Origin of the sequence: Microbacterium sp. ZW CA_36 (genome assembly GCF_044987475.1) — a bacterium.
Classification (GTDB): Bacteria; Actinomycetota; Actinomycetes; order Actinomycetales; family Microbacteriaceae; genus Microbacterium.
The window spans coordinates 1-56,805 of record NZ_JBJDRL010000024.1 but is presented as its reverse complement, the minus strand read 5'-3'; the positions used below and the strand labels follow the sequence as shown (position 1 = coordinate 56,805).

Genomic DNA, 56,805 nt, shown 5'->3' with positions numbered 1-56,805 from the left:
GACGGCGTACTTCGTCGCCGGTCCGGGTGCCCCGGCTCCGTCACCCTCGTCTACTCCGACTCCCACGGCGACGACGCCGGAGCCGACCCCCTCGCCGACCGCGACGCCGGAGCCGAGCGCGACGCCGGCGCCGACCCCCTGACATCTCCCCTGTCGAGCCGCAACGGCATCGGAGGCGAGGCCTTCCCCGTACTAGGCTGTGAGCCGTCCTACTCCCTACAGACGGCGCGAGCCGCGATGAGGTGCATCCCGTGACTGCCGCAGCAGACTCCCAGCCCGAGACCGACGCCACCGAGCTCCCCGGAGGCGCCGGCAACGAGAACCCGACCACCGTGGACGACGCCGAGACGGCGGAGAACGCGGATGCCGCAGCCCCCGCCGAGGCGGATGTCGCGGCGGCACCGACAGACGTCGAGGATCCAGCCTCCGCCGGCGAGCCCGCCGCGGCCGAGGAGCCCGCTGACGCGGTGGAACCGGCTGAGGTGGAAGAGCCCGCCGCGGCCGAGGAATCGGCTGACGCGGTGGAACCCACTGAGGTGGCGGAGCCTGCCGCAGCTGAGGAATCGGCCCCGAACGAGATGCCCGCAGCCGGCGACGACGCCGCCGAGGGCGCGCCCGAGGTCGTCGACATCGAGGTCGTCGAGGTGGACGTCGTCGAGGTCGTGGACGAGTCCGGCGTGACCGAGGTCGAGGTCGTCGAGGTCATCGTCGAGACGGTCCCGTCCGTCGCCGCCGCCGCGTCTGCGGGTGAACCGTGGGGCCGTGTCGACGACGACGGCACCGTCTCGGTCCGCGAGGCCGACGGGTGGCGGGTCGTGGGACAGTACCCCGACGGCTCGGCCGAAGAGGCGCTCGCCTACTTCCAGCGCAAGTACAACGACCTGGCGAGCGAGGTGACGCTGCTCGAAGTGCGCCACCGCCGCGGCGGGGCATCCGCCTCCGACCTGCGCTCGACCGCCCGCACCATCAACGGCAAGCTGCAGGATGCCGCGGCCGTCGGGGATCTCGCGAGCCTGGTCGCTCGCGTCGCCGCACTTACGAAGACCCTCGCCGCCGAGTCCGAGACCGAGGCCGTCGCCGCCCGCGAGGCCGTCGACGACGCGGTGAAGGCGCGCACCGAACTCGTCGAGAAGGCCGAGGCCCTGGCCGCCCGCGACCCGCGCACCGTGCAGTGGAAGCAGGCGACCACCGAGCTGAACGCGCTCTTCGACCAGTGGCAGGCGCAGCAGCAGAACGGTCCCCGACTGCCCAAGTCGACCGCCCAGCAGCTGTGGAAGCGATTCCGCGACGCCCGGGCAACGGTGGACAAGCACCGCCGCGCGTTCTACGCCGAGCTGGACGAGGCGCACAAGGGCGTTCGCGACCGCAAGACCCGCCTGGTCGAGAGGGCCGAGGCCCTCGCCCCGAAGGGCGAGGACGGCATCCCCGCCTACCGTGAGCTGCTCGACGAGTGGAAGACGGCCGGTCGTGCCGGCAAGAAGGTGGACGACGCCCTGTGGGCGCGGTTCAAGGCTGCCGGCGATGCGCTGTACGGCGCACGGATCGAGCGGGAGACCGCTGATCTCGAGGCCTCGCGCGAGAAGATCGAGCAGAAGCGGGCGCTTCTCGAGGAGGCGAAGCCCGTCGCCGACGAACGCGACATCGCGAAGGCGCGTGCGACCCTGACGGCCGTGCAGCGGCGCTGGGACGAGGTCGGCCGGATCTTCCCGCGCGACACCGAGCGCTCGCTCGACGACGAGCTGCGTCGCATCGAGAACGCCCTGCGCTCGCGCGAGGAGGCCGACTGGAAGCGCAACGACCCGGAGCAGAAGGCCCGCGCGAACGACATGACCCGCCAGCTGACGGATGCGATCCGCAAGCTGGAGGACGAGCTCGAGGCGGCCAAGAAGTCGGGCGACAAGCGGGCGATCGCGAACGCGTCCGACGCACTGGAGGCGCGGCGTACGTGGCTCAAGGCGCTCGGCGGCTGAGCCGTCGTTCGAGGCGTGACGTCCTCGGCGTCCGGGTTGTCCACAGGCGGCCAGCGGCGGCATCCGTCGTCCTGCGACGGTGCGGCAGACTTCGGACGTGGGATCGCCCTTCCTGTACTTCGCGGATGACCGGCTCTCGAACGCCGAGCTGACCGCCGCCTGTCTCGACGGGCACCTGGTGTCGCTGGGCGACGCCTACATGCCCGCCGATGCGGTCGAGACGCCGGCGCTGCGCGCCGGCTCGCTGGTGCGCACACTCGGTGACACCCTTGCGGCCACGCATCTGACCGCGGCATGGATCCACGGCGGACTGCCCGCGCCGCCTGCGCGTCATACCGTGCAGCGTGCCGTGTCGCGCCGCCTCCACGTCGTGCCCGATCGGCAGCTCGTCTACCGCGACCTCGCCGTCACCGCGGAGGACCTGCACCTGATCGGGGGCGTGCACGTGACCACCCCCGAACGCACGCTCGCGGACCTCGCCCGCGTGGGCGACGCCGAGCACACGCGAGCGGCGCGCCTGCTGGCGGGCTCGGATCCGGATGCCTCGACCCGCGCGATCGCGCGGCTCGAGGAGGGCACGCTCCCCCACAAGCACGCGGCCCTCGCCTGCCTGCGGGAGATGTTGACCGCCGCGCTTCAAGAGGACGTGACGCGGTACACGTCGTAGACGGCGTCGATGCGCCGCACGGCGTTGAGCACCCGGTCGAGGTGGACGATGTCGCCCATCTCGAACACGAAGCGGCTGAGAGCCAGGCGGTCGTTCGACGTCGAGACCGTCGCCGAGAGGATGTTCACGTGGTGCTCGCTGAGCACGCGGGTGACGTCGCTCAACAGGCCCGAGCGGTCGAGCGCCTCGACCTGGATCTGCACGAGGAACACGCTCTTCGTCGTGGGAGCCCACTCGACGTCGATCATGCGCTCCGGGTCGTCCATCAGGGACTTGACGTTGGTGCAGTCCGTCCGGTGCACCGAGACGCCGCTGCCGCGGGTCACGAAGCCGACGACCTCATCGCCCGGCACCGGGGTGCAGCACTTCGCGAGCTTGACCAGGATGTCGGGGGCGCCGCGGACGAGGACTCCCGAGTCGCCGCCGCGCGGTGCGCGGGTCCGTCCGACGACCGGCAGGTCGATCGGACCGGTCGTCGTGTCGTTGGCGGCGACCAGCGCGGTGACCTTCTCGATCACCGACTGGGTCGAGACGTGACCTTCGCCGACGGCGGCGTACAGCGCCGAGACGTCCTCATAGCGCAGCAGGTGGGCGACCTCGGTGAACGAGTCCTGGCTCATGAGCCGCTGCAAGGGGAGGTTCTGCCGGCGCATCGCGCGTGCGATCGACTCCTTGCCCTGCTCGATCGCCTCCTCGCGGCGCTCCTTCGTGAACCAGCCGCGGATCTTGTTGCGCGCGCGGGTGCTCCGGACGAACCCGAGCCAGTCCTGACTCGGTCCGGCATCGGGGTTCTTCGAGGTGAACACCTCGACGACGTCGCCGCTCTTCAGCTCGGATTCCAGCGGCACCAGGCGGCCGTTCACCTTCGCGCCCATCGTGCGGTGACCCACCTCGGTGTGCACCGCGTAGGCGAAGTCCACGGGGGTCGCACCCGCAGGAAGCCCGATCACGCGGCCCTTGGGCGTGAAGACGTAGACCTCCTTGGCGCCGATCTCGAAGCGCAGCGAGTCGAGGAACTCCCCCGGGTCGGCCGTCTCGGCCTGCCAGTCGGAGATGTGGGCGAGCCAGGCCATGTCGGTGTCGAGGGACTTGGAGTCCGGCTTGGCGCCGTTCATCTGCTCTTTGTACTTCCAGTGGGCGGCGACGCCGTACTCCGCCTGCTGGTGCATCTCGTGCGTGCGGATCTGGATCTCGACGGTGCGGCCGCCGGGGCCGATGACCGTGGTGTGCAGCGACTGGTAGAGGTTGAACTTCGGTGTCGCGATGTAGTCCTTGAAGCGCCCTGGAAGCGGCGTCCAGCGTGCGTGGATCGCGCCAAGCACGGCGTAGCAGTCGCGAACGCTGCCGACGAGCACGCGGATGCCGATGAGGTCGTAGATGTCGTCGAACTCGCGGCCGCGCACCACCATCTTCTGATACACGGAGTACAGCTGCTTCGGCCGGCCCATCACTCGACCGCGGATCCGCAGTTCCCGAAGGTCGCTGTCGACGGAGGCGATGACGTTCTGCACGTACTGCTCGCGCTGCGGGGTGCGCTGCTTGACCAGGCTCTCGATCTCGGCGTAGAGCTTCGGGTGCAGCACCGCGAACGAGAGATCCTCGAGCTCGGACTTGATCGCCTGGATGCCGAGCCGGTGCGCGAGGGGCGCGTAGATCTCGAGGGTCTCGGTGGCCTTCTTGCGCGCCTTCTCGGGCGGGACGAATCCCCATGTGCGCGCGTTGTGCAGGCGGTCGGCCAGTTTGATGAGGAGCACGCGGATGTCGCGCGACATCGCGACGATCATCTTGCGGACCGTCTCGGCCTGCGCGCTCTCGCCGTACTTGACCTTGTCGAGCTTGGTCACGCCGTCGACGAGCATGGCGACCTCGTCGCCGAACTCGCTCGTGAGCGTCTCGAGCGAGTAGTCGGTGTCTTCGACGGTGTCGTGGAGGAGCGCGGCGGCGATGGCCCGGGGGCCGAGCCCGAGATCCGCGAGGATCTGCGCCACGGCGAGAGGGTGGGTGATGTACGGCTCGCCGCTCTGGCGAGCCTGCCCGGAGTGCGCCTTCTCGGCGACAGAGTAGGCGCGCTCGACGATCGACAGATCGCCCTTCGGGTGGTGCGTGCGCACCGTTCGCAGGAGCTGCTCGACGTCATCCCGGCGCGCGGAGCGCGAGAAGATCCGCGGCACCAGGCGCCGCAGCGACGAGGACTGGGCGGGGGGAACGGTCTCGGTCATGCGATTCCCTCCCCTCCGCCGGACCTCCCAATCCTACGCCCGAGCGGCGAGGCCTCAGGCCGGGGTGCCCGCCAGCTCGCGCGCCGCCACGACGCGCGTGTCGCGCGTCCTGATCGGCTGCTCGTTCTCGCGCAGCAGCGAGTACAGCGGCGCCGCGACGAAGATCGTCGAGTACGCGGCCACGATCGTTCCCACGAAGATCGAGAGCGACAGGTCGGTGAGCGTCTGCGCGCCGGCCCAGATGAGACCGATGAACAGGATCGCGCCGGTCGGCAGGATCGCGACGATGGTCGTGTTGATCGAGCGCACGAGGGTCTGGTTCACCGCGAGGTTGACGGACTCGCCGAACGTGCGCCCGGAGACCTCGCCGTCTTCGTCGGTGTTCTCCCTGATCTTGTCGAACACGACGGTCGTGTCGTACAGGGCGTACGACAGGATCGTCAGGAAGCCGATGACGGCCGCCGGCGAGATCTCGAAGCCGAACAGGGCGTAGACGCCGATGGTGATGACGAGCACGTCCACCAGGCCGATGATGGCCGAGACCGACATCTTCCAGGTGCGGAAGTACAGCGCCAGGATGATGAACGTCAGGGCGAGGAAGATCGCGAGACCCCAGAGCGACGTTCGCGTCACATCGGCGCCCCAGCTGGGACCGATGAACGCGTAGCTGACTTCGGCCTCGGGCACGTCGTACGCCTCGGCGAGGGCCGTCGAGATCTCGCGGCTCTCGGCATCCGTCACCTGGTCGGTCTGGACGCGCACGGCGTCCTCGCCGATCGTGACGACCTTCGTCGTCGCTTCGGGCACGACCGACAGGACGGCGTCGGTGGCGAGCGACTGATCGACCGGCGATGCCACGCCGCTGACGGTGAACTGGGATCCGCCGGTGAACTCGATCGAGAACTGGATGGGACGGAACAGCGGCACCAGGGCCGAGCCGATCACGAGGATCGCGGCGATGAGGAACCACAGGCGTCGCCGGCCGACGAAGGGGAACGACGTCTTGCCCGTGTAGAGGTCGTTGCCGAGCTGGCTCATGGAGCGCATCAGTCGTCTCCCTCCTTGACGGTCTTGCCGGGTTTCGCGCTGTCGGCGGCGGCCAGTTCCGCCTGCTTCCGCTCGGCGATGGTCTGACGGCGGGCGGCTTCGCCACGGGCCTTGACGTTTCGACGCCCTGCCGCTCCGGTGGCGACCACCGGCTCGCGGAATTGCGCGCGGCCGCGGTAGACCGCGCCCAGAGCCGTCGGATCGAGCCCGGACAGCGGATGCCCCGACCCGAAGAACCGTGTGCGTGCCAGCAGCTGCAGCACCGGGTGGGTGAACAGGATGAAGATGAGGACGTCGATCGCGGTGGTGAGGCCGAGGGTGAAGGCGAAGCCCTTGACCGTCGAATCCGCGAGGATGTACAGCACGACGGCGGCGAGGATGTTGATCGACTTCGAGATGTAGATCGTCCGCTTCGCGCGGCCCCAGCCGTCCTCCACCGCTGCGGTGATGGACTTGCCGTCGCGCAGCTCGTCGCGGATGCGTTCGAAGTACACGATGAACGAGTCCGCCGTGAACCCGATCGTCACGATCAGGCCCGCGACGCCGGCGAGCGACAGGCGGAAGCCCATGCGCCAGGCGAGGATGCACAGCGTGACGTAGGTCAGCACCGCCATCACCGCCAGTGACGCGATGATGATGAAGCCGAGAGCGCGGTACACGATGAGCGAGTAGATCGCGACGAGCACGAGGCCGATCAGACCCGCGATGAGACCGATCTGCAGCTGCTGGGATCCGAGCGTCGCCGAGATCGAGTTCGAGCTCTCGACGGTGAAGCTCAGCGGCAGTGCGCCGTACTTCAGCTGGTCGGCGAGCACCTTCGCCGACTCCTGGGTGAAGCTGCCCGTGATGCTCGGTTTGCCGTCGAGGATCACGCCGTTCATCGACGGCGCCGAGAGGACGTAGCCGTCGAGCACGAACGCGAACTGGTTGAGCGGCGCCTGCGCGCCGTACAGCCGCTGGCTGATCTCGCCGAACGTCGTCGTGCCCTCACCGTCGAACGAGAGGTTGACGGCCCACTGGTTGTTGGTCTGCTGCAGGCCGAACGTCGCATCGTCGATCGACGAGCCGTCGAGCTCGACCGGGCCGAGGATGTACTTCACCGAGCCGTCGGCGTCGCAGGTGATGAGCGGCTCGTCGGCGGGCGCGTTCGCAGGATCGTTGTCCGGGTCCGCGCAGTCGTACGCGAGGAACTCGGCCTGCAGTGCGGGGGTGATCCACGCCGTGTCGCTGCCGTCGGTGGGCGCTGTCGTCGGCGTCGCCTGCAGCGTCGGGTCGGGGGTCGGGTACGGCGTGGCGTTGCCGTCTTCGCCCACGAACTCCGTCGCCGGGTCGCCGGCATACAGCACCGCGCGCAGCTGAAGCTGCGCGGAGGCCTCGATGCGGTTACGGGTCTCCTCATCGGCCTGACCCGGGATCTGCACGACGATCTGGTTTCCGGCCTGGGTGGTCACCTCGGCCTCGCCGACGCCGGACGCGTCGACGCGCTGGCGGATGATCGTGACCGCCTGCTCCATCTGCTCAGCGGAGGGGTCGGCGCCGTCCTCGGTCTGCGCTTCGAGGACGATCTGGGTGCCGCCCTGCAGGTCGAGGGCGAGGGCCGGCGTCCAGGAGCTCTGACCGAACACGTACACGCCGAGCGCGTTGATGCCGAACAGGATCGCGGTGATCGCGAGGAGTCCGGTCAGCGCGCGCCATGCATGCCGGACGGGGGTGGATGTCGCCACGTCTTTGCTTTCTTGAGAGCCCGAACGGGCGAACGGACGTGCTTCAGCCCTGCGGCTTGGTGCCGGGCTCGGCGTCGGGATCGATCTTGTCCTTGCCGCCGGCGGCGCTCTGGTCGTCGCTGATCGAGGTGATGTCGCCGTTCGCGACGCCCTCGGCGTACTCAGCGTGGCTCTCTTCGGCGGCGAGGTACTCGTCCTCGGTCACGACGCCGACCTCGGGGGTCACGACGCGCAGGATGGCCTGGCTGTGGACCTTGATCTGCACGCCGGGCGCGAGCTCGACGATCGCGGGCTGGTCGAGGTTGTCGGCGTCGTACGAGACGATCGTGCCGTAGAGGCCGCCCTGCAGCAGCACCTCGGAGCCGGGCACCGTCTGGCGGGCCTTCTCCTCCTGCTCCGCCTTCTGCTTCTGCATGCGGCGGCGTGAGCTCCAGAACATGAAGACGAGGAGCACGACCAGCAGGATGATGAGGCCGTAATTGCTCAGGAACGTAGCGAAGTCCATGGGAGCTGGAAGCACCTTTCGGATGAGGCAGTCGCCGCGGGCGGCGTTGCCTTGCAGGCGGGGGTGGGCGGAAGCCTCCAGCGATTATAGGTCATCGAGTCCCAGCACCGAGTCGGCCGCCGGCACCCCCATGTGGGCGTAGGCCTCGGGCATGGCGATGCGTCCGCGCGGCGTGCGGCCCATGAAGCCGATGCGCACGAGGTACGGCTCGACGACGGACTCGATCGTGTCTGGTTCCTCCCCCACCGCGACGGACAGCGTGCCGAGACCCACCGGGCCGCCGCGGAAGCGGCGCACGAGAGCGTCGAGCACGGCGCGGTCCAGCCGGTCGAGGCCGATCCTGTCGACGTCGTAGAGGTCGAGTGCGGCGTCGACGGCGGCGATGTCGGCACCGGTCCGGCCGTGGACGACCAGGTAGTCGCGGACACGACGCAGCAGGCGGTTCGCGATGCGGGGCGTGCCGCGCGAGCGTCGTGCGATCTCGGCGCGAGCAGCCGGCGGCAGCGTGACGCCGAGCATCGCCGCCGAGCGCTCGATGACCCGCTCGAGCTCTTCGGGTTCGTAGTACTCGAGATGGGCGGTGAAGCCGAAGCGGTCGCGCAGCGGGTTCGGCAGCAGTCCCGACCTCGTCGTCGCGCCGACGAGGGTGAACGGCGCGAGGTCGAGCGGGATGCTCGTCGCCCCGGCCCCCTTGCCGACCATGATGTCGATGCGGAAGTCCTCCATCGCGAGGTACAGCATCTCCTCGGCCGCGCGCGCCATGCGGTGCACCTCGTCGATGAACAGCACTTCGCCCGGTGTGAGGCTCGACAGCAGCGCCGCGAGGTCGCCCGCGTGCTGGATCGCGGGCCCGCTCGAGAGGCGCAGCGGGCGCCCGCTCTCGTAGGCGACGATCATCGCGAGGGTCGTCTTGCCGAGTCCGGGGGGGCCCGACAGGAGGATGTGGTCGGCTGGCCGCTGCTGGATGCGCGCCGCATCGAGCAGCAGCTGCATCTGGCCGCGGACCTTCTGCTGTCCGACGAACTCTGCGAGCGACGAGGGGCGCAGCGCGCCCTCGATGGCGAGCTCCGTCTCGTCGACCGGCTCGTCGGCTTCGCGCACGTCAACCACTCACGGGCTCCTTCCGCGCAGGCCCGAGCGTCGCGAGGGTCCGCCGCAGCAGGGTGGGAACCGATGACCGATCGGCGTCGGATGCCTCGGCGGCGACCGTGTCGACGGCCTCGATCGCGACACGCTCCGACCAGCCGAGCCCGATCAGCGCCTCCACGACTTGTGACGGGATCGCGGCGGAGGGGGCGGCATCTGTGCCGCCCGGGGCGGCGGGCCGCGTCACGGCGATCTTGCCGGCCAGCTGCACCACGATGAGCTTGGCGGTCTTCGGGCCGATCCCCGAGACGCGGCGGAACGGTGCGTCGTCGTCGGCCGAGACGGCGTCGGCGATCTGCGGCACCGTCAGGGTCGCGAGCACACCGAGCGCGGACTTCGGGCCGACGCCGGTGACGCCCAGGAGCAGACCGAACACGGTCAGCTCTTCGCGAGACTCGAAGCCGAACAGCGACAGGGCGTCCTCGCGGACGATGAGCGAGGTATGGAGGGTGATGTCATCGCCGAGGTGGGTGCCGCGCGCGACCTGCGGCGTCACTGCGACGTGGAGGCCGACTCCCCCGACTTCGACGACGACCGCATCCGCATCGACGTGCACTGCGGTGCCGCGGACTGAGGAGATCATGGATCGAGCCTACGGTGCGGTTCGGACGTTTGTTCGAGCGACACGCAGCCGTCGTTCCCGATCGGCGCTCGAGCCAGGTCAGCGGCGGGCGACGCGTTCCGCGTCGGCCCAGGCGCGCTGCGCCGGCGTCAGGGGTCCGGACGCCGCCGTCGTGCTGGGTGCCCCGCGCCACGCGTGGCAGAGCGCGAGAGCGAGAGCGTCCGCGGCATCGGCGGGCTTGGGAAGCTCGTCCAGCCGCAGCACACGGGCGACCATGGTCTGCACCTGCCGCTTGTCGGCGTTGCCGTAGCCGGTGATGGCGGCCTTCACCTCCGACGGCGTGTGCGTCGCGGCGGCGATGCCGCGCTCCCCCGCGACGAGGAGGGCGATGCCGCTCGCCTGCGCGGTGCCCATCACCGTGGCGCGGTTGTGCTGCGCGAACACGCGCTCCACCGCGACCACGTCGGGCGCGTGCGCGTCGAGCACGGCACGCAGCCCGGCGGCGATCAGCGCCAGACGCTCCTCGATCGGGGCGCCCGGATCGGACCGGACGACCCCTACGTGCACGAGGGTCGCGGAGCGATCGGGTGCGACATCCACGACGCCCACACCGCAGCGCGTCAGGCCCGGGTCGATCCCGAGCACGCGCAGACGACCGCGAGAGGTTCCGGATGCCACTCCCCCACGCTAGGCGAGGATGCCGGATGCCGCGGCCAGGCGCGCCTGGCCGCGACCGGTCCGGGCGCCCTCAGGCTCCGGTCCGGTCGCGGCGGCGGCGCCGGGGCAGGCGTGCGGACCGTCGTGCTCAGTCCTCGTCGTTCTCGAGCTCGGCCTGCACCTCTGCGGTGAGGTCGAAGTTGCTGTAGACGTTCTGCACGTCGTCGCTGTCTTCGAGGGCGTCGATGAGGCGGAAGACCTTGCGCGCGGTGTCGGCGTCGACCTCGACCTTGAGATTCGGGACGAACTCGACGTCCGCCGACTCGTAGTCGATCCCGGCGTCCTGCAGCGCCGAGCGGACGGTCACGAGGTCGGACGCCTCGGTGATGACCTCGTAGCCCTGCGCGTGCGGCTCGACCTCTTCGGCGCCGGCCTCGAGGACGGCCAGCATGACGTCGTCCTCGGTGGTCGTCTCACCGCCGACGACGATGACGCCCTTGCGGGTGAAGTTGTACGCCACGCTGCCGGGATCGGCCAGTGTGCCGCCGTTGCGGGTGAGTGCGGTGCGCACCTCCGCCGCGGCGCGGTTCTTGTTGTCGGTCAGACACTCGATCATCAGGGCGACGCCGTTGGGGCCGTACCCCTCGTACATGATCGACGAGTACTCGACCGACTCGCCGCCGATGCCCGCGCCGCGCTTGATCGCGCGGTCGATGTTGTCCTTCGGGACCGAGGTCTTCTTGGCCTTGAGCACCGCGTCGAACAGTGTCGGATTGCCCTGAAGGTCGGGGCCGCCGAGCTTGGCCGCCACCTCGATGTTCTTGATGAGCTTGGCCCACGACTTCGCACGGCGAGAGTCGATGACCGCCTTCTTGTGCTTGGTCGTTGCCCACTTGGAATGCCCGGACATGGTCCTCCTGAATTCACGCTCGTCGGCGGGTCGCGTCGGCCGGCGCCATCCGGCGCGGCCACCGCCGACGGACAATTCTATTCCCCGCGGCGCAGCGGGTTCGCGATCAATGCTGCGCGGCACCTGCTCGTCGCGGCGTTCGCCTCCCGCCGGCAGCGCTACAGTGCGAACTCGAAGCCGAATCGCGACGAGAGCAGCGCGACGAGGTCGCGCGGCACCTTGGTGAGGTACGCCGGTGCGGGCGCCAGCGTCTCGGCCGAGCCGATGAACGGGAAGTAGACCGGTCCCTCCGTGAGCTGCTCCACCCGATCGCGCACGGCGACGATCTCACCGCCGACGCGTCGGAGGCTCGGGAGGGTGATCGGAGCGGCAAGCCGCAGGGTGTCGCTGATCGGCATCCGCCAATGAGGCAGGTCGTCGCCGCGACGCGCTCGCGTCTCCTCGCCGAGAGGACCGAGCACTCTCCCCCACGCGGCGATCCCGGGCACCGGAAGGGTCCGGTCCCAGACGAACAGCGTGTCGCCCGGCTCGGTGTACCCGACGAGCTCGTGCGACCACTCGAATCGCCGTTCGTCCGCCGCCTTCGGTGCGGACAGCGCATCGCCGACGACGCCGCGCGACGGGGCGATCATCCAGTAGCGCTCCTCGGGATGCTCGCGCCACCAGTCGTTGATCGTCATGAGTCAGAATCTACCCCGACGTGTCGTCCGCACGTCGTCAGCGCTGCCGCTCGCGCACCATGTCGAGGAAGAGCGCGTGGAAGCGGTGCTCGCCCGTCACCTCGGGATGGAAAGCGGTCCCGAGCAGCGAGCCCTGGCGCACCGCGACGACCCGCCCGTCGTCCAGCGCCGCGAGCCGCTCGACGCCGTCGCCGGCTTCCTCGACCAGCGGCGCTCGGATGAACACCGCATGGACCGGTGGCTCGCCGAGGGCCGGCACGTCGAGGTCGACCTCGAACGAGTCGACCTGGCTGCCGAAGGCGTTCCGGCGCACCGTGACGTCGAGCCCGCCGAAGGTCTGCTGGCCAACGATGCCGTCGGTGATCCGGTCGGCGAGCAGGATGAGGCCGGCGCAGGTCCCGTAGACCGGCATGCCGGCCGCGATCGCCGCGCGCACGGGCTCGCGCATGCCGAACGCGCGGGAGAGCTTGTCGATGACGCTCGATTCGCCGCCGGGGAGCACGAGCCCGTCGATGGCGGCGAGCTCCGCCGGGCGGCGCACCGTCGTCACCTCGGCGCCGAGTTCCGTGAGCACGCGCACGTGCTCACGGACATCCCCCTGCAGTGCGAGGACGCCGACCCGCGGAGCCGGCGTCGTCACCAGCCGCGCTCGGCGAGCCGGTGCGGGGCGGGGAGGTCGGAGACGTTGATGCCCACCATCGCCTCGCCGAGGCCGCGCGACACGTCGGCGATGACCTTCGGGTCGTCGTAGAAGGTGGTGGCCTTCACGATGGCGGCCGCGCGCTGGGCGGGGTTGCCCGACTTGAAGATGCCCGAGCCGACGAACACGCCGTCCGCACCCATCTGCATCATCATCGCGGCGTCGGCGGGCGTGGCGACACCGCCGGCGACGAACAGCACGACCGGCAGCTTGCCGGTCTCGGCGATCTCCGCCACCAGGTCGTAGGGCGCCTGCAGCTCCTTGGCGGCGACGTACAGCTCGTCCTTCGACATCGACGTGAGTCGGTTGATCTCGCTGGAGATGGTGCGGATGTGCTTGGTGGCCTCCGACACGTCGCCGGTGCCCGCCTCGCCCTTCGAGCGGATCATCGCGGCGCCCTCGTTGATGCGCCGCAGCGCCTCGCCCAGGTTGGTGGCACCGCACACGAAGGGGACCGTGAAGCTCCACTTGTCGATGTGGTTCACGTAGTCGGCCGGCGAGAGCACCTCGGACTCGTCGATGTAGTCGACGCCGAGCTCCTGCAGCACCTGCGCCTCGACGAAGTGGCCGATGCGCGCCTTCGCCATGACCGGGATCGAGACGGCGTCGATGATGCCGTCGATCATGTCGGGGTCGCTCATGCGCGAGACGCCGCCCTGGGCGCGGATGTCGGCCGGCACGCGCTCGAGCGCCATGACGGCGACGGCACCGGCGTCCTCGGCGATCTTCGCCTGGTCGACGGTGACGACGTCCATGATGACGCCGCCCTTGAGCATCTCGGCGAGGCCGCGCTTGACGCGGTCGGTTCCCGTGTCGGTGGTCACGAGCTTTCCCTTCGAGTGGAGCGCTGGAGCGCAACGAGTGAGGACAATGCGGGTATTGGCCTAGGCCAAAAGATAGCATGAGGATCACCCGCCGATCGGTGGGCTGACGGCGCGACCAGCAGGGGCGGCACATGACCCTCGACATCAGCGGGCGATCCGCCTCGGAGATCGCCGAGAGCGTGCGCGCCCGCATCGAACGGGGCGACGTGCTCCCCGGCGACCCGCTGCCCCCGGTGCGGTCCCTCGCCGACGAGCTGGGCGTGAACCGCAACACCGTGGTGGCCGCGTACCGGCAGCTCACGCAGGCCGGCGTGATCGTCACGCGCGGCCGCAGCGGCACACGCGTCGCCGACCTGTCCCCCGTGGCGCAGGAGGGCTTCGCGGCCGGCAGCGTGCTCCGCGACGTGGGCACGGGCAACCCGGATCCCGAGCTGATCCCCGACCTCTCCCGTGCCCTCGCGGGGATGGTGGGCCGGCCCGTCCTGTACGGCGAACCCGTCATCGACCCCGAACTCGAGGACTGGGCCCAGGAGTGGATGCGCGACGGCCTTCCGCCGGCGGCCGAGCTGCGACTGACCATCACCAGCGGCGCGGCCGATGCGGTCGAGCGGCTGCTGGCCCAGGCGCTCACCCGCGACGACGCGGTCGCCCTCGAGGACCCGTGCTTCCTCACCAGCATCCACACCGTGCGCATCGGAGGCTATCGAGCGGTCCCCGTGCCCGTCGACGACGAAGGAATGACGCCCGACGGGCTGCGCGCGGCGCTCGAACAGGGGGTGCGCGCGGTCGTCCTCACCCCGCGCGCCCAGAACCCCACCGGTGCGAGCCTCTCGGCGCGGCGCGCTGAAGAGCTGCGCGGCGTGCTCGAGGACCACCCCTACGTCCTCGTGATCGAGGACGACCACTTCTCGCTGCTGTCGCAGCAGCAGTTCCACTCCGTCATCGCGCCGGGCCACCGGCGCTGGGCACTCGTGCGATCGGTGTCGAAGTTCCTCGGGCCCGACATGTGCCTGGCGGTGACGGCATCCGATCCCGAGACCGCGGAGCGGCTCGCGATGCGCCTCACCCCCGGCACGACGTGGGTGAGCCATCTGCTGCAGCGCCTCGCTCACGCACTGCTGACGGATGCCGGCACCATGGCCGCGATCGAGCGTGCGGGTGCGCACTACGCGGCGCGCAACGCGGCGTTCGTCGAGCGGCTCACCGCACGGGGCGTGCCCGCGGATGCCGGTGATGGGCTGAACCTCTGGATCCCGCTTCCGGTGCCCGCGCGTGCCGTCGCGGAGCAGCTGATGCGGCGGGGGTGGCTGGCCCGGCCCGGCGACGAGTTCGTCCTCGGCGGAGACGCGCCGTCGCACCGGCTGCGTCTCACGGTGCACGACCTCGACGTCGCCGACGCCGAGCGCCTGGCCGCCGACGTGGCGGCTGCCGTGCGGGCCGCCGGTGGGCGGCTGGTCACACGAGAAGTGGCATGATCGAGCGGTGAAGATCCTCTCGATCCAGTCCGCGGTCGCCTACGGTCACGTGGGCAACTCCGCTGCCGTCTTCCCGCTGCAGCGCATCGGCGTCGAGGTCATGCCGGTGTACACGGTGAACTTCTCGAATCACACCGGCTACGGCGCATGGCGCGGCCCGATGATCAGTCCCGACGATGTGCGCGACGTCGTCCTCGGCATCGAGGAGCGCGGCGTCTTCCCGCAGATCGACGTCGTGCTCTCCGGCTATCAGGGCGGGGAAGGCATCGCCGACGTCATCCTCGACACCGTCGCGCGCGTCCGGGAGGCCAACCCCGCCGCCGTGTACGCGTGCGACCCGGTGATGGGCAACGCGAAGTCGGGGTGCTTCGTCGCCCCGGCGATCCCCGTGCTGCTGCGGGAACGCGTCGTGCCCGCAGCCGACATCATCACGCCGAATCAGTTCGAGCTGGGATTCCTGACCGGAACCGAGCCCGCCGACCTCGAGTCCACTCTGGCGTCGGCCGACCTCGCCCGCGCGATGGGGCCGAGCACCGTCCTCGTCACGAGCGTCGAGCGCCCCGATCGTCCAGAAGGGACGATCGAGATGCTCGCCGTCACCGACGACGGCGCGTGGATCGTGCGGACCCCGCACATCCCGATGAAGGCCAACGGCTCGGGTGACGTCACGGCGGCGCTCTTCACCGCGCACCTGCGTCGCAGCGGCGACGCGGCCGACGCCCTCGCCCGCACGACCTCGAGCGTCTACGACCTCCTCGAGCGCACGCACGCGTCGGGCGAGCGCGAGCTGCAGCTCGTCGAGTCGCAGGAGGCCTACGCCCACCCGCGCCTGCAGTTCGAGGTCACGAAGGTCCGCTGACGAGCAGCGGAGCGGATGCCGCGCCTGCGGCATCCGCTCCTGCGGTCAGCCGTGCCAGGCGTCGGCCACCGCGCGGCGTACGTCGCCGAGAAGCTGCGGCAGCGCCTTCGTCTTGGCGATGATCGGGAAGAAGTTGGCGTCGGCCGCCCATCGCGGCACGATGTGCTGGTGCAGGTGCTCGTCGACGCCGGCGCCGGCGACATGGCCCTGGTTCATGCCGATGTTGAAGCCGTCGCACCGCGAGACCTGACGCAGCACGCGCATCCCCTGCTGGGTGAGCGCGCCGATCTCGGCGACCTCTTCGTCGGTCGCCTGGTCGTACGTCGCGATGTGGCGGTACGGGCACACCAGCAGATGCCCCGAGTTGTACGGGAACAGGTTGAGCAGCGCGTACGCCGTGCGCCCGCGGAAGACGATGAGCCCGTCCTCGTCGGACTTGCGCGGCGCCTCGCAGAACGGGCACTCCTTGCGCAGCACCTCGGGTCCCGCCTGGATGTAGGCCATCCGGTGAGGAGTCCAGAGACGCTGGAACTCGTCCGGCACCCCAGGAAGCGTCGCGGCGTCGACGAGCGCCGCGTCGGCGGCGTCCGTCTGCCGGACGCCTTCCGACCCGGCCTCGTCGCTCACGCGCCCTTCGACAGGCTCAGGAACCGAGACTTCGCGATCGCGACTCCCCGCAAGCGGGTCGTCGCTCACGCGAAGTCCTCCGCGGTGTTCACCAGGGCGTGGGAGTCGATGGCCTCGCGCACGCGACGCACGGCGTCGGCGATCGGGACGCCGTTCTCCTGCGTCCCGTCGCGGAAGCGGAACGACACGGTGCCTGCAGACTGGTCCTGTGCACCGGCGATCAGCTGCAGCGGCACCTTCTGCGTGGTGTGGGTGCGGATCTTCTTCTGCATCCGGTCGTCGCTGTGGTCCAGATCGGCGCGGACCCCCTCGGCCCTGAGCTGGTCGATCACGTCGCCCAGGTAGTCCGCGAAGTCCTCCGCAACCGGGATGCCGACCACCTGCACCGGCGAGAGCCACACCGGGAACGCACCGGCGTAATGCTCGAGCAGGATCGCGAAGAACCGCTCGATCGAGCCGAACAGCGCGCGGTGGATCATGATCGGCCGCTTCTTCTGGCCGTCGCGATCGGTGTACTCGAGCTCGAAGCGCTCGGGCAGGTTGGGGTCCACCTGCACCGTGGAGAGCTGCCACACGCGGCCGATCGCGTCGCGGGTCTTGAGGTCGATCTTCGGACCGTAGAACGCCGCCTCACCCGGCACCTCGGTGAGCTTCAGGCCGCTCGCGACCGCGACGTTGCGCAGCGCGTTGGTCGAGTAGTCCCAGAACTCGTCGGAGCCGATCCACTTCTCCTTCTCGTCGTCGCGCATCGACAGCTCGAGCTCGAAGTCGTCCAGGCCGAAGTCGCGCAGCATCGAGATGACGAACTCCAGGACTTTGGTGGCCTCCTCCTCGAGCTGCTCGGGGGTGACGAACAGGTGGGAGTCGTCCTGTGTGAAGCCGCGGACGCGGGTGAGCCCGTGCAGCGCGCCCGACAGCTCGTTGCGGTAGACGGTGCCGTTCTCCGCGAGTCTCATCGGCAGGTCGCGGTAGCTGCGCGCACGCTCCTTGTAGATGAGGATGTGCATCGGGCAGTTCATCGGCTTCAGGTAGTAGTCCTGGCCGTGCTTGGTGATCTCGCCGTTCTCGTCGCGCTCCTCGTCCATCACGATGGGCGGGAACATGCCCTCCTTGTAGGTGACGAGGTGGTTCGAGGTGAGGAACAGGTCCTCCTTCGAGATGTGCGGCGTGTACACGTAGGTGTAGCCGCCGGCGATGTGGCGACGGCGCGCGTGCTGCTCCATCTCGCCGCGGACGACACCGCCGCGCGGGTGCCAGACGGACAGGCCCGAGCCGATCTCGTCGGGGAACGAGAAGAGGTCGAGGTCCTTGCCGAGCTTGCGGTGGTCGCGCTTGGCGGCCTCCTCCAGACGCGTCTGGTACGCGCGCAGCTCATCCTTCGACGGCCAGGCGGTGCCGTAGATGCGCTGCAGCTGCGGGTTCTTCTCGCTGCCGCGCCAGTACGCACCGGCGATGCGCTGCAGTGCCCAGCCGTTGCCGATCATCCGCGTGTTGGGCAGGTGCGGACCCCGGCAGAGGTCCTTCCACACGGTCTGGCCGTCGCGGTCGACGTTGTCGTAGATGGTCAGCTCGCCGGCGCCGACCTCGACCGAGGCGCCCTCGGTCTTCTCTGCCCCGCCGCCCTTGAGGCCGATGAGCTCGAGCTTGAACGGCTCGTCGACGAGCTCCGCCCGCGCCTCGTCGTCACTGACGACGCGGCGCACGAAGCGCTGGCCCTCGCGGACGATGCGCTGCATCTCCTTGTCGATCGCCTTGAGGTCCTCCGGCGTGAAGGGATGCTCGACGCCGAAGTCGTAATAGAACCCGTCCGTGATCGGCGGACCGATGCCGAGGTTGGCCTGCGGGTTGATGCGCTGCACGGCCTGGGCGAGCACGTGCGCGGTCGAGTGGCGCAGGATGGCGAGACCGTCGGGGTTGTCGATGGTGACCGGCTCGACGGCATCCGTGTCGCTCACCACCGTCGCGAGGTCTTTCAGTTCGCCGTTCACCCGCAATGCGACCACGGAGCGGTCGGGGAACAGGGCGAAGCCGTCGATGGGCAGGGACACAGCGTCAGTCACGGAAACTCTCCTGGGAATGGCTCGGATCAAGGCTACTCAGCTTCAGGCGCACGACACGCCCCGCCCGCTCAGGCGCCGAGCGTTCGCGTGTCGGTCTTGAGTGCCGCGGCAGCGGTCGACCAGACGAGTTCCACCCCTCGAGTGTAACCAGTGCCCGCGCGGGCACGGGTGCCGGCACACAGGGCGCGTGGGCACGTCGCGCCGGATCGTCGGCAGCGTCGCGGCGTAGCCTGAGCGGATGCGCCGACACTCCCTCGACTCCGCGGCGATCGCTTCTGCCGGCTACGACGCCGACACTGCCGTGCTCGAGCTCGAGTTCACCTCGGGCGAGCTCTACCGCTACTTCGCGGTGCCGCCGTCGGTGTATCGCGGACTGCGCGCCGCCGAGAGCGCCGGTCGCTTCTTCCGCGAGAGGATCAGGGAGGTCTATCCGTCCGAGCACGTCCGCTGACGCAGGAGGGAAGCGAAACCCCCGCCGGGGCGGGGGTTTCAGGTGGTGGGCGATACTGGGATCGAACCAGTGACCTCTTCCGTGTCAGGGAAGCGCGCTACCGCTGCGCCAATCGCCCGAGTCGAACTCCGGTCGGGACCGGGAGTGGAGGTGGCGACGGGATTCGAACCCGTGTAAACGGCTTTGCAGGCCGGTGCCTAGCCGCTCGGCCACGCCACCGCGTGTGGTTTGACCCCACGTGCCGTGATCTCTGGAGGAGATCCCTGCACTCGAGCGGATGACGAGACTCGAACTCGCGACCCCAACCTTGGCAAGGTTGTGCGCTACCAACTGCGCTACATCCGCATTTCGCCCCCGGGTTGTTCACCCGGGCACTTGAAAGACTCTAACCGATCCTCGCCCTCCTGCAAAACCGGACGCACCCCGCGCGTGTCATGCAGAACTGGTCCGAGGCATGCTTCGGCATCCGGTAGGATCGGTAGTCGTCCCCCTCGGGGAACGGGCGATTGGCGCAGTTGGTAGCGCGCTTCCTTCACACGGAAGAGGTCATCAGTTCGAGTCTGGTATCGCCCACCGCGAAGCCCCCGCTGAACCCGGGGGCTTCTGTCTTTCCCGCCGGTCCCGACGGCGGCTCCGCGCCCTCAGGCGAGCTCGTCCTCGGGTGAGCGCGAGGGGATGTGCGTCGGCTTGGCCGATCGCACCCGGTCGCCGTCGACGATGCGAGCGCGGGTGCCCGCTGCAGCGGGTTGCGGCAGCTCTTCGTTCCCGTCGAGCGGCTGCGGCACGGGTGCGGTCTGCTCCCGCTGCGGGCTCGGATCGAACGGGGACGGCCGTTGTCTGCGCATTCCCAGACCGTACGCGCCGCACATGTGTGCTCTCTCAGGTGGCCGCGTCGACCCGCCTGACTCCTCAGTCGCCGGAGTCCCATCCGTAGCGGCGGTGGAGTGCGTCGGCGACGCGTCCGAATCGCTCCGGATCGAGAGCGGATGCCTCGCGCCGCATGCCGTCGCGATGCACACTGTAGAGCTGATCGATGTCGACCCAGGACGGGCGGCCCTGCGCGTCCCACTCCCCCGTGCCGATCGCGAGGAAGTCCCGGTCTCCGTCGTGGGCCTTGCTCGTCAGGCGGACGGCGTAGACGCGATCGCCGCTCTGCCGTGCGATGACCAGCACCGGACGATCCTTGCCGCGGCCGTCGTTCTCGGCGTACGGCACCCACGTCCAGACGATCTCGCCCGCATCGGGGTCGCCGTCGTGGTCGGGGGCATACGTGATCCGCAGCGCGTCCGCGCGGGGTGGGGGCATCTCCACGGTCGCGGCGGCGCCGCTGCGGCTCTGGGACGGCGCCCGAGGGGCGGGCGGATGCGTCGGAGCCGCCCCCCTGCGGGGCCGGAGGATGCTGCTCAGGATGCCGAGCAGCCCGTTTCGCTGTGTCACAGTCGTCATCCTAGGAGTGCGAGGCATCCTCCCCCGAGCACGGCGAAGGGGCGCCGCGGTGGGGGGAACCGCGACGCCCCTTCGGGCAGTGCCGTACGTGTCAGGCGCGCGCGCCCTCGAGCACGTAGCCCTCCTCGCCGTGGACGACGGTGTCGATGCCGGCGACCTCGTCCTCGTTCTTGACGCGGAAGCCGATCGTCTTCTCGATCGCGAAGCCGATGACGTAGGCGAGCACGAACGAGTACACGAGCACCGACACGGCGGCGATCGCCTGGACCATCAGCTGCGTGCCGTCGCCGCCGGTGAACAGGCCGGTGCCGGTGGCGAAGAAGCCGAGGTAGAGCGTTCCGATGAGGCCGCCCACGAGGTGGATGCCCACCACGTCGAGCGAGTCGTCGAAGCCCCACTTGAACTTGAGCTCGATCGCGAGGGCGCAGACCGCACCCGCGATGAAGCCGAGGAGGATTGCCCAGCCCGGGGTCAGCGACGCGCAGGCCGGAGTGATCGCGACGAGACCGGCCACGGCGCCCGAGGCGGCACCCACCGAGGTGGGCTTGCCGTCCTTGAACTTCTCGACGATCAGCCAGGCCAGCAGAGCCGCTGCGGGGGCGGCGATCGTGTTGACGAACGCGAGCGCGGCGGTGCCGTCGGCGGCGAGCTCGGAGCCCGCGTTGAAGCCGAACCAGCCGAACCACAGCAGGCCGGCGCCGAGGAGCACGAACGGCGGGTTGTGCGGGACGTGGACGCCCTTCTGGAAGCCGACGCGCTTGCCCAGGACGAGCGCCAGCGCGAGGGCTGCCGCACCCGCGTTGATGTGGACAGCGGTTCCGCCGGCGAAGTCGATCGCACCGACGCCGAACCACTCCTGCATGCCGTACGTGATCCAGCCGCCGTAGGCGAAGCTGCCGTCCTCGGCGAGTCCGAAGTTGAAGACCCAGCTCGCGACAGGGAAGTAGACGATCGTCGCCCAGATCGCGGCGAAGATCATCCACGAGCCGAACTTGGCGCGGTCGGCGATGGCGCCGGAGACGAGCGCGACCGTGAGGATCGCAAAAGTCGCCTGGAACGCCACGAACGCGAGCGGCGGGTAGGCGGCGCCCTCGGGCACCTCGAGCAGGCTGGTGAGCCCGATCGCCGACCAGTCGATCGCCCACGGCGCGACGAGGCCGTCAGCGGAAGGGAACGCGATGGCGTAGCCGTAGACGACCCACAGGACGCCGATGAGGCCGAGTGCGCCGAAGCTGAGCATCATCATGCTGATGACGCTCTTCGCCTTCACGAGACCGCCGTAGAAGAATGCGAGTCCTGGCGTCATCAACAGGACGAGCGCCGCGCATATCAGGATGAATGCGGTGTTGCCTTGATCCATCTCGAAGAGAACCTCTCTGCAGGGACGCAGGTATAGCGTCGGGTCCCCCCAGTGTGACCACGGTCCGTTTCAGCCTCGGACCGACCCGTGTTTCCCCCTCGTTACACGAGGGCGGCGCACGTAAACATCGTGTTTCGGCGGACCGAACGCGGGCCGCGAATCCGACCGGAGTCGGCCGGTCCCGCGAGTGTCGTGTCGCTCAGTCGAGTGTCGATGCGACGAGCCGGGAGATCGCGCGCAGGTACTTCTTGCGGTACCCGCCGGCCAGCATCTCCTCGGGGAAGACGAGGTCGAGCGACGTGCCGGTGGCGCGGATCGGCAGTTGTGCGTCATACACGCGGTCGATGAACGCGACGAACCGAAGAGCGGCGGACTGGTCGGTGAACGGAGCGACGTCGCGCAAGCCCACGAGCGACAGCCCGTCGATGAGCCGGATGTACCGCGACGGGTGCACGCGCGCCAAGTGGGCGACGAGAGCATCGAACGTGTCGTCCGACGCGAGGCCCGCCGCTGCGGCGTTCGCGATGGCCGCCTCGTACTGGGGCGGATCGAGCACGGCGGCGTGGCCGTCGAGCGCGCGGTGGCGGAAGTCGGTGCCGTCGATGCGGATCGTCTGGAAGCTCGCGGACATCGCGTGGATCTCGCGGAGGAAGTCCTGCGCGGCGAAGCGCCCTTCGCCGAGCGCGTTGGGCGGCGTGTTCGATGTCGCCGCAAGTCGTGTGCCCGACCCGACGAGCTCGCCGAGCAGGCGGGTCATGACCATCGTGTCGCCGGGGTCGTCCAGCTCGAACTCGTCGATGCACAGCAGGTCTGCGCCGCGGAACAGCTCGACGGTCTTCTGGTAGCCGAGCGCGCCCACGAGCGCCGTGTACTCGATGAACGAGCCGAAGTACTTCCGGCGTGCGGGCATCGCGTGATAGACGGAGGCGAGCAGGTGCGTCTTGCCGACGCCGAAGCCGCCGTCGAGGTAGACGCCCGGCTTGAGCTCGGGGCGCTTGGCGCGCCGGAAGAGTCCCCCCTTCGCGGGGGCCGACGCACCGGAGAAGGCCTGGAGCAGGTCCTTCGCCTCCTGCTGCGACGGGTAGGCCGGGTCGGCGCGATACGTGTCGAACGTCGCATCGGCGAACTGCGGGGGCGGGACCAGCGCGGCGACCATCTCGGCGCCGGCGAGCTGCGGGGCGCGCTCCACGAGGTGGACGACGCCGGTGCGTGTGGCGGAGACGGTCATGCGGATCCTGTGTCGGAGTCTTACAGAGGGGCTGTGCACGCCGGTCCGGGAATCTATGGTCGGAGGCGACGGTTCAACCCTAACCGTCGCCCGCGTGCGCCCGCCTCGCCTGACGCCGGATGGCGGACGCACGATCGCATCACCCGACTCCAGGAGATCCCATGCCCGTCGAGACCGATACCTCGTCCGAGAAGTTCGCCGCCTACGCCCAGCCGGGGCGCCTCGTCACGGGCGCGTGGCTGCAGACCCACCTGGGTGAGCCGGGCCTGGTCGTCGTGGAGTCCGACGAGGACGTCCTGCTGTACGAGACGGGCCACATCCCCGGCGCGGTCAAGGTCGACTGGCACACCGAGCTCAACGACCCCGTGGTCCGCGACTACGTGGACGGCGAGGGCTTCGCCGCGCTTCTCAGCCGCAAGGGCATCTCGCGCGACGACACCGTCGTGATCTACGGCGACAAGAACAACTGGTGGGCCGCGTACGCGCTGTGGGTGTTCTCCCTGTTCGGGCATGAGGACGTCCGCCTGCTCGACGGCGGGCGCGACAAGTGGATCGCCGAAGGGCGGCCGATCACCACCGCGCCGTCGGAGCCGGCCCCCACCCGCTACCCGGTCGTCGAGCGCGACGACGCGGCCCTGCGCGCCTACAAGGAGGATGTGCTCGCACACCTGGGCAACGGGCCGCTCATCGACGTCCGCTCCCCCGAGGAGTACGACGGCTCCCGCACCACCGCCCCGGCCTACCCCGAGGAGAGCGCACTGCGCGGTGGCCACATCCCGTCGGCGCAGAGCGTTCCGTGGGCACGCGCGGTCGCCGCGGACGGCGGCTTCAAGACGCGCGCCGAGCTCGAGGCGATCTACCGCGACGAAGTCGGCCTCCAAGACGGCGATGCGATCGTCGCGTACTGCCGCATCGGCGAGCGGTCGAGTCACACGTGGTTCGTCCTTCGGCACCTGCTCGGCTTCGACGACGTCCGCAACTACGACGGATCGTGGACCGAGTGGGGCAGCGCGGTGCGCGTGCCGATCGTGACGGGCGCGGAGCCGGGAGCGGCCCCCGCCCGCTGAGCCGCGGCATCCTCCCCCGCCGTCTGCAGCTGGGGCGCCGCCTCGCATCCGCGCAGCTCAGGGGCGCACGGCCCCACCGCATGGGAAGATGGCAGAGATGACCGAAGCCGTCCTGCCCGACCGTCTCGCCGAGATCCGCGACGAGTTCCTGGAGCTGCCCGAACCCGACCGGCTGCAGCTGCTGCTGGAGTACTCGTACGAGCTGCCGGCGGTGCCGGCGCAGTACGAGGATCATCCAGAGCGGTACGAGCGTGTGGTCGAGTGCCAGTCGCCGGTCTTCATCATCGTCGACGTGGATGCCGACGGCGTCGTCGCGATGCACGCCACCGCGCCGCCCGAGGCGCCGACGACCCGCGGCTTCGCGAGCATCCTGGCACAGGGACTCACCGGGCTCACGGCCGCAGAGGTGCTGGCTGTGCCCGGCGACTACCCGCAGACGCTGGGGCTCACCCGCGTCGTGTCGCCCCTGCGCATCTCCGGGATGACGGGCATGCTGCTGCGGGCGCAGCGACAGGTCCGCGCCGCCTCGGCCGCCTGAGCTGCCGCGGTCCGCTCAGTCCGCGATGATCCCCTGCGCGGTCAGCCACGTGCCGATGCTGCTGCTCCACCGCTCCTGGTCGTAGTTCCAGAGCTTGGTGTGCCGCGCCACCTCGAAGATCTGCATCTCGACCAGGTCGGGTCGGGCCGCGACGAGAGCGTGCGACGCGTCCGACGGCACGAAGCCGTCGTCGTCGCTGTGCAGGATCAGGATCGGATGCCGCAGCTCGCCTGCCCGGGCGACGACGTCGAGCTGGTCGAGGCGGATCGCCGCACCCGCCCGAGTCAGCGGGGACGCCCACTCGGTCTGCAGAGCCTCCATCGCGAGCCGGCTGACGGCCCCGGGCACGCGCTCCGCGCGCGCCTGGTAGTTCAGCACCGTGCGCCAGTCGACGACCGGCGACTCGAGGATCAGGCCCGCGATCGCGTCGCCGAGCGGGGAGTTGAGCGCGAGCTGCAGTGCGATGGCTCCGCCCATCGACCAGCCCATGACGATGATGCGGCGTGCGCCACGACGGCGGGCGAAGCCGATCGCCGCGTCGACGTCGCGCCATTCGGTCGCACCGAGCGTGTAGGTGCCGTTGCGGCTGCGAGGCGCCTCGCCGTCGTTGCGGTAGGAGACGACGAGAGAGGTGATGCCGAGAGCGTGGAACACCGGCACCGCGCGCAGGCACTCCGCGCGGGTCGTGCCCCGGCCATGCACCTGGATCACCCAGGTGTCGCCGTCCCCCGCGGGGAACAGCCACGCCGGGCACGGCCCCACCGTGGAGCCGATCAGCTCGATGGTGAAGGGCAGCTGCAGCTGCTCGGGACGGTCGTAGTACCACCCGCTGAAAGCAGCTTCGGGCTCGAGACGCGCGTCCGCAGGGATGTGCGTCAGGAGCTTGCGCTTGACGCTCGTGCCATCCTCCGAGAGCACCGAGCCGAGCTTGATGTAGTCGGACGACCCCGTCGTGAACAGGCCGTAGCGTCCCGGCAGCTCGGTGTCGGCCGTCCGAGACAGCGTGATGGTCTGCGCGGCCGTGTCGAGCGCGAGGATGCGCGTGTCGGCCAGCCGCCGTGCAGGGGTCACCACCTTGCGTGCCATCAGCACCGAGCCGGCAGCAAGGGCGCCGAGCGCACCGGCCAGTGCCACGCTCAGCACGGTGAGCGCGGCTTTCACGCCGGCGACGAGGGCAGGAGATGCGGCGCGCACTGCGGCGCGCCTGGAGGCGACCATCGAGGAACGATTCTAGTCTGTCCGCGTGGCTGAGCAGCGTCCCCCCGCGGCATCGAGCGCCTTCGAGCGGGCCGCGCAGGCGGTGCGTGACATCCGTTTCCGCGACGACCTCACGGTGCGGGAGATCGCTGCGCCGCAGGGACTCGCGCCCGACGCGATCGCTATCGCGGGCGACGTGCGCTCCTCACCCGATGACACGGACTCCCCGTACGGCACCGGTCGTCTCGTGCTGCTGCACGATCCCGACGAACCCGCACCCTGGAACGGTCCGTGGCGGATCGTCTGCTTCGCGCAGGCACCTCTGGAGCCCGAGATCGGCATCGATCCGCTCCTCGCCGATGTCGCATGGACCTGGCTCACCGACGCGCTTCAGTCGCGTGGCGCGGGCTTCCACTCGGCATCCGGCACCGCCACCAAGACTCTCTCGAAGGGCTTCGGCGCCCTTGCGGCGGAAGGCGACGGGGCGCAGATCGAATTGCGTGCGTCGTGGTCGCCGGAAGGCGCGATCGCCGCGCACGTGGAAGCATGGGCGGAGTTGGTTTGCATGCTGGCCGGTCTTCCCCCCGGCTCGGAAGGGATCGCGATGCTCGGTTCGCACAGGTCGCCGCGTGGCTGAATACGACGTGATCGACGAGCTCGCGCGCGTCGAGGAGGCGGTGCGGCGTCTCGCCGCAGGCGAAGGGCCGGTCGCCGTCGACGTCGAGCGCGCATCGGGCTTCCGCTACTCGCAGCGGGCGTACCTGGTGCAGGTGTTCCGCCGAGGCGCGGGCGTCTTCCTCTTCGACCCGCCGCCGATCGGCGACTTCCGGGCGCTGCAGGCCGCGATCGGCGACCTGGAATGGGTGCTGCACGCCGCGAGCCAGGACCTGCCGTCGCTGCGCGAGATCGGTCTGGAACCGGCGAGCATCTTCGACACCGAGCTGGCCGCACGCCTGCTCGGCCATGAGCGCGTGGGCCTCGGCGCCGTCGTCGAGGACACGCTCGGCATCTCCCTCGCGAAGGCGCACTCGGCCTCCGACTGGTCGACGCGGCCACTGCCGCAGTCCTGGCTGGAGTACGCGGCATTGGACGTCGAGCACCTCGTCGATGTGCGCGACAAGCTCGCCGACGAGCTCGTGGAGCAGGGCAAGACGGAGTTCGCGGCCGAGGAGTTCCGAGCGGTGCTGGAGCGCGAACCCAAACCTCAGCGCGAAGAGCCCTGGCGCCGGCTGTCGGGCCTTCACACGGTGCGTGGCCGGAAGGCACTGGCGGTGGCACGCGAGCTGTGGATCGCCCGCGAGGAGTACGCACGCGACGAGGACGTCGCCCCAGGACGACTCGTCCCCGACCGGGCCATCGTCGCCGCAGTGATCGCCGATCCCCCATCCAAGAGCGCCCTCGCGGCGCTCAAGGAGTTCACCGGACGGGCGAGTCGCTCCCAGCTCGACCGGTGGTGGGCGGCGATCGAGGCGGGGCGCGCCGTCCCCCAGCTGCCGCTCGAGCGTGCCACCGGCGGAGACACCCTTCCGCCGCCCCGCGCGTGGGTCGACCGGAACCCCGAGGCCGACGCCCGCCTCAAGGCGGCGCGTCCGGTCGTCGAGAAGCGCGCCGAAGAGCTTCACATGCCGACCGAGAACCTGCTGACGCCCGAGCTGCTGCGGCGGGTCGCATGGACTCCCCCGCAGCCGCTGACGGCGGAGACCGTCGGAGACGCGCTCGCTGTGCTGGGTGCGCGTCCCTGGCAGATTGCGCAGACTGCACAGGTGATCGCCGATGCCTTTGTGGATTCCGTGCAAGCCGCGTCGGGGGCGTCGGAACCGGCTTCGTAGGTTTCCGCCACCCGATTCCGGGCGCTCCGTGGGCCCTCCTAGGCTGGCGGCATCCCTATTTTTGGAGGCAGAGTGGCCGAGATTTCGGACGTCTTCTTCGTCGATGGAATGCGCACCCCCTTCGGGCGCGCCGGCGAGAAAGGCATGTACTGGAACACCCGAGCGGACGACCTCGCCGTCAAGGCGACGATCGGACTCATGGAACGCAACCCGGGCGTTCCGAAGGACCGCATCGATGACGTCGCCATCGCCGCGACCTCCCAGACGGGCGACCAGGGACTGACCCTCGGCCGCAGCGTCGCGATCCTCGCCGGGCTCCCGCAGACCGTCCCGGGCTTCGCGATCGACCGCATGTGCGCGGGCGCCATGACGAGCGTCACCACGATGGCCGGCTCCATCGGCGTGGGCATGTACGACGTGGCCCTCGCAGGCGGCGTGGAGCACATGGGCCACCACCCGATCGGCGGCAACGCCGACCCCAACCCGCGGTTCGTCGCGGAGAAGATGGTCGACCCGGGTGCGCTGAACATGGGCGTGACCGCGGAGCGGATCTTCGACCGCTTCCCGCACCTCACCAAGGAGCGCTCCGACCGCTACGGGATGCTGAGCCAGCACAAGGCTCAGGCTGCATACGATGCCGGCAAGTTCCAGCGGGACCTCGTGTCGGTCGCGATCAAGGACGCCGAGGGCTCGTGGGGCCTGGCGACCGAGGACGAGGGCCGCCGCCCGCAGACGACGATGGAGGACCTCGCAGGCCTCAAGACCCCGTTCCGGCCGCACGGCCGTGTGACCGCGGGCACGTCGTCGCCGCTCACCGACGGCGCGACGATGTCGCTCCTCGCCGGTGGCGCCGCGGTCAAGGATCTCGGCCTGCGTCCGAAGATGAGGCTCGTCTCGTTCGCCTTCGCCGGCGTGCAGCCCGAGATCATGGGCATCGGGCCGATCCCCTCGACCGAGAAGGCGCTGAAGAAGGCCGGCCTGAAGATCGACGACATCGGCCTGTTCGAGCTGAACGAGGCGTTCGCGATCCAGGTGATCTCGCTGCTCGACCACTTCGGCATCGCCGACGACGATCCCCGCGTCAACCAGTGGGGCGGCGCGATCGCGCTCGGCCACCCGCTGGCGGCGTCGGGGGTCCGCCTGATGATCCAGCTCGCGGCGCAGTTCGCCGAGCGACCGGACGTGCGCTACGGCCTGACGGCGATGTGCGTCGGTCTCGGCCAGGGCGGCTCGGTCATCTGGGAGAACCCGTTCTACGACGGAAAGAAGCGGAAGTAAGCGCGGCATGACGAACTACGACGACATCGACTTCTCCCCGATCCTGGCCGTCACCGAGGGCGAGGTGATCACGCACTCGCGGGTGCGCGACATCCGTCTCGCCTCCGGCAAGGTCCTGGCGCTCATCACGCTCGACAACGGGCGGGACCACACCCGGCCCAACACGCTGGGCCCCGCCACGATGTTCCAGCTCGGCGAGACGCTCGACGCCCTCAAGGCGCGCGCGTCCGCCGGCGAGATCCAGGCGGTCGGCATCACCGGCAAGCAGTACATCCTCGCCGCCGGGGCCGACCTGTCCGACATCTCGAAGGTGGGCTCGAAGGACGACGCGCGCCTGGTCGCGCAGCTCGGCCACAAGGTGTTCGGCAAGCTGTCCGAGCTGGGCGTCCCGACGTTCGCCTTCGTGAACGGCCTCGCGCTCGGCGGCGGACTCGAGATCGCGCTCAACTCGACGTACCGGACGGTGGATGCCTCTGCCGCCGCGATCGCACTGCCCGAGGTCTTCCTCGGCATCATCCCGGGCTGGGGCGGTGCGTATCTGCTGCCGAACCTCATCGGCATCGAGAACGCTCTCGAGGTCGTGATCTCCAACCCGCTCAAGCAGAACCGGATGCTGAAGCCTCAGCAGGCGTTCGAGTACGGCATCGTCGACGCGATCTTCCCGGCGGCGAACTACCTCGAGGACTCGCTGGCCTGGGCGGACGGTGTGCTGACCGGCAAGACGAAGGTGGAGCGCAAGAACGAGCCGGGCAAGATCGAGCGCCTGACCAAGTGGCCGATCGCCGTCAAGATGGCCCGGGGCATGCTCGAGTCGAAGATCGGCACGGTGCCGCTCTCGCCGTACGCGGCGCTGGAGCTCCTCGACAAGGCGAAGAGCGGCACGAAGGCCGAGGGCTTCGCGCGTGAGGACGAGGCGCTGGCCGAGCTCGTCACGGGCGACCAGTTCGCGGCATCGATGTACGCCTTCGATCTGGTGCAGAAGCGCGCCAAGCGCCCGGTCGGCGCTCCCGACAAGGCGCTGGCGAAGAAGGTCGGCAAGGTCGGCATCATCGGCGCCGGCCTGATGGCGAGCCAGTTCGCCCTGCTGTTCGTGCGCAAGCTCCAGGTGCCGGTGCTCATCACGGATCTGGACCAGGCGCGCGTCGACAAGGGCGTGGCGTACATCCACGACGAAATCGGCAAGCTCGAGGCGAAGGGCCGCCTCGACGGCGACTCCGCCAACCGGCTGCGCGCGCTCGTGACGGGAACGACCGACAAGAGCCTGTACGCGGACTGCGACTTCGTCATCGAGGCCGTCTTCGAAGAGGTCGGCGTCAAGCAGCAGGTGTTCGGCGAGATCGAGCAGATCGTCGCCGAGGACGCGATCCTCGCGACCAACACCTCGTCGCTGTCGGTCGAGGAGATCGGTGCCACGCTCGCCCACCCGGAGCGCCTGGTCGGCTTCCACTTCTTCAACCCGGTCGCGGTCATGCCGCTGATCGAGATCGTGAAGACGCCGCAGACGTCGGATGCCGCCCTGTCGACCGCGTTCGTGGTCGCACGCAACCTCGGCAAGAACGCGGTGCTCACCGCGGACGCGCCGGGCTTCGTGGTGAACCGGCTGCTGGCGAAGGTCATGGGCGAGGCGGCGCGCGCCGTCTACGAGGGCACACCGGTGGCGGACGTCGAGAAGGCGTTCGCGCCCCTCGGTCTGCCGATGGGCCCGTTCCAGCTCATCGACCTCGTCGGCTGGAAGGTGGCCGCGCACGTCCAGGACACGATGGTGCACGCGTTCCCCGACCGCTTCTACGCGAACGAGAACTTCCACGCGCTGGCGGAACTGCCGGAGGTCGTGGAGAAGGACCGCGGCGGCCGCGTCACCGGCTGGACCAAGGCGGCCGAGAAGCTGCTCAAGCCCGCCGTGGGATCGTCTCCCGCGTCGGCCGAGACGATCCTCGCCCGGGTGCAGGACGGCCTCGCGCAGGAGATCAAGATCATGCTCGACGAGGGCGTTGTCCCCGAGGTTGAGGACATCGATCTCTGCCTCATCCTCGGTGCGGGCTGGCCGTTCATCGACGGCGGCGCGTCGCCCTACCTCGATCGCGAGGGAGCATCCGAGCGCGCCTTCGGCGACACCTTCCACCACCCGGTGATCAAGGGGATCGCCGGCTGACACCGCCGACCGCTCACGGAAGGGCGCATCCTCTCTGCCGAGGATGCGCCCTTCCGCACGTGCGGGAGGAGTCGGCCGCATGCTGTTCCTCGCGCCCGCGCCGCGAACGGCGATGCTCCCCTCACCGAACGCGATGCGTCCGAAGCGTGAACACTCGGCGCGCGAGGGCCTCCACGGCGCACCGGCGCTTCTGCGCAGGGCATCCTGTCCCTGTCGGATGGTGCGAACGGGAGGTGTCCGGATGCTGGATGTGATCTCGGGGCTGTTCAGCGGCAGTGCGCTGGGGGTGCTGGTCAAGACCAGTGGCGCGGCGTTGACGCTGCTCGTGGTCGTCCCCGCCCTCATGAAGCTGTTCCTGGTGACGGTCGACGAGGGTTCGACCGCGATCCGGACCCGCAACGGGAAGCCGATCATCCGTCGTGTCCGGGGTGCGGACGACGGTCGCGGCGAGGTGGTGGTGCTGCGGCCCGGCACCCACGGCGCGTTCCCGATCTTCTACTGGTATCGGCTGGTCGATGTGCGCGCGCGATCGACGGATCTGCCCGCCCGCAGCCTCACCGCCGCCAGCGGACATCAGCATCTGGTGCATGCCTCGTTCGACTGGCGCCCGATCGTGTCGGGGCACGATCTGCGCGTGCTCGAGCTCGACGTCGTCAATGTGCGGGAGCGTGCAGGCAACATCGTGGGTGCGGCGCTGCGCGACCTCGTGCACCAGCTGGACGGCGCGGTGCTCCCGCCCAACGACCTCCTGTCTCCGCGCGTCGTCAGCGCGTGCTCCGACCTCGTGCGCACGGACTGCGGCATCGAGCTGCTGCGCGTGATCGTCACGGGCGACGCCCTCACCGACGGCTACCTGCTGTCGCAGGCGATCACTCCGCGTCCGGCGGACCCGCAGAGCGCGGAGTGGGATGCCGCGGCCTCCGTCCTCGCGACGCGGCTCTCGTCCGTCTAGCGTCGGTCGTCGCGGCTGCGCGCAAGATCCGACAGCGTCGGGATCTCACCCGTCGGCGTCGGGTCGCCGCTCTGGGCACCGCGCGCGACCGGGATGCGCGTGCCGAGCACCTGCGCCACGACATCCTGCGCGATCTTGGCCGCTGTGAGCCCGGCATCCTCGAGGATCTGCTCTCGGCTCGCGTGGTCGATGAACTGGTCGGGCACACCCAGCTCGTCCACCGCGGTGTCGACGCCCGCCTCGCGCAGCACCTGGCGCACGCGTGTGCCGATGCCGCCGACCCGGATGCCGTCCTCGATCGTGATGACCAGGCGATGGGATGCCGCGAGCTCGACGACAGACGCCTGCACCGGCACGACCCAGCGGGGGTCGACGACGGTGGCGCCGATGCCCTGTGCGCGCAGGCGCCCGGCCACGTCGACGGCGATGTGCGCCATGGGGCCGATGCCGACCAGCAGCACATCGTGCGCGTCGGAGCGCACCAGCACGTCGACGCCGTCATCCAGGCGCTCGAGCGCGGGGAGCTCCGGGCTGACGCCGCCCTTCGGGAAGCGGATCACCGTGGGGCCGTCGTCGATGGCGACCGCCTCCTGCAGCTCCTCACGCAGGCGCGTGCCGTCTCTGGGCACGGCGATGCGGATGTTCGGCACGATCTGCAGCATGGCCAGATCCCAGATGCCGTGGTGGCTCGGTCCGTCGGGGCCGGTCACCCCGGCGCGGTCGAGCACGAAGGTCACGCCGGCGCGGTGGAGGGCGACATCCATCAGCACCTGGTCGAACGCGCGGTTCATGAACGTCGCGTAGATCGCGACGACCGGATGCAGGCCGCCGAAGGCGAGACCGGCGGCGGAGGCGACCGCGTGCTGCTCGGCGATCCCGACGTCGTACACGCGGTCGGGGAATCGCTGGGCGAACGGCAGGAGCCCGGTCGGTCGCAGCATCGCCGCCGTCATCGCGATCACGTCGTCGCGCGCATCGCCCACCGCGACGAGCTCGTCGGCGAACACGTCGGTCCAGGCCAGACCGCTGGTCGCGCCGAGCGATTCGCCGGTGATCGGGTCGATCTTCCCGACCGCATGGAACTGGTCGGCCTCGTCCTCCAGAGCCGGAGCGTAGCCGCGGCCCTTCTCCGTGATGGCGTGGACGATGACGGGAGCGCCGTACGACTTCGCGAGCTCGAGGGTCTCGATCAGCGTCGGCAGGTCGTGACCGTCGACAGGGCCGAGGTACTTGATGTCGAGGTTCGAGTAGAGGGCCGCGTTGTTCGTGAACCGGGAGAGGAAGCCGTGGGTGCCCCCGCGAACGCCGCGGTAGACGGCGCGCGCGGCGGGACCCAGCTTGCGGAACAGGTCGTCGGAGCCGCGGTGCAGCGTGCGGTAGGACTCTGCCGTGCGGACGCGGTTGAGGTAGCGGGCCATCCCGCCGATCGTCGGGGCGTAGGAGCGGCCGTTGTCGTTGACGACGATCACGAGATTGCGGTCGTTGTCGTCGGAGATGTTGTTGAGCGCCTCCCACGTCATGCCGCCCGTCAGGGCCCCGTCGCCCACGACGGCCACGACGTGCCGGTCCTTGCGCCCGGTGCGGGTCAGGGCGCGCGAGACGCCGTCCGCCCAGCTCAGCGAGCTCGACGCGTGCGACGACTCGACGACGTCGTGCGCGCTCTCCGAGCGCTGCGGGTACCCGGCGAGGCCGTCGCGCGCGCGCAGGTTCGTGAAGTCCTGCCTGCCCGTGAGCAGCTTGTGCACGTAGGACTGGTGGCCGGTGTCGAAGATCATCGGGTCGTTCGGTGAATCGAAGACACGATGCAGCGCGATCGTCAGCTCGACGACGCCGAGGTTGGGGCCGAGGTGGCCTCCCGTGCGTGCGACGTTCTCGACGAGGAAGCCGCGGATCTCGCTCGCGAGCTGCTCGAGCTGATCGGTGGTCAGTCCGTCGAGGTCGCGGGGTCCGGTGATGGACGACAGCAGCGACATCCCCGCTCCTTTCGGGCCCGGGAAGGGCTCTGCAAGTCTACCCGGGGCATGAAGGGGGGACCGGATGCCGCGGCATCCGGTCCCCCGTGAATCACCTGTCAGACCAGCGAACGCAGCACGTACTGCAGGATGCCGCCGTTGCGGTAGTAGTCGGCCTCACCGGGCGTGTCGATGCGGACGACCGCGTCGAACTCGACAGTGGCCTTGCCGGGTGCGGAGAACTCGCTCGGTTCGGCGGTGACGCGCACGGTCTTCGGCGTGACGCCCTCGTTGAGCTGCTCGAGACCCGAGATCGAGACGATCTCGGTGCCGTCGAGTCCGAGCGACGCCCAGCTCTCGCCGGCGGGGAACTGCAGCGGAACCACGCCCATGCCGATGAGGTTCGAGCGATGGATGCGCTCGAAGCTCTCGGTGATGACCGCCTTGACGCCCAGCAGGCTCGTGCCCTTGGCCGCCCAGTCGCGGGACGAGCCGGAGCCGTACTCCTTGCCGCCGAAGATGACGAGCGGCGTGCCCGCGGCCTGGTAGTTCTGGCTGGCGTCATAGATGAACGACTGCGGGCCGCCCTGCTGCGTGAAGTCGCGGGTGAAGCCGCCTTCGACCTCGGCGCCGTCGTTGACCGCGCGCACCAGCTGGTTCTTCAGGCGGATGTTCGCGAACGTCCCGCGGATCATCACCTCGTGGTTGCCACGGCGCGAGCCGTAGGAGTTGAAGTCCTTGCGGTCGACGCCGTGCTCGGCGAGATACTTGCCCGCCGGGCTGTCGGCCTTGATGTTTCCGGCCGGGCTGATGTGGTCGGTGGTGACCGAGTCCAGCAGGGTGGCCATCACGCGCGCACCCGAGATGTCGGTGACCGGCGTCAGCTCCATCGTCATGCCGTCGAAGTACGGGGGCTTGCGCACGTAGGTGGATGCGTCATCCCACTCGAACACGTCACCCGTCGGGGTCGGGAGGGTCCGCCACCGCTCGTCGCCCTCGAAGACGCTCGCGTACTGATGGGTGAACATGTCCTTGTTGATCGACGAGTCGATCGTCGCCTGCACCTCGGCCGAGTCGGGCCAGATGTCCCGCAGGAACACGTCGTTGCCGTCCTGGTCGGTGCCGAGCGCGTCGACCTCGAAGTCGAAGTTCATCGAACCAGCGAGGGAGTACGCGATCACGAGCGGCGGGCTCGCAAGGTAGTTCATCTTCACGTCGGGGTTGATGCGGCCCTCGAAGTTGCGGTTGCCCGAGAGGACGGCCGTCACGGCGAGGTCGTTCTCGTTGATCGCCGCCGAGACCTCCTCGATGAGCGGGCCCGAGTTGCCGATGCACGTGGTGCAGCCGTAGCCCACCGTGAAGAAGCCGAGCTCTTCGAGGTCCTTGGTGAGGCCGGCCTTCTCGTAGTAGTCGGTGACGACCTTCGAGCCGGGCGCGAGGGTGGTCTTGACCCACGGCTTGGCCTTGAGGCCCTTCTTCACGGCGTTGCGCGCGAGCAGACCCGCCGCCAGCATGACCGACGGGTTCGACGTGTTCGTGCAGGACGTGATCGCGGCGATCGTCACGGCGCCGTGGTCGAGGACGAACTTCTCGCCGCCCTCGAGCGTCACCGGGGTCGGCTTCGACGCCGTCGCCGGCGCGTGGCTGTGGTGGTGGTGCTCGTGGTGGCTGTACTCGTCCTCGGGCGAGTTTCCGGGCGGGTCGGACGCCGGGAACGACTCCGAGCCCTCGAGATCGACCAGATCGTGGTCGACCTCGGCGTAGTTGGTGAGGTCGCTCTCGAACTGCTGCTTCGCCTGCGAGAGGACGATGCGGTCCTGCGGGCGCTTGGGACCGGCGATGGACGGGACGACCGTGGACAGGTCGAGCTCCATGTACTCGCTGAAGACCGGCTCGCGCGAGGGGTCGTGCCAGAGGGACTGCTCCTTCGCATACGCCTCGACCAGTGCGAGCTGCTGCTCGTCACGGCCCGTGAGGCGCAGGTAGTCGACGGTCACGCTGTCGATCGGGAACATCGCGGCGGTCGAGCCGAACTCCGGGCTCATGTTGCCGATGGTGGCGCGGTTCGCGAGCGGAACGGACGCCACGCCCTCGCCGTAGAACTCGACGAACTTGCCGACCACGCCGTGCTTGCGCAGCATGTCGGTGATGGTCAGCACGACGTCGGTGGCGGTGACGCCGGTCGGGATCGCGCCCGAGAGCTTGAATCCGACGACCTTGGGGATGAGCATCGACACCGGCTGGCCGAGCATCGCGGCCTCGGCCTCGATGCCGCCGACGCCCCAGCCCAGGACGCCGAGTCCGTTGACCATCGTCGTGTGCGAATCGGTGCCGACGCAGGTGTCGGGATAGGCGCGCAGGACGCCGCCGACGGTGCGGTCGTAGATGACCTTCGCGAGGTGCTCGATGTTGACCTGGTGGACGATGCCGGTGCCCGGCGGGACGACCTTGAAGTCGTCGAACGCGGTCTGGCCCCAGCGCAGGAACTGGTAACGCTCGCCGTTGCGCTCGTATTCGATCTCGACGTTGCGCTCGAGGGCGTTCTCGGTGCCGAAGAGATCGGCGATCACCGAGTGGTCGATGACCATCTCGGCCGGCGACAGCGGGTTGATCCTGGTCGGGTCGCCGCCGAGCGCCGTGACCGCCTCGCGCATGGTGGCGAGGTCGACGATGCAGGGAACACCGGTGAAGTCCTGCATCACGACGCGAGCCGGCGTGAACTGGATCTCGGTGTTCGGCTCGGCCGCGGCATCCCACGACCCGAGAGCCTCGATCTGCTCCTTGGTGACGTTCGCGCCGTCCTCGGTCCGCAGCAGGTTCTCGAGCAGCACCTTGAGGCTGAACGGGAGCTTCTCGTAGCCCGCGACCGTGTCGATGCGGAAGATCTCGTAGTCGGTGCTGCCGACCGTCAGGGTGCTCTTCGCACCGAAGCTGTCAACCGTGGACACGTCTGTCTCCTTCGTCGGCGGCGGGATCGTGCCGGAGTCCGGCATCCCCATCTTCCCCCGCCCCGAAGCCCGCGGCTAGTGAGGTCGACCTAACGGATCGAGGGAAAACTATCTTGATGTCAAGATAAATGTATCACTTCGGCGCGCGGGGGTAGAGCGCGCGCACGGCGAGCCACGTGACCGCGACCAGCGGTGCGAACAGGGGCAGGCCCATCACCAGCTTGAGCGTGCCGAGGGCCGTCACGTCGCCGGCGAAGTACAGCGGGACCTGCACGATGAGGCGCAGCGCGAACAGGGCGGCCCACGCGAGCGACAGCCAGAAGAAGACCCGCCGCTTGCGCCGGTCGGCGCGCCACGCGGTGCCCTCGCCCATGAGGAATCCGACCGCGAGTCCGATGAGCGGCCACCCGATGAGCGCCGACACGAGGAATGCCGTCCCGTAGATCGTGTTCGTGAGGAAGCCGGGGATGAAGCTGTCCTCTCCCCTGCCCGTCCACAGCGACAGGCCGGCTGCCGCGGCGGCCGCGATCAGACCGCCGATGGCGGCGCTCGCGGACTGCCGCTGGAGGAGCCTCACGATCGTGAACACGGCGGCCAGGCCGACAGACAGGCCGAGGCTCAGCGGCAGGTTGCCCGTCCGCGTCCCCGGGTCGTACGTGAGGGTCCACGCCACCAGGAACACGACGCCGGGAAGAACGGATTCCAGGATGCCGCGCCAGCCGCCCATCGCCTTCCACACGACGTGACCGGTGCTGCGGCTCTCCGCGGGGTCGAGCCCGGCGCGCCGTGCGGCGCCGCCGAGAGCTGCGCCGAGCACCTCGGATGCGGACGCCGGCGCCTCGGTCTCGTCGATGGGAGAGCTCGCCGCGTCGGCGGGGCCGTTCGCCGTTCGGTCCGAATCCGCGTCGTCGGGCCGCGCCCCGTCGCTCACGCCGAGCCCGGCGTGGCCGGCATGCGCAGCGGGATGAGATCGCGCGGCGGCATGGGCGATCCGCCGCGGACGACGACGATCGACCGGAACAGGTCCTCGACGGCTGCGGCGGCCTCGACATCGGCGGTCGCTGCGCCGCCGATGACGCCGCGGAGGAACCAGCGGGGTCCGTCGACGCCGACGAAGCGCGCGAGACGCTTGCCGGCGGTGCCGTCGGGACCGGCGACGACAGGCACCTCGGCGAGCAGCTCGGGGCCGAGCGGGCCTTCGCGCTCCTCGACGCGGCCGCCCTGCTGACGGATCTGCTGGCGGATCTGCTCCCGCGTCTCAGCCCAGAGCCCCGCCGAGCGGGGGGCGGCGAACGGCTGAACCTGCAGCGTCGAGCCGGAGTAGTCCAGCCCGACGGCGACGATGCGCTTCGTCTGCTCCTCGACCTCGAGGCGCAGGTTGAGTCCTTCTCGCGGCAGGATCTTGATGCCGCCGAGGTCGATGTACGGCCGCACCGGGTTGGCTTCGGACTCGTCGAACGGGCCGGTGGTGGCGCGGTCCTCGGGCGCGACCTTGCGCGGTCCGTCGGCGGATGAGGGGTCGGTCATGCGAGGACTCCGTCCTTCTGGTAGCCCGTGGAGCCGAAGCCGTCCTCGCCGCGCACGCTGTCGGGCAGGGTCTCCACGGGGATGAATACGGCGCGAGGCACCGGCATGACGATGAGCTGCGCGATGCGGTCGCCGACCGCGATGTCGTGCGCGTGCTCGCGGTCGGTGTTGAGGAGGATGATCTTGATCTCGCCGCGGTAGCCGGCGTCGATCGTGCCGGGGGCGTTGACGATCGTGATGCCGTGCTTGGCAGCGAGGCCGCTGCGGGGCACCACGAAGGCGACGTATCCCTCGGGCAGCGCGATGCGCACACCGGTGCCGACGAGCGCGCGGTCGCCGGGTTCGAGCCGCACCGCCTCGGCGGCGACGAGGTCGGCGCCGGCGTCTCCGGGGTGTGCGTACACCGGGACGTCGGGGGCGATAATGGGGACGTCCACCGTTTCAGTCACCCAACGAGGGTAATGCAGAACTCCATGCGTCACGCCGATGCCCGAAGCGGCCGCCCCGACGGCTATCGGGAGCGGCTCGGACCCTCCCTGTGGATCCTCGTCGCGGCCGCGGTCGCGGCGCCCATGGCCGCCCTCGTCCTCACACCGATCGACACCACGATCGCGCTCGTGGTGGGCATCTGCGTCGGGGTGCTGCTGATCGCGCTGCTCATCGCGGCTGCTCCGGTGGTCGAGGTCCGCGACGGTGAGGTGCGGGCAGGGCGTGCTCACATCGGCGTCGAATTCCTCGGTGCCCCCGAGGTGCACGTCGGCGACGATGCGCGTCACGCGCGCGGCGCGGGCCTCGACCCGCGGTCGTGGCATCTGATCCGAGGCGGGATCGACGGAGTCGTCGTCATCCCGGTGACCGATATCGACGACCCGACGACCGCGTGGGTGATTTCCTCGCGGACGCCGGATCGACTGTCCGCCGCTGTGCGGCGGGCTCAGATCACGCGGAGCACTCCGCGCAGATAGGGCCGTCGGCCGTCTCGTGATCGAGCTGCGAGCGGTGCTTCACAAGGAAGCAGTTCGAGCAGGTGAACTCATCCTCCTGGGGCGGGAGAACGACGACGTCGAGCTCGAGGTCCGAGAGGTCGGCACCGGGCAGCTCGAAGCCCGACGGGTTGTCGGCATCCTCCGCATCGACCGAGCCCGAGAGCTTGTCGGGAACGCGCTCCTTGAGCGCTTCGATCGACTCGCTGTCGTCCTCGGTCTTGCGGGGGGCGTCGTAATCGGTGGCCATGCGTGAACGTCTCAACTTCCGGGTATCGCGGGTTGCGCTCGCCCTTGCGGGCGGCGATAGTTTGCACGACGGTTCCTCTTTTCGCAAATGCGTCCGGCGGTGTCCACCACGTGCGTTCGCGTGAAACTCGCGGCACGCGCCGTATATTCCCGGCCTGGGCACTTCGCTGTGACACGATGGGGCGGATCAGGCAGCATCGGCTGCCATCAGCCCGACGGGGAAGTACAGCCGTGAGCCCAAGGGAAAAGTAAGGGGCGTCCGCATGGAACAGCTCAAGGTCATCGGAACCGAGGACGACAAGCTCATCCTGGCGACCGAGTCCGGCGAGAGATTCTCGCTCGATGTCGACGATGTGCTGCGGGTCGAGCTGCGCAAGGCGCGGCGCGACCGCGACGGCGACGTCCAAGCGCCGCGCGCGAGTCCGCGGGAGATCCAGGCGCACATCCGCTCCGGGCTGTCCGCCCGCGAGGTCGCCGAGCTCCTCGGCGCGCGCGTCGAGGACGTGGTGCGCTTCGAAGGCCCCGTGCTGGCCGAGCGCGAACACGTCGTCGGACAGGCGCTGGCGGTGCCCGTTCTTCTCGGCGGCGACTTCGAGGGCGACGGACAGACCACGTTCGGCTCCGCCGTGCGCGCCAAGCTCGCCGAGGCCGGTGCCATCGGCGAACGGTGGACGAGCTGGAAGGCGCCCACCGGCTGGACGGTCAAGCTGGAGTTCACGGCCAACGACATCGGGCACGATGCCCGCTGGGGCTTCGACCCCCGCCGCAGCACGCTGTCGCCGCTGAACTCCGACGCGATCCAGCTCTCCCGCCAGGGGTCGCTGCCCGAAGGGCTGATCCCGCGCCTGCGGGCACTGGACAGTGCACCGGCGAAGGACGACTCGCGCTTCGACAGCGGCGCGTTCGGTCCGCGGCGCCTCCCGGACGCCGACATCGAGTCGCCCGAGATCCCCTCGCCGGCCGCTCCCGCCGTCCAGGAGGCGGCGATCAAGCGTGCCAGCGAGCCCACCGTCGTCACGTCGGCCGAGACAGCGGATCTTCTCGAGGCCCTGCGCCGTCGCCGCGGTCAGCGCGAGCCGCTGCCGGGCGCCGACGAAGTGGCTGCACCGCAGCGCTCCTCGGCGCCGGTCGCGCTGTTCGACGCCCTCGAACCGGGCTACGACGAGGCACCCGCCGACGAAGAGCCGCCGGCATCCGACTATCAGGCGCCCACTCCCGCCGCGGTGGCGGAGGCAGGCCGTCGCAAGGGGCGCACCTCGATGCCCTCGTGGGATGAGATCGTCTTCGGCGCCCGTTCCGACGACTGACGGCTCAGGCGAACGCGCCGAGCCGGATGAGCGGCACGACCCGCTCCTCATCGGTCAGCGAGCCGTGCTGGCCCACCATCTTCTGCGGTGCCTTGTCGGCGAGGCGATCGTCGTAATACGCGATCCCGGTGCGCGGGGCGACGATCACGTCGCCGATGCGGCCGCCGACCTCGGGGTCGACGACCCCCATGAGTCCCGACGTCTCGAGCTCGGCGCGGGAGAAGACCCAGGCCCGCGACCCCTCGGCCTCGCGCCACCGCGCGAGCACGGCATCAGCCTGCCCGGCCTCGGCATACAGCTGCAGCATGCGCGGCTCGCCGCCGATGAGGCGGACGCCGTCGAGCAGGTCGCCGCCCTCGTCGAGCAGGATGTGGCGGTGACGGGGGACGTCGATCATGCCGTGATCCGAGGTGACGACGACGCCGGTGCTGCGGTCGACCGACGCCGCGAGCGTGCGGGCAGCGGCGTCGATCCGTTCCAGAGCGGCCACCCACTCGTCGGACTCCCAGCCGCGCTTGTGGCCCACCGCGTCGAGATCGGCCGCATACAGATAGACGAGCGAGCCCGGATGCCGCGCCGCCAGGTCGGCGGCGACACGTACGCGTTCGTCGAGGTCGTCCACTCCGTGGAACTCGGCGTCGCCCAGCGTCACGGCCGTGAATCCGGTGCGTGCGTACTCGTTGCGCGACACGGCGAAGAACGGCCGGCCGAGCGTGGCCGACAGCGGCGCGGCACGCTGGAACGACAGCGGCAGGCCGTCGGTGTCCCACCCGCGCAGCATGTTGACGACGTCGTCGGTGCCGGGAACCCGGGCGCGATAGCCGACGATGCCATGCTCCCCCGGCAGGGCGCCCGTGAGCAGACTCGTCAGTGCGGCTGCCGTGGTGGAGGGGAAGACGGTGCGCGCGGCATCCCGTCTCGTCCGCGCTTCGCTGAGGAAGCGCGCGTGTCCCGCGCGGGCGGCGAGGTTCGACACGCCCAGCCCGTCGATCACCCACACGATCGCGCTGCGCGCCGGTGCGAACCACTCCGATGTGCCGTTCAGTGCCGCCGACATCTCGGGCACGACACGGGTGAGGCTCCGGGCGCGCGGCGGGTCCGCGGGTAGGCTGAGGGACATCGGGGCCAGTCTCGCACACCGCGGCCGCGCCCTACCGCTCCCGCCGTCACCCGAGGCTTCATCGACACATGCCCGCTTCCCGCACCGATTCCTCACCCGCCGACCACGGACGCATCGAGGACGTCGACGTCTCGTCCGAGATGCAGACGTCGTTCCTCGAGTACGCGTACTCGGTGATCTATTCGCGCGCGCTCCCCGATGCGCGCGACGGGCTGAAGCCGGTTCAGCGGCGCATCCTCTTCCAGATGGCCGACATGGGGCTGCGCCCCGACCGCGGGCACGTCAAGAGCGCCCGCGTCGTCGGCGAGGTGATGGGAAAGCTGCACCCGCACGGCGACGCCCCCATCTACGACGCGCTCGTGCGGCTCGCGCAGCCGTTCTCGCTGCGCGTGCCGCTCGTCGACGGCCACGGCAATTTCGGCTCGCTCGACGACGGGCCCGCCGCCCCTCGCTACACCGAGGCCCGTCTCGCCCCTCCGGCGCTCGCGCTCACCGAGAATCTCGACGAGGACGTCGTCGACTTCATCCCCAACTACGACGGCCAGTTCCAGCAGCCCGAAGTGCTGCCGGCCGCGTTCCCCAACCTCCTCGTCAACGGCACGACCGGCATCGCGGTCGGCATGGCGACGAACATGGCGCCGCACAACCTCATCGAGGTGGTCGGCGCGGCCACGCATCTGCTCGACAACCCCGAGGCCACGGTCGACGAGCTCATGGAGTTCGTGCCCGGTCCGGATCTTCCCGGTGGCGGCATCATCGTCGGTCTCGACGGCATCAAGGACGCCTACACGAACGGGCGCGGCAGCTTCCGCACCCGGGCCAAGGTGTCGATCGAGTCGCTGGGCCCGCGCCGGACCGGGCTCATCGTCACCGAGCTGCCCTACCTCGTCGGCCCGGAGCGCGTGATCGAGAAGATCAAGGACGCGGTCAACGCCAAGAAGCTGCAGGGGATCTCGGACGTCACCGACCTCACCGACCGTCACCACGGTCTGCGTCTGGTCATCGGCATCAAGACGGGCTTCGACCCCCAGGCGGTGCTGGACCACCTCTACCGGCTGACGCCGCTCGAGGACTCGTTCAGCATCAACAACGTCGCGCTCGTCGAAGGGCAGCCGCAGACGCTCGGGCTCCGTGAACTGCTGCGGGTCTACCTCGACCACCGCATCAGCGTCGTCACGCGCCGCAGCCGCTACCGGCTCGCTCGGCGCAAGGAACGACTGCACCTGGTCGAGGGCCTCCTCATCGCGATCCTCGACATCGACGAGGTCATCCAGGTCATCCGCACCTCCGATGACGGCGAACAGGCGCGCCAGCGCCTGATGAGCGTCTTCGACCTGTCGGAGGCGCAGTCCGAGTACATCCTCGAGCTGCGACTGCGCCGGCTGACGAAGTTCTCCCGCATCGAGCTCGAGGCCGAGCGCGACAACCTCAAGAAGGAGATCGCCCAGCTCGAGGAGCTGCTCGGCAGCGACGTGCTGCTGCGCGCGCAGGTGGCGCATGAACTGGATGCCGCGGCCGAGGCGTTCGGCACTCCACGGCGCACCCTGCTGCTCAACGGCGGTCCGGTGCAGCCGCGCTCACGCGCCGCCGCGGCGGCCGCCGACCTGCAGATCGCGGATGCCCCGTGTCGCGTCTTCCTCTCGGCCACCGGACGCATGGTCCGCGCCGAGCTGGTCGCCGATGCGCCCGGTGGCGGCGTCGTGGCCCCGGCACGCCGCTCGAAGCACGACGCGATCCGCTCCTCGGTGGACGCGACGACCCGCGGCGACATCGGTGCGGTGACGAGCCTCGGCCGCCTGGTGCGCCTCTCCCCCGTCGACCTGCCTTCGGTCCCCGGCAACTCGGTGCAGCTGGGCGCCGGCACACGCGCCGATCAGTACCTCGGCCTGAGCGGCGGCGAGCACGTCGTCGCGCTGGTCCCGCTCGCCGACACCCCGCCGATCGCCGTCGGCACCGCGCAGGGCGTGGTGAAGCGGGTCGCCGCGAGTGAGCTCGGCAACAAGCACGACATCGAGATCATCTCTCTCAAGGACGGCGATCGCGTCGTCGGCGCCGCGCCGGCATCCGACGGCGCCGAGCTGGTGTTCGTCGCGAGCGATTCCCAGCTCCTGCGCTTCGACGCGTCGTCGGTGCGCCCGCAGGGCCGCTCCGCCGGCGGCATGGCCGGGATGCGGCTCACCGACGGCGCGCAGGTCATCGCGTTCGACGTCGTGGGGCCGTCCGAGTTCGACGCCGTCGTGGTGACGATCGCCGGCTCGAGCACCGCGCTCGCTGGCACCGACGCCGGCAGCGCCAAGGTGTCGCTCTTCAGCGAGTTCCCCGCCAAGGGGCGCGCGACCGGGGGTGTTCGAGCCCATCGATTCCTCCGCGGGGAGGACGCGCTCACCATCGCCTGGGTGGGCACCGATCCGCGTGCCATCGGCTCCGACGGGGCGGTCCGCGCCCTGCCGGCGGCCGGCGCGAAGCGCGATGCGTCGGGGACGGCCCTGGACGGGGTCATCGGCGCGGTCGGCACCGGCATCCGCTGACGTTCACCGGTCGTTGAGCCAGCGAGGAACGAGCGAGACGAAACGCGTCGAGCAGCAGACGGCGTTTCGTCTCGCTCCGCTCGCTCAACGAGCGGTGGTCGTCAGGCGTCGATGCGCTCCCGCACGAGCCGGTCGCTCGAGTCGATGATGAACTCCTTGCGCGGGGCGACGTCGTTGCCCATGAGCAGTTCGAAGACGGATGTCGCAGCCTCGGCATCCTGCATCCGCACGCGGCGCAGGGTGCGGCCGGCGCGATCCATGGTCGTCGTCGCCAGCTGGTCGGCATCCATCTCGCCGAGGCCCTTGTAGCGCTGCACCGGCTCCTGCCAGCGCTTGCCGGCCTTGCCGAGCTTCGTGAGCAGCCCGTGCAGCTCCGCCTCGGAGTAGGTGTAGATCGTGTCGTTCGGCTTGGTGCCGGGGTTCATCACGACGACGCGGTGCAGCGGCGGCACGGCGGCGTACACGCGCCCCTCGTCGATGAGCGGCCGCATGTAGCGGAAGAACAACGTCAGCAGCAGGGTGCGGATGTGTGCCCCGTCGACGTCGGCGTCGCTCATCAGGATGATCTTGCCGTAGCGCGCCGCCTCGAGGTCGAACGAGCGACCCGAGCCGGCGCCGATCACCTGGATGATCGCCGCGCACTCGGCGTTCGACAGCATGTCGCTGATCGACGCCTTCTGCACGTTGAGGATCTTGCCGCGGATCGGCAGCAGCGCCTGGAACTCGCTGTTGCGCGCGAGCTTGGCGGTGCCGAGGGCCGAATCGCCCTCAACGATGAACAGCTCGGACTCGCCGACGTCGTTCGACCGGCAGTCGGCGAGCTTCGCCGGAAGCGACGAGGACTCCAGGGCGTTCTTGCGACGCTGCGTCTCTTTGTGCGTGCGCGCGGAGATGCGCGCCTTCATCTCGGAGACGACCTTGTCGAGCAGGAGGCTGGTCTGCGCCTTGTCGTCGCGCTTGGACGACGTGAAGCGTGCCGAGAGCTCGCGGATGACGACGTTCGACACGATCTGACGCACGGCAGGAGTGCCGAGCACCTCCTTCGTCTGACCCTCGAACTGCGGCTCGGGCACCCGCACCGTCAGCACCGCGGTGAGACCGGCGAGGATGTCGTCCTTCTCGATCTTGTCGTTGCCGACCTTGAGACGCCGAGCGTTCTGCGTGACCTGATCGCGGAGGACCTTCATCAGGGCCTGCTCGAATCCCTGCTGGTGCGTGCCGCCCTTGGGCGTGGCGATGATGTTGACGAACGAGCGCGACACCGTCTCGTAGCCCGTTCCCCACCTGACGGCGACGTCGACGTGGCATTCGCGCTCGACCTCGGTGGGCACCATCGCACCGGACGGCTGCAGCACCGGGACGGTCTCGGTGAAGCTGCCGCTCCCGGTCAGACGCCAGGTGTCGGTGATTCCCGCGTCCGGGGCGAGGAAGTCGGCGAACTCGGAGATGCCGCCGTCGAAGCGGTAGCTCGTCTCGACCGGCTCGCCGGACTCGGTGCCGGGGCGCTCGTCGCGGATGACGATCTCGAGGCCCGGGACGAGGAACGCGGTCTGCCGCGCGCGCTGCTCGAGCTCCTGCAGGTTGAACGCGGCGTCCTTGGTGAAGATCTGCGGGTCGGCCCAGTAGCGGATCCGGGTTCCCGTCACGCCCTTCGCCGCGCGGCCGGCGACCCGCAGCTCGCTGCGCTGCTCGAACGGCGTGAACGTGGAGTCGGGGCTGCCGTTGGAGAAGATGCCCGGCTCGCCGCGGTGGAACGACATCGCCCATGTCTTGCCGCCGCGGTCGACCTCGACGTCGAGGCGCTCCGACAGCGCGTTCACGACGGATGCGCCGACGCCGTGCAGGCCGCCTGATGCCGCGTACGACCCGCCGCCGAACTTGCCGCCGGCATGCAGCTTCGTGAAGACGACCTCGACGCCCGACAGTCCGGTGCGCGGCTCGATGTCGACCGGGATGCCGCGGGCGCGGTCGCGCACCTCGACGCTGCCGTCCGCGTGCAGCACGATGTCGATGCGCGTGCCGTGCCCGGCGAGGGCCTCGTCGACCGAGTTGTCGATGATCTCCCACAGGCAGTGCATGAGGCCGCGGGAGTCGGTGGACCCGATGTACATGCCCGGGCGCTTGCGGACCGCCTCGAGCCCTTCGAGCACCTGGAGATGATGGGCTGAATACTCGGCGGTCACAGTCTCCCATCGTAATCCGCGCGCCCGACAGGGCCGCGCAGACACGCTTCGGGCCGAGCAGCGCTACGCGCTCAGCGAAATGTCGCCCATTCGCGGCATTCTCGAAACATCCCCGTGGTTGTATCTGATCACCGGCCAAGAGTTCTACATATACGAGGAGGCACCGAAATGACCACGCTATCGACACCCACAGAGCCCGGCGCCGTCCTCGAGTACCGCCTGACCGCGGTGGACCGCTGCGATTCATGCGGCGCGCAGGCCTACATCGCCGCCGAGGTCAACGGCAGCGAACTGCTCTTCTGCGCCCACCACGGCCGCAAGTACGAAGAGAAGCTCCGCAGCATCGCGACCTCGTGGCACGACGAGACGGCGCGGCTGGCGGAATAAGGCCCCCCGAGGTCCGCTGCTCCGCAGCCCCCTGACGACCGCCCCGTGAGACGCCTCGCGTCTCACGGGGCTTTCACGTGTAGACGCGCGGGATCAGCGGCGAGACCCTCACCGCGATTTCTTCGCCGATCGTGCCGATGACCTCGGCGAGGTCGGTCGCCGTCCCCTCGCCGGATCCGCCCGGGCCGTAGATCGTCACGACGTCTCCGACCGCGGCACCGGTCCATGCGTCGACGAGGGACTGCGCACCGCCCACCGGGCCGAGCCTGCGCGCACCGGCCGGTGTGCCGACCATGGCGCGACCGCGCAGCGAGGACGGCAGCCCGTCGGCTGCACCGATGTCGATCCGCACGGTCTCCTCGTGCACGGCGACCACCTCGGCCTCGAGCCGGGCGATCGTGCGCAGTCCGAGCGTGTCGGCCGACGGTCCGCCCGCAGATCGGATGCCGTAGCAGAACGCCCCCACCCGCACCATGTCGTAGCGGAACTCAGGGCGCGCGAACGACGCGGCGCTGGCAGCCAGATGCCGGACGTGAGGGCGGATGCCGACGGCCTCTGCCTCGTGCAGCGCCCGCTCGAACACAGCGCGCGCGTCGTCGTCCTCGGCATCCGAGGCCTCGGCGATGTGGCTCCAGACACCGACGACGTCGATCCGCCCCGCGGCCTGCAGCGCAGCGGCCCGCGCGACGAACGTGCTCCACTCCTCCGGGCGGACGCCGTTGCGGTGCAGCCCGGTGTCGATCTTGAGATGCACCCGCGGCGCGCCGGCGGCGTCGGATGCGGCATCCGCGAGCTCCTCCAGGAGCTCGGCGTCGCCGATCCCGAGGTCCAGGTGCGCTGCGATGGCGGTGCGCAGATCGTCGCGCGACGCGGCGATCCAGGTGAAGATGCGGGCCGCGTCGCCGGCAGCGGCGCGCACGGCGGTTCCGGTCCGCACGTCGAATGCGCCGAACCACGTGACGCCGGCGGTCGTCGCCGTCTGCACGACGGCTTCCAGACCGTGGCCGTACGCGTCGTCCTTGACGACGAGCATGAGCTCGGCGGGCGCGACCGTCTCGCGCACCTGCGCGATGTTGGCCGTGAGCGCCGACAGATCGACGTGCAGTCGCGCCGTCACGGAGCCGCCTCGCGGATGGCGCGAAGCCCCACCGTCGTGATGAGCTCCCCCTCGCTGAGGCCGGTCGCCTGAACCCAGCTCGAGAGCGACGGCTCGCCCAGCGAGGGGTCGCCGAGGAACAGCACCTCGTCGCCGCGCCGCACGGCGGCATCCGTGATCTCCACGACGCAGACGTCCATCGCGACGCGCCCGACGATGTGGTGGCGACGGCCGGCGATGGCGACGTCGACGGCGCCGCCCAGCGCGCGGACGATGCCCTGCGCGTAGCCCCCCGTCACGAGGGAGATGCGGGTGTCGGCGGCTGCTCGGTAGGCGTACCCGTACGACACGCCCTCGCCCGCGCGGAGGTCCTTGACCGACAGCACGGTGCCGGTCAGGCGCAGCACAGCTGTCGTGGACGGGCCGGCGCCGGGGAGTCCGAACAGCGTCGACGGCGTGAGCGTGGTCGAAGGTCGCGCGATGGCCGATCCGTCGGCCGTGAAGACGGGCGCTTCCGCCGCAACGAGCCCCTGAGCCTCGAGAACCTCGTGCACGAGTGAACGGCCGTGGCCCCAGGCATCCGCCTCGAGGACCGACGGATCGAACGAGCGGATGCCGCGCTCCCACGCAGCACGGGCGTTCGCGGTGAGCGCGCCCCGCGAGATCCGGGCGACCGGGCTGCTGCGGGGAGCCGATCCCGGCGCGGGCACGCCGTGCCCAGGGATCGAGGAACTCACGCCTCTAGACTATCGGGGTCCCCCGCACCCGATCCCGGAGCACGCATGCCTTCTCAGGGCCTCGCCCTCTCGAACCGCCTTCGCTATCTCGCCTGGCGTGTCCGTCGCATCGATGTCGGATCCGTGCTCGAGCGGGCGAGGGAGACTGCCCATGCGCACGGCAGATGGACCCCGGCCGTGATGGTCGACATGCTGTGGTCGGCCGGTTTCAGGCAGGTCGGCTTTCAGGACTACGTCGACTACGACTTCGCGATCCTGAACCGCGCCGAGCGGGCGACCTACATGACGCACCCGGTGTCGAACGAGCTGTCTCAGAAGTACGACCATCCCGATTACCGCGGTCTGTTCCAGGACAAGGTCGAGTTCGACCGCACGTTCAGCGACTTCCTCCGTCGCGACTGGATGGTCGTCGAGGAGAGTAACGCCGACGCCGTGCGCGCCTTCGCCGAGAAGCAGGGCACCATCGTCACCAAGGAGCCCGTCGGCCAGGCCGGGACCGGCGTGCACCGCTACCACGCCGCCGACATCACCGACTGGGACGAGTTCCACCGCGGCCTGCTCTCGCGTGGCGAGCTGCTGATCGAGGAGGTCATCCGCCAGCACGCGGACCTCGCCGCGGTCTGCCCCGGCACGGTCAACACCACCCGCGTCACGGCCTTCTTCGACGGGGAGACCACGCACATCCTGGCCATGGCGCAGAAGTTCGGCCGCGGCGCGGTGAGCGACCAGATGACATTCGGCGGCTTCTACACGATGCTCGACCAGAACGGCCATGCGGTCGGCCCCGGGTACGACTCGCACGGGCATGTTCACGTCACGCACCCCGACAGCGGCTTCACGATCGCCGACTTCCAGCTGCCGATGATCGACCAGGTCAAGGAGTTCGTCGACCAGATCGCGCGCGTCGTCCCGCAGGTCCAGTACGTCGGCTGGGACATCGTGGTCACCCCCGAAGGCCCGGTGCTCGTCGAGGGCAACTGGGGCGCCGGCGTCTACGAGAACAAGCCCAGCGTCACCGGCATCCGCACGGGGCACAAGCCGCGCTACCGCGAGGCCATCGGTTTCTGACCCGGCGCGGATAAGGAAAAGGCGCGGCATCCGGAGGGGTGCCGCGCCTTTCACATGACTGCGATCAGACCGCGCGCACGATGCCGAGCGGTGTGGACTGGTGCCCCTGACCGAGCGGGTTGTCCTTGAGGATCGCGACGAGGCGCTTCTCCCCCGCCTTGTCGAGGGTCGAGCCGAGGATGTTGCCGCCGAGGTCGTTGATGTCGACCACGGCCACCTCGGGCGCACCGCCGAGCAGCGCCTTGACCTGCTGGGCGACCTCGCGCGGACGCTCGGGGCCCAGCACGACCGCCTTGTTGTACGGCGGGATCGTGCCGGACGTGGGACCGTCGATCGCCCGGGCCTTGTCGCCGGCGATGCGGTAGAAGTCGCCCTTGCGCCCGAACAGCTTCGTGACGGCAGACACCGCTGCCGCGAACAGGATGCGGATCGGACCGCACTCGCGCAGCGCCATCTCCATGGTCTCGGGCATGCCGAGACCGATGCCGTACGGGGTGCGCGTGACGTACTTCGAGAGGAAGAACGCGAGCCGGCGGGGCTTGATGTCCTCGACGAGGTACGAACGGCCCTGCGTGATCGCGACGATCTTCTCCGTCACGAACAGCAGGTCGCCCTCGCGCACGACGTCCCCCGCGTACTCGCGGATGAACTCGTCGAGGTCGTCGCCCGGCATCACGACCCGCGTGCGGATCGGGATGCGCGCGAACGACGAGCCTTCGACCTGGACGGTGAGCGCCTTGCCGGCGTTCGCCTCGCTCACTCGAGGTAGTCCCGCAGGGACTGGGAGCGGGACGGATGCCGCAGCTTCGCCATGGTCTTCGACTCGATCTGGCGGATGCGCTCGCGGGTGACCCCGAACGTGTCGCCGATCTGGTCGAGCGTCTTGGGCTGGCCGTCGCCGAGGCCGAACCGCATGCGGATCACGCCGGCCTCGCGCTCCGAGAGCGAATCGAGGAGCGACTCGAGCTGACGCTGCAGCATCGTGAAGCCCACAGCGTCGGCGGGAACAACGGCCTCGGTGTCCTCGATGAGGTCACCGAACTCGCTGTCGCCGTCCTCGCCGAGAGGAGTGTGCAGCGAGATCGGCTCACGGCCGTACTTCTGCACCTCGATGACCTTCTCGGGGGTCATGTCGAGCTCGCGGCTGAGCTCCTCGGGCGTGGGTTCGCGACCGAGGTCCTGCAGCATCTGACGCTGGACCCGCGCGAGCTTGTTGATGACCTCGACCATGTGCACCGGGATGCGGATGGTGCGCGCCTGGTCGGCCATGGCGCGCGTGATGGCCTGACGGATCCACCAGGTCGCGTACGTCGAGAACTTGAAGCCCTTGGTGTAGTCGAACTTCTCGACCGCGCGGATGAGGCCGAGGTTGCCCTCCTGGATGAGGTCCAGGAACTGCATGCCACGACCCGTGTAGCGCTTCGCGAGCGACACCACGAGACGCAGGTTGGCGCCCAGAAGGTGGCTCTTCGCGCGCTGGCCGTCGCGGGCGACCCACTGCAGGTCGAGTCCGAGCTGCGAGGTCTTCTCAGCGGCCGACATGTGCGACAGCTTCTCTTCGGCGAACAGTCCCGCCTCGATGCGCATCGCGAGCTCGACCTCTTCGGCCGCGTTCAGCAGCGGCACCTTGCCGATCTGCTTCAGGTAGTCCTTGACGGGGTCGGCTGTGGCGCCGGTGATCTGCGTCGAGTACACGGGGACGTCGTCCTCGTCGCTCGACGAGATGACGATCGCACCCGTGGGCAGAGGCTCGGTGAACACGGGCTTCGTGCTCTCCTCGTCCTCCTCGTCGTCGTCGGACGCGGCGGCGTCGTCGGTGGAGGCCTTCGCGTCCTTGGCGGCCGGGGCCGCCTCCGCGGTGTCGTCCGCGGCATCCGTTTCGATGTCGTCGGCCTCGATCTCGACGTCGTCGTCGAGCTCCTCGACGTCGTCCTCGAAGTCGTCGTCCGACTTCTTCGCGCGCTTGGACGCGGTCTTCGGTGCCGCCTTGGACTTGGCGGCGCCCTTCGCTGCGGGAGCCTTCTTCGCGGCGGGAGTCGTCGCCTGGTCCGTCTCGGTGTCCTTCGCGGCCGAGCGAGCCTTGGTGTTCGTGCCTGGAGTCACGTTTCGCCTTTCACCGGTCGACACGCCCTGCGTGTCTCCGGTCGGTTTCGGACACTAGTAAGACCCTTGTCAAGTCCACATCTTCAGCCGGAAGCCGGACGAAGACGGTTGACAACGGGTCAGAGCGTCTAGTATCTCATACTTGCCGTGCGCCGCCAGCATCGCCCCGCGTGGACCGGCGCACCTCCATCACCCAATTCAACGCGCTGGTCCGGCGTGGAATTCCACCCACGCCGCAGCCGAAGGATCAGGAGCCGCGCTTGTCGTCCTCCGCCGGCCGTGTCGCGAGGAATCGCTCGAGTTCGGCGGCGAGCTCGTCGGCGCTCGGCAGATCGCCGGTATGGATCATCGGGGTGGCCAGCGTCGACCCCGCCATGTAGGCGTCGTAGCGCTCTTCGAGTCCCTGCACCATCCTGGCCAGCTCGTCGCTGCCCTCGATCTGCTCGGTGACCTTCTCGAGGTACTCGCGGTTCTCGTCGCGCAGGTCGTCGCCCGCGAAGACGAGGCCCGTCGCGACGGTGAGACTGTCCAGCGCCGCGAGAGCCGCGGCGGGGTACTCGGTGTCACCCAGGTAGTGCGGGATGAGCAGGACGAAGCCGGCGATGCGCACCCCGGCTGCGGCGAGCCGGTACTCGAGCAGATGACCGGCGGTCGCGGGCACCTGGGTGTGGGGCTGCCACACCGAGTGCGCCTCGGTGAGCTCTGACCGCGTGCCGCTGACGGTGGTGCCGATCGGTCGCGTGTGAGGGACGGGCATCGGGATCGCGTGGACCCACGTGACCGTCGACACGCCGTAGCTCTCGGCGAGATCGAGCACGGCGCCGGCGAAGGCGTCCCAGGCGAAGTCGGGCTCGTAGCCCGCCAGCAGCAGGAACGGCTGCCCGAGCGCATCGTGGGCGAACGAGAGCTCCAGACGCGGCGGCCGGTAGTCGGTGAGGTGGTCCTTCTCGAACGACACGATGGGCCGGCGCGCACGGTAATCCAGCAGCGTGTCGTTGGAGAAGACGGCCAGCGGCGACGGCGACAGATCGTCGCGGAAGTAGTCGATGACTCGGCTCACGGCGCTGCCGGCGTCGGTGAACCCGGTCAGGGCGATCACGAGCGGCAGCCCGCGCGGCACGGGCGGCGCGGAAGCCGCACGCTCGAACAGCGGGCCGGGAAAAGGCATGGTCCCATGCTACGAGTCACCCCGACATGGTCGGGTCGCGCCGGTCGCGCTCAGAGCGAACAGTCGTCGTCCCTAGGATGGAGACCATGTCGTTTCCCGACCTCGAGTACCGCACCGCACCCGTCCGAGAGTCCGACGCCGACCTCCTGCTCGTCGCACTCCCCCCGCTCGAGGCCGAGGACTCCCCCGACCTGTCCGACTGGCCGGGACTTCGCGATGCGCTCCTCGGTGTGGGCTTCACGGGCGCTGCAGGCTCATGGGTCCGCGCATACGCGCCGGAGGCCACTACGCAGCCACTGGCCGTCGTCGGCACGGGATCGGATCCGGATGCCGCGGCTCTGCGTGACGCGATCGGCGCTGCGATCCGCGCGCTGACCGGGTTCGCGACAGTCGCCGTCGCCGCGCCGTACGCCGACCCCGCCCTGTGGACCGCGATCGCGGAGGGCGCGGCCCTCGGGGGCTACCGGTTCGACGGGTACAAGAGCGAGGCGCCCAAGCCGCGCGCTGCGCGCGTCGTCGTCCACGGCACGGCCGAACCCGACGACACCGCCCTGAAGCTCATCGTCGAGACCGCGGCATCCGTCGCCCTGGTGAAGGACCTCGTCAACATCCCGGCGGAGTGGCTCGGCCCCGCCGACGTCGCCCGGCGGGCCGCCGAGTCCGTGTCGGATCTGCCCGTCACCGTCGAGATCCTCGACGAGGATGCGCTGCGCGAGCAGGGCTTCGGCGGCATCCTCGGCGTCGGCCAGGGATCGGATCGCCCGCCGCGCCTGGTGCGTCTCGAGTACGCACCCGAGAGCGCCGCCAGGCACGTCGCGCTCGTGGGCAAGGGCATCACGTTCGACACCGGCGGGCTGTCGCTCAAGCCGGCGGCCTCGATGGTCGGGATGAAGTACGACATGGCCGGAGCCGCGACAGTGCTCGCAGTGCTCAAGGCCGCGGCATCCGTCGGAGCGCCCGTCAAGGTGACGGCATGGCTGTGCCTCGCCGACAACATGCCCTCGGGGCGCGCGACGCGCCCGGGCGACGTGCTGCGCCTGCTCGACGGCACCACGGTCGAGGTGCTCAACACCGACGCCGAGGGGCGCCTCGTCCTCGCCGACGGACTCGTCGCCGCCAGTCGCGAGCACCCCGATGTCATCGTCGACGTCGCCACCCTCACCGGTGCGATCCTGATCGCCCTCGGCACGCGCCACACCGGCGTGATGGGCGACGACGAAGCCGTGGCGGCGTATCTGGCCGCCGCCGCCGTGGCCGGCGAGCCCGCATGGCAGCTGCCCCTGCCCGGCCACATGGTCGAGGAGCTCGATTCGCCGATCGCCGACCTGCAGAACGCCAAGATCGGCGATCCCGCCGGCGGTTCGCTCTTCGCAGGCCTGTTCCTGCGTCACTTCGTCGGCCGCACGGCCGACGAGGAAGATGCGCCCCGCATCCCGTGGGTTCATCTCGACATCGCCGGCAGCGGCACCCACAAGGGCGCGCCGTACGGCTTCACCGACAAGGGACCGACTGCCGCGACAGTGCGCAGCTTGATCCGCTTCGTCCTGGCTGACCTCGATGAGGAGGCACGATGACCGACCATTCCTTCGATCTCGTCATTCTGGGCGGTGGGAGCGGCGGCTATGCGGCCGCACTCCGCGCCGCGGAACTCGGCAAGACCGTCGCCCTCGTCGAGAAGGACAAGGTGGGAGGCACCTGCCTGCACCGCGGCTGCATCCCCACGAAGGCGCTGCTGCACGCCGCCGAAGTCGCCGACACCGCACGGGATGCCTCGGCCATCGGCATCCGCGCCACCTTCGAGGGCGTCGACCCGGCCGGTGTGCGTGCCTACCGCGAAGGCATCGTCGCGAAGAAGTACAAGGGCCTCGAAGGCCTCGTGAAGGCTCGCGGCATCACGGTCGTGAACGGCGAGGGCCGGCTCGAGGCAGGACCGGCCGTCCGCGTCGGCGACGACCTCTACCTCGGCACCGACGTCGTGCTCGCGACCGGGTCGTACAGCCGCACGCTTCCGGGGCTCGAGATCGGCGGCCGCATCCTCACCAGCGAGCACGCCCTCGAGCTCGACGAGATCCCCACGAGCGTCGTCATCCTCGGCGGCGGCGTCATCGGCGTCGAGTTCGCGAGCGTGTGGCGCTCGTTCGGCGCCGACGTCACGATCGTCGAGGCGCTCGACCACCTCGTGCCGAACGAGGACGTGGCGATCAGCAAGGGCCTCGAGCGTGCATTCCGCCGCCGCGGCATCCAGTACTCCCTCGGTGTGCGCTTCCAGACCGCGACGCAGACGGCGGATGCCGTCACCGTGACCCTGGAGAACGGCAAGACGTTCACCGCCGACTACCTCCTGGTGGCCGTGGGCCGCGGACCGGCGTCTGCCGGCCTCGGCTACGAGGAGGCCGGCGTCACCATCGACCGCGGATTCGTGCTCACCGACGAGCGTCTGCGCACCGGCGTCGACCACGTGTGGGCCGTCGGCGACATCGTCCCGGGGCTGCAGCTCGCCCACCGCGGATTCCAGCAGGGCATCTTCGTCGCCGAGGAGATCGCGGGCCACTCCCCCGTCGTGATCCCCGACGCGCAGATCCCCAAGGTCACCTACAGCCACCCCGAGGTGGCGTCCGTCGGTCTCACGGAGGCGCAGGCCGCAGATGTGCACGGCGCCGACGGGATCGTCGCGTACGAGTACAACCTCGCGGGCAACGGCAAGAGCGAGATCCTGGGCACGAGCGGCATCGTCAAGGTCGTGCGCGCCAAGGACGGACCGGTCCTCGGGGTGCACCTCATCGGCGATCGCGTCGGGGAGCTCATCACCGAAGGGCAGCTCGTCGTGGGGTGGGAAGCCCACCCCGAAGACATCGCCCCATACATCCACGCGCACCCGACGCAGTCCGAAGCGCTCGGCGAGGCGTTCCTCGCCCTCGCGGGCAAGCCGCTGCACGCGCTCTGACCCTCGCGGTCGCCCCTCATCACTAAGCTAGATCCGATATTTCTTCAGAAGGAGACATCCTCATGAGCACATCCGTGGTCCTCCCCGCTCTCGGTGAGAGCGTGACCGAGGGAACGGTCACCCGCTGGCTCAAGAACGTCGGCGACACGGTCCAGGCGGACGAGGGCCTGCTCGAGATCTCCACGGACAAGGTGGACACCGAGATCCCGTCGCCGGTCAGCGGCGTCATCGAGGAGATCCTCGTCCAGGAGGACGAGACTGTCGAGGTCGGCGCCGTGCTGGCGAAGATCGGCGACGGCTCCGGTGCCGCCGAGGCGCCCGCTCCGGAGGCTGCCGCCGCCGAGGCTCCGGCCCCCGAGGCCGAGGCTCCGGCCG

Annotated in this window: 52 protein-coding genes and 4 tRNA genes (1 of these 56 only partly in view); 22 read left to right on the top strand and 34 right to left on the bottom strand. The window is 69.8% G+C overall.

What is annotated here, in order from left to right; translation table 11 throughout:
- The 3 genes from ACI3KX_RS12110 to ACI3KX_RS12100 form a co-directional block, all read left to right on the top strand.
- A protein-coding gene (locus ACI3KX_RS12110; RefSeq protein WP_349427536.1) for a dioxygenase crosses the window boundary here: on the top strand, window positions 1-142 show its end. 167 nt of this gene lie to the left of the window's left edge; 142 of the gene's 309 nt are visible here — the last part of the coding sequence; its start codon lies off the left edge, out of view; it ends in the stop codon at window positions 140-142.
- Window positions 143-251: 109 nt separating this feature from the next.
- A complete protein-coding gene (locus ACI3KX_RS12105; RefSeq protein WP_404909905.1) occupies window positions 252-1,970 on the top strand; it encodes a DUF349 domain-containing protein in 1,719 nt (572 codons plus the stop codon).
- Between the two features lie 97 nt (window positions 1,971-2,067).
- Window positions 2,068-2,637 carry a hypothetical protein gene (locus ACI3KX_RS12100; RefSeq protein ID WP_363357379.1) on the top strand — a complete coding sequence of 190 codons (570 nt, stop codon included), beginning with the start codon at window positions 2,068-2,070 and terminating at the stop codon, window positions 2,635-2,637.
- Here ACI3KX_RS12100 and ACI3KX_RS12095 read toward each other — a convergent pair.
- The 11 genes from ACI3KX_RS12095 to pdxS all read right to left on the bottom strand — a co-directional run bounded on the left by ACI3KX_RS12095 (window position 2,607) and on the right by pdxS (window position 13,611).
- The gene (locus ACI3KX_RS12095) at window positions 2,607-4,856 is read right to left on the bottom strand and encodes a bifunctional (p)ppGpp synthetase/guanosine-3',5'-bis(diphosphate) 3'-pyrophosphohydrolase (protein ID WP_363357378.1); all 2,250 of its coding nucleotides are present in this window, start codon (window positions 4,854-4,856) and stop codon (window positions 2,607-2,609) included. The genes ACI3KX_RS12100 and ACI3KX_RS12095 overlap by 31 nt on opposite strands.
- Before the next feature lie 54 nt (window positions 4,857-4,910).
- Complete coding sequence (gene secF, locus ACI3KX_RS12090) at window positions 4,911-5,903, bottom strand: protein translocase subunit SecF (protein WP_349427533.1); 993 nt, start codon at window positions 5,901-5,903, stop codon at window positions 4,911-4,913.
- On the bottom strand, window positions 5,903-7,627 hold the full coding sequence (gene secD, locus ACI3KX_RS12085) for a protein translocase subunit SecD (protein WP_363357377.1): 1,725 nt from the start codon (window positions 7,625-7,627) through the stop codon (window positions 5,903-5,905). The genes secF and secD overlap by 1 nt, the downstream gene beginning before the upstream one ends.
- 43 nt (window positions 7,628-7,670) lie before the next feature.
- Window positions 7,671-8,132: a preprotein translocase subunit YajC gene (yajC, locus tag ACI3KX_RS12080; protein WP_349427531.1), complete on the bottom strand. Its 462-nt coding sequence runs from the start codon at window positions 8,130-8,132 to the stop codon at window positions 7,671-7,673.
- 84 nt (window positions 8,133-8,216) lie between these two features.
- A complete protein-coding gene (gene ruvB / locus ACI3KX_RS12075) occupies window positions 8,217-9,242 on the bottom strand; it encodes a Holliday junction branch migration DNA helicase RuvB (RefSeq protein WP_363357376.1) in 1,026 nt (341 codons plus the stop codon).
- Window positions 9,235-9,861: a Holliday junction branch migration protein RuvA gene (ruvA, locus tag ACI3KX_RS12070; protein WP_363357375.1), complete on the bottom strand. Its 627-nt coding sequence runs from the start codon at window positions 9,859-9,861 to the stop codon at window positions 9,235-9,237. Before ruvA ends, ruvB begins: the two co-directional genes overlap by 8 nt.
- Window positions 9,862-9,939: 78 nt before the next feature.
- A complete protein-coding gene (gene ruvC, locus ACI3KX_RS12065) occupies window positions 9,940-10,518 on the bottom strand; it encodes a crossover junction endodeoxyribonuclease RuvC (protein WP_349427528.1) in 579 nt (192 codons plus the stop codon).
- 127 nt (window positions 10,519-10,645) lie between these two features.
- Window positions 10,646-11,407 (bottom strand): YebC/PmpR family DNA-binding transcriptional regulator, encoded by a 762-nt coding sequence (locus ACI3KX_RS12060; RefSeq protein WP_308867250.1) that lies wholly within the window; start codon window positions 11,405-11,407, stop codon window positions 10,646-10,648.
- Window positions 11,408-11,565: 158 nt separating this feature from the next.
- Window positions 11,566-12,087 carry a hypothetical protein gene (locus tag ACI3KX_RS12055; RefSeq protein ID WP_349427527.1) on the bottom strand — a complete coding sequence of 174 codons (522 nt, stop codon included), beginning with the start codon at window positions 12,085-12,087 and terminating at the stop codon, window positions 11,566-11,568.
- Between the two features lie 37 nt (window positions 12,088-12,124).
- The gene (pdxT, locus tag ACI3KX_RS12050) at window positions 12,125-12,730 is read right to left on the bottom strand and encodes a pyridoxal 5'-phosphate synthase glutaminase subunit PdxT (RefSeq protein WP_363357641.1); all 606 of its coding nucleotides are present in this window, start codon (window positions 12,728-12,730) and stop codon (window positions 12,125-12,127) included.
- On the bottom strand, window positions 12,724-13,611 hold the full coding sequence (gene pdxS / locus ACI3KX_RS12045; RefSeq protein WP_308867247.1) for a pyridoxal 5'-phosphate synthase lyase subunit PdxS: 888 nt from the start codon (window positions 13,609-13,611) through the stop codon (window positions 12,724-12,726). Before pdxS ends, pdxT begins: the two co-directional genes overlap by 7 nt.
- A gap of 131 nt (window positions 13,612-13,742) precedes the next feature.
- Here pdxS and ACI3KX_RS12040 point away from each other — a divergent pair, with 131 nt between their 5' ends.
- On the top strand, window positions 13,743-15,086 hold the full coding sequence (locus ACI3KX_RS12040; protein ID WP_363357374.1) for an aminotransferase class I/II-fold pyridoxal phosphate-dependent enzyme: 1,344 nt from the start codon (window positions 13,743-13,745) through the stop codon (window positions 15,084-15,086).
- A gap of 7 nt (window positions 15,087-15,093) precedes the next feature.
- Entirely contained in the window at window positions 15,094-15,945 is an 852-nt protein-coding gene (pdxY, locus tag ACI3KX_RS12035) for a pyridoxal kinase PdxY (RefSeq protein WP_363357373.1), read from the top strand.
- Window positions 15,946-15,990: 45 nt separating this feature from the next.
- Here pdxY and ACI3KX_RS12030 read toward each other — a convergent pair whose 3' ends face one another.
- A complete protein-coding gene (locus ACI3KX_RS12030) occupies window positions 15,991-16,572 on the bottom strand; it encodes an HIT domain-containing protein (protein ID WP_363357372.1) in 582 nt (193 codons plus the stop codon).
- Between the two features lie 65 nt (window positions 16,573-16,637).
- A complete protein-coding gene (thrS, locus tag ACI3KX_RS12025) occupies window positions 16,638-18,632 on the bottom strand; it encodes a threonine--tRNA ligase (RefSeq protein WP_363357371.1) in 1,995 nt (664 codons plus the stop codon).
- Window positions 18,633-18,870: 238 nt separating this feature from the next.
- Between thrS and ACI3KX_RS12020 the strand changes: the two genes are divergently transcribed.
- Window positions 18,871-19,083: a KTSC domain-containing protein gene (locus tag ACI3KX_RS12020; protein WP_349427523.1), complete on the top strand. Its 213-nt coding sequence runs from the start codon at window positions 18,871-18,873 to the stop codon at window positions 19,081-19,083.
- 43 nt (window positions 19,084-19,126) lie between these two features.
- Here the strand turns inward: ACI3KX_RS12020 and ACI3KX_RS12015 are convergent.
- From ACI3KX_RS12015 to ACI3KX_RS12005, 3 genes are all read right to left on the bottom strand, one after another.
- A tRNA-Val gene (locus tag ACI3KX_RS12015) sits at window positions 19,127-19,201 on the bottom strand.
- Between the two features lie 27 nt (window positions 19,202-19,228).
- Window positions 19,229-19,302: transfer RNA gene (locus ACI3KX_RS12010), tRNA-Cys, on the bottom strand.
- A gap of 53 nt (window positions 19,303-19,355) precedes the next feature.
- Window positions 19,356-19,428: transfer RNA gene (locus tag ACI3KX_RS12005), tRNA-Gly, on the bottom strand.
- Between the two features lie 155 nt (window positions 19,429-19,583).
- On the opposite strand from ACI3KX_RS12005, the gene ACI3KX_RS12000 reads away from it, so the two are divergent.
- Window positions 19,584-19,656, top strand: a tRNA-Val gene (locus ACI3KX_RS12000).
- A 68-nt stretch (window positions 19,657-19,724) separates the two neighbouring features.
- On the opposite strand, the gene ACI3KX_RS11995 is transcribed toward ACI3KX_RS12000, so the two are convergent.
- The 4 genes from ACI3KX_RS11995 to zapE form a co-directional block, all read right to left on the bottom strand.
- Window positions 19,725-19,928 (bottom strand): hypothetical protein, encoded by a 204-nt coding sequence (locus tag ACI3KX_RS11995; protein WP_404909904.1) that lies wholly within the window; start codon window positions 19,926-19,928, stop codon window positions 19,725-19,727.
- Window positions 19,929-19,992: 64 nt separating this feature from the next.
- Entirely contained in the window at window positions 19,993-20,529 is a 537-nt protein-coding gene (locus tag ACI3KX_RS11990; RefSeq protein ID WP_404909903.1) for a type II toxin-antitoxin system PemK/MazF family toxin, read from the bottom strand.
- A 91-nt stretch (window positions 20,530-20,620) separates the two neighbouring features.
- Window positions 20,621-21,889: an ammonium transporter gene (locus ACI3KX_RS11985; RefSeq protein WP_349427520.1), complete on the bottom strand. Its 1,269-nt coding sequence runs from the start codon at window positions 21,887-21,889 to the stop codon at window positions 20,621-20,623.
- A gap of 199 nt (window positions 21,890-22,088) precedes the next feature.
- On the bottom strand, window positions 22,089-23,117 hold the full coding sequence (gene zapE / locus ACI3KX_RS11980; RefSeq protein ID WP_404909902.1) for a cell division protein ZapE: 1,029 nt from the start codon (window positions 23,115-23,117) through the stop codon (window positions 22,089-22,091).
- A 161-nt stretch (window positions 23,118-23,278) separates the two neighbouring features.
- On the opposite strand from zapE, the gene ACI3KX_RS11975 reads away from it, so the two are divergent.
- Window positions 23,279-24,184: a sulfurtransferase gene (locus tag ACI3KX_RS11975; RefSeq protein ID WP_349427518.1), complete on the top strand. Its 906-nt coding sequence runs from the start codon at window positions 23,279-23,281 to the stop codon at window positions 24,182-24,184.
- 97 nt (window positions 24,185-24,281) lie between these two features.
- Complete coding sequence (locus ACI3KX_RS11970) at window positions 24,282-24,722, top strand: SufE family protein (RefSeq protein ID WP_349427517.1); 441 nt, start codon at window positions 24,282-24,284, stop codon at window positions 24,720-24,722.
- A 15-nt stretch (window positions 24,723-24,737) separates the two neighbouring features.
- Here ACI3KX_RS11970 and ACI3KX_RS11965 read toward each other — a convergent pair whose 3' ends face one another.
- Complete coding sequence (locus ACI3KX_RS11965) at window positions 24,738-25,940, bottom strand: alpha/beta hydrolase family protein (protein WP_404909901.1); 1,203 nt, start codon at window positions 25,938-25,940, stop codon at window positions 24,738-24,740.
- Window positions 25,941-25,965: 25 nt separating this feature from the next.
- On the opposite strand from ACI3KX_RS11965, the gene ACI3KX_RS11960 reads away from it, so the two are divergent.
- From ACI3KX_RS11960 to ACI3KX_RS11940, 5 genes are all read left to right on the top strand, one after another.
- A complete protein-coding gene (locus ACI3KX_RS11960; RefSeq protein ID WP_404909900.1) occupies window positions 25,966-26,556 on the top strand; it encodes a DUF3000 domain-containing protein in 591 nt (196 codons plus the stop codon).
- Window positions 26,549-27,748 carry a ribonuclease D gene (locus ACI3KX_RS11955; RefSeq protein ID WP_404909899.1) on the top strand — a complete coding sequence of 400 codons (1,200 nt, stop codon included), beginning with the start codon at window positions 26,549-26,551 and terminating at the stop codon, window positions 27,746-27,748. The genes ACI3KX_RS11960 and ACI3KX_RS11955 overlap by 8 nt, the downstream gene beginning before the upstream one ends.
- A 72-nt stretch (window positions 27,749-27,820) precedes the next feature.
- Window positions 27,821-29,026 carry a thiolase family protein gene (locus tag ACI3KX_RS11950; protein ID WP_404909898.1) on the top strand — a complete coding sequence of 402 codons (1,206 nt, stop codon included), beginning with the start codon at window positions 27,821-27,823 and terminating at the stop codon, window positions 29,024-29,026.
- A gap of 7 nt (window positions 29,027-29,033) precedes the next feature.
- Window positions 29,034-31,178, top strand: a complete 2,145-nt coding sequence (locus ACI3KX_RS11945; RefSeq protein WP_363357364.1) for a 3-hydroxyacyl-CoA dehydrogenase NAD-binding domain-containing protein — start codon at window positions 29,034-29,036, stop codon at window positions 31,176-31,178.
- Window positions 31,179-31,419: 241 nt separating this feature from the next.
- Window positions 31,420-32,130 (top strand): hypothetical protein, encoded by a 711-nt coding sequence (locus ACI3KX_RS11940; protein ID WP_404909897.1) that lies wholly within the window; start codon window positions 31,420-31,422, stop codon window positions 32,128-32,130.
- Here ACI3KX_RS11940 and dxs read toward each other — a convergent pair.
- The 5 genes from dxs to dut all read right to left on the bottom strand — a co-directional run bounded on the left by dxs (window position 32,127) and on the right by dut (window position 39,006).
- On the bottom strand, window positions 32,127-34,103 hold the full coding sequence (gene dxs, locus ACI3KX_RS11935) for a 1-deoxy-D-xylulose-5-phosphate synthase (RefSeq protein ID WP_363357363.1): 1,977 nt from the start codon (window positions 34,101-34,103) through the stop codon (window positions 32,127-32,129). The genes ACI3KX_RS11940 and dxs overlap by 4 nt on opposite strands.
- Window positions 34,104-34,201: 98 nt before the next feature.
- Window positions 34,202-37,030: an aconitate hydratase AcnA gene (gene acnA / locus ACI3KX_RS11930; protein ID WP_363357362.1), complete on the bottom strand. Its 2,829-nt coding sequence runs from the start codon at window positions 37,028-37,030 to the stop codon at window positions 34,202-34,204.
- A gap of 133 nt (window positions 37,031-37,163) precedes the next feature.
- Entirely contained in the window at window positions 37,164-37,961 is a 798-nt protein-coding gene (locus tag ACI3KX_RS11925; RefSeq protein WP_404909896.1) for a DUF3159 domain-containing protein, read from the bottom strand.
- Window positions 37,958-38,557 carry a DUF3710 domain-containing protein gene (locus ACI3KX_RS11920; protein WP_308867229.1) on the bottom strand — a complete coding sequence of 200 codons (600 nt, stop codon included), beginning with the start codon at window positions 38,555-38,557 and terminating at the stop codon, window positions 37,958-37,960. Before ACI3KX_RS11920 ends, ACI3KX_RS11925 begins: the two co-directional genes overlap by 4 nt.
- Entirely contained in the window at window positions 38,554-39,006 is a 453-nt protein-coding gene (gene dut, locus ACI3KX_RS11915; protein WP_404909895.1) for a dUTP diphosphatase, read from the bottom strand. The genes ACI3KX_RS11920 and dut overlap by 4 nt, the downstream gene beginning before the upstream one ends.
- A 12-nt stretch (window positions 39,007-39,018) precedes the next feature.
- Between dut and ACI3KX_RS11910 the strand changes: the two genes are divergently transcribed.
- Window positions 39,019-39,522: a DUF3093 domain-containing protein gene (locus ACI3KX_RS11910; RefSeq protein WP_349427506.1), complete on the top strand. Its 504-nt coding sequence runs from the start codon at window positions 39,019-39,021 to the stop codon at window positions 39,520-39,522.
- On the opposite strand, the gene ACI3KX_RS11905 is transcribed toward ACI3KX_RS11910, so the two are convergent.
- Window positions 39,497-39,790, bottom strand: coding sequence for a DUF4193 domain-containing protein (locus tag ACI3KX_RS11905; protein ID WP_308867225.1), 294 nt, complete (start codon window positions 39,788-39,790; stop codon window positions 39,497-39,499). The genes ACI3KX_RS11910 and ACI3KX_RS11905 overlap by 26 nt on opposite strands.
- A 262-nt stretch (window positions 39,791-40,052) precedes the next feature.
- On the opposite strand from ACI3KX_RS11905, the gene sepH reads away from it, so the two are divergent.
- On the top strand, window positions 40,053-41,096 hold the full coding sequence (sepH, locus tag ACI3KX_RS11900; protein WP_363357360.1) for a septation protein SepH: 1,044 nt from the start codon (window positions 40,053-40,055) through the stop codon (window positions 41,094-41,096).
- A 4-nt stretch (window positions 41,097-41,100) separates the two neighbouring features.
- Here the strand turns inward: sepH and ACI3KX_RS11895 are convergent, their stop codons facing one another.
- Window positions 41,101-42,216, bottom strand: a complete 1,116-nt coding sequence (locus ACI3KX_RS11895) for an alkaline phosphatase family protein (RefSeq protein ID WP_404909894.1) — start codon at window positions 42,214-42,216, stop codon at window positions 41,101-41,103.
- Window positions 42,217-42,284: 68 nt separating this feature from the next.
- On the opposite strand from ACI3KX_RS11895, the gene ACI3KX_RS11890 reads away from it, so the two are divergent.
- Window positions 42,285-44,744: a DNA topoisomerase (ATP-hydrolyzing) subunit A gene (locus tag ACI3KX_RS11890; RefSeq protein WP_404909893.1), complete on the top strand. Its 2,460-nt coding sequence runs from the start codon at window positions 42,285-42,287 to the stop codon at window positions 44,742-44,744.
- Window positions 44,745-44,845: 101 nt separating this feature from the next.
- On the opposite strand, the gene ACI3KX_RS11885 is transcribed toward ACI3KX_RS11890, so the two are convergent.
- Window positions 44,846-46,927 (bottom strand): DNA topoisomerase IV subunit B, encoded by a 2,082-nt coding sequence (locus tag ACI3KX_RS11885; protein ID WP_363357357.1) that lies wholly within the window; start codon window positions 46,925-46,927, stop codon window positions 44,846-44,848.
- 168 nt (window positions 46,928-47,095) lie between these two features.
- On the opposite strand from ACI3KX_RS11885, the gene ACI3KX_RS11880 reads away from it, so the two are divergent.
- A complete protein-coding gene (locus ACI3KX_RS11880) occupies window positions 47,096-47,314 on the top strand; it encodes a hypothetical protein (RefSeq protein WP_194415370.1) in 219 nt (72 codons plus the stop codon).
- Between the two features lie 73 nt (window positions 47,315-47,387).
- Here ACI3KX_RS11880 and ACI3KX_RS11875 read toward each other — a convergent pair whose 3' ends face one another.
- Together ACI3KX_RS11875 and ACI3KX_RS11870 are read right to left on the bottom strand one after the other, a co-directional pair.
- Complete coding sequence (locus ACI3KX_RS11875; RefSeq protein ID WP_404909892.1) at window positions 47,388-48,431, bottom strand: alanine racemase; 1,044 nt, start codon at window positions 48,429-48,431, stop codon at window positions 47,388-47,390.
- A complete protein-coding gene (locus ACI3KX_RS11870; RefSeq protein ID WP_404909891.1) occupies window positions 48,428-49,147 on the bottom strand; it encodes an alanine racemase C-terminal domain-containing protein in 720 nt (239 codons plus the stop codon). Before ACI3KX_RS11870 ends, ACI3KX_RS11875 begins: the two co-directional genes overlap by 4 nt.
- 45 nt (window positions 49,148-49,192) lie before the next feature.
- Between ACI3KX_RS11870 and ACI3KX_RS11865 the strand changes: the two genes are divergently transcribed.
- Window positions 49,193-50,215 carry a sugar-transfer associated ATP-grasp domain-containing protein gene (locus tag ACI3KX_RS11865; protein ID WP_404909890.1) on the top strand — a complete coding sequence of 341 codons (1,023 nt, stop codon included), beginning with the start codon at window positions 49,193-49,195 and terminating at the stop codon, window positions 50,213-50,215.
- 64 nt (window positions 50,216-50,279) lie between these two features.
- On the opposite strand, the gene ACI3KX_RS11860 is transcribed toward ACI3KX_RS11865, so the two are convergent.
- The 3 genes from ACI3KX_RS11860 to ACI3KX_RS11850 form a co-directional block, all read right to left on the bottom strand.
- Entirely contained in the window at window positions 50,280-50,975 is a 696-nt protein-coding gene (locus ACI3KX_RS11860; protein ID WP_404909889.1) for a coenzyme F420-0:L-glutamate ligase, read from the bottom strand.
- Window positions 50,972-52,318 (bottom strand): RNA polymerase sigma factor, encoded by a 1,347-nt coding sequence (locus ACI3KX_RS11855; RefSeq protein WP_363357352.1) that lies wholly within the window; start codon window positions 52,316-52,318, stop codon window positions 50,972-50,974. The genes ACI3KX_RS11860 and ACI3KX_RS11855 overlap by 4 nt, the downstream gene beginning before the upstream one ends.
- Before the next feature lie 247 nt (window positions 52,319-52,565).
- Window positions 52,566-53,486 (bottom strand): PAC2 family protein, encoded by a 921-nt coding sequence (locus tag ACI3KX_RS11850; protein WP_349427496.1) that lies wholly within the window; start codon window positions 53,484-53,486, stop codon window positions 52,566-52,568.
- Between the two features lie 86 nt (window positions 53,487-53,572).
- Here ACI3KX_RS11850 and ACI3KX_RS11845 point away from each other — a divergent pair, with 86 nt between their 5' ends.
- The 3 genes from ACI3KX_RS11845 to ACI3KX_RS11835 form a co-directional block, all read left to right on the top strand.
- Window positions 53,573-55,060, top strand: coding sequence for a leucyl aminopeptidase (locus tag ACI3KX_RS11845; protein ID WP_363357351.1), 1,488 nt, complete (start codon window positions 53,573-53,575; stop codon window positions 55,058-55,060).
- On the top strand, window positions 55,057-56,430 hold the full coding sequence (lpdA, locus tag ACI3KX_RS11840; RefSeq protein ID WP_363357350.1) for a dihydrolipoyl dehydrogenase: 1,374 nt from the start codon (window positions 55,057-55,059) through the stop codon (window positions 56,428-56,430). The genes ACI3KX_RS11845 and lpdA overlap by 4 nt, the downstream gene beginning before the upstream one ends.
- Before the next feature lie 62 nt (window positions 56,431-56,492).
- Window positions 56,493-56,805, top strand: a 313-nt coding sequence (locus tag ACI3KX_RS11835) for a biotin/lipoyl-containing protein (RefSeq protein WP_404909888.1), incomplete at its 3' end; no start/stop codon positions are given.

Bases quoted from the DNA above. Each gene is read 5' to 3' on its own strand.
- ACI3KX_RS12095 (WP_363357378.1), bottom strand. From the start codon at position 4,856: ATGACCGAGACCGTTCCCCCCGCCCAGTCCTCGTCGCTGCGGCGCCTG.
- secF (WP_349427533.1), bottom strand. From the start codon at position 5,903: ATGCGCTCCATGAGCCAGCTCGGCAACGACCTCTACACGGGCAAGACG.
- yajC (WP_349427531.1), bottom strand. From the start codon at position 8,132: ATGGACTTCGCTACGTTCCTGAGCAATTACGGCCTCATCATCCTGCTG.
- ruvA (WP_363357375.1), bottom strand. From the start codon at position 9,861: ATGATCTCCTCAGTCCGCGGCACCGCAGTGCACGTCGATGCGGATGCG.
- ACI3KX_RS12060 (WP_308867250.1), bottom strand. From the start codon at position 11,407: ATGTCCGGGCATTCCAAGTGGGCAACGACCAAGCACAAGAAGGCGGTC.
- ACI3KX_RS12055 (WP_349427527.1), bottom strand. From the start codon at position 12,087: ATGACGATCAACGACTGGTGGCGCGAGCATCCCGAGGAGCGCTACTGG.
- ACI3KX_RS12040 (WP_363357374.1), top strand. From the start codon at position 13,743: ATGACCCTCGACATCAGCGGGCGATCCGCCTCGGAGATCGCCGAGAGC.
- ACI3KX_RS12020 (WP_349427523.1), top strand. From the start codon at position 18,871: ATGCGCCGACACTCCCTCGACTCCGCGGCGATCGCTTCTGCCGGCTAC.
- ACI3KX_RS11995 (WP_404909904.1), bottom strand. From the start codon at position 19,928: ATGCGCAGACAACGGCCGTCCCCGTTCGATCCGAGCCCGCAGCGGGAG.
- ACI3KX_RS11990 (WP_404909903.1), bottom strand. From the start codon at position 20,529: ATGACGACTGTGACACAGCGAAACGGGCTGCTCGGCATCCTGAGCAGC.
- ACI3KX_RS11985 (WP_349427520.1), bottom strand. From the start codon at position 21,889: ATGGATCAAGGCAACACCGCATTCATCCTGATATGCGCGGCGCTCGTC.
- zapE (WP_404909902.1), bottom strand. From the start codon at position 23,117: ATGACCGTCTCCGCCACACGCACCGGCGTCGTCCACCTCGTGGAGCGC.
- ACI3KX_RS11975 (WP_349427518.1), top strand. From the start codon at position 23,279: ATGCCCGTCGAGACCGATACCTCGTCCGAGAAGTTCGCCGCCTACGCC.
- ACI3KX_RS11970 (WP_349427517.1), top strand. From the start codon at position 24,282: ATGACCGAAGCCGTCCTGCCCGACCGTCTCGCCGAGATCCGCGACGAG.
- ACI3KX_RS11965 (WP_404909901.1), bottom strand. From the start codon at position 25,940: ATGGTCGCCTCCAGGCGCGCCGCAGTGCGCGCCGCATCTCCTGCCCTC.
- ACI3KX_RS11945 (WP_363357364.1), top strand. From the start codon at position 29,034: ATGACGAACTACGACGACATCGACTTCTCCCCGATCCTGGCCGTCACC.
- ACI3KX_RS11940 (WP_404909897.1), top strand. From the start codon at position 31,420: ATGCTGGATGTGATCTCGGGGCTGTTCAGCGGCAGTGCGCTGGGGGTG.
- dxs (WP_363357363.1), bottom strand. From the start codon at position 34,103: ATGTCGCTGCTGTCGTCCATCACCGGACCCCGCGACCTCGACGGACTG.
- ACI3KX_RS11920 (WP_308867229.1), bottom strand. From the start codon at position 38,557: ATGACCGACCCCTCATCCGCCGACGGACCGCGCAAGGTCGCGCCCGAG.
- ACI3KX_RS11910 (WP_349427506.1), top strand. From the start codon at position 39,019: ATGCAGAACTCCATGCGTCACGCCGATGCCCGAAGCGGCCGCCCCGAC.
- ACI3KX_RS11905 (WP_308867225.1), bottom strand. From the start codon at position 39,790: ATGGCCACCGATTACGACGCCCCCCGCAAGACCGAGGACGACAGCGAG.
- sepH (WP_363357360.1), top strand. From the start codon at position 40,053: ATGGAACAGCTCAAGGTCATCGGAACCGAGGACGACAAGCTCATCCTG.
- ACI3KX_RS11895 (WP_404909894.1), bottom strand. From the start codon at position 42,216: ATGTCCCTCAGCCTACCCGCGGACCCGCCGCGCGCCCGGAGCCTCACC.
- ACI3KX_RS11890 (WP_404909893.1), top strand. From the start codon at position 42,285: ATGCCCGCTTCCCGCACCGATTCCTCACCCGCCGACCACGGACGCATC.
- ACI3KX_RS11880 (WP_194415370.1), top strand. From the start codon at position 47,096: ATGACCACGCTATCGACACCCACAGAGCCCGGCGCCGTCCTCGAGTAC.
- ACI3KX_RS11865 (WP_404909890.1), top strand. From the start codon at position 49,193: ATGCCTTCTCAGGGCCTCGCCCTCTCGAACCGCCTTCGCTATCTCGCC.
- ACI3KX_RS11850 (WP_349427496.1), bottom strand. From the start codon at position 53,486: ATGCCTTTTCCCGGCCCGCTGTTCGAGCGTGCGGCTTCCGCGCCGCCC.
- ACI3KX_RS11845 (WP_363357351.1), top strand. From the start codon at position 53,573: ATGTCGTTTCCCGACCTCGAGTACCGCACCGCACCCGTCCGAGAGTCC.
- lpdA (WP_363357350.1), top strand. From the start codon at position 55,057: ATGACCGACCATTCCTTCGATCTCGTCATTCTGGGCGGTGGGAGCGGC.